Below are 57,167 nucleotides of genomic sequence, written 5' to 3' on the forward strand. Positions count from 1 at the left end.
GACCCCATGCCGAACTCAGAAGTGAAACGCCGTAGCGCCGATGGTAGTGTGGGGTCTCCCCATGTGAGAGTAGGGAACTGCCAGGCATCAAATTTGCAGTAAAACCGGGGCATTAAACCGGTAGATGTAGAAAAAATTCGGTGGAGCGGTAGTTCAGTCGGTTAGAATACCTGCCTGTCACGCAGGGGGTCGCGGGTTCGAGTCCCGTCCGTTCCGCCACTTATTTATATTAAGCCTGCTATATTAGCGGGCTTAATAGCGAGAAAGATTTAGGGGCGTAGCTCAGTTGGTAGAGCACCGGTCTCCAAAACCGGGTGTCGCGAGTTCGAGTCTCTCCGCCCCTGCCATATATAATCCTTTGCTTCGGCAAAGGATTTTTTTTGTCTTTAATTTCTCCTCTTACTCTGCCTTTCCTGTTGTTTTGTCACTCCGTCCATGGAGTCAGATCGCTATTCCAGGATGCTGCTTTTCAGAATCTCGCGAATATGGGCCTGCTTATCGCTATTTTGTAGCCAGATGGCATACAGAGGACGTGAAAGCGTCGCGCTATCGGTCACCGTGTGCAGGCCGGTTTTCTGCTGTGCCCAACTAACGGGTAACCATGTACAACCATTCAGCGTACTGAGTTGCTGATAAGCCAGTTCTGCGGAACTCGTCGTCAACAGGGGTACATCATCACTGCCGATCAAACCCACTTCGTTTTGCTGGAAATCCGGCCCCCATTCCAGTCGCAGATAGTTCAAATCATTCTTATTTTTTCCCGGTGCGGCACAATAGAGCGCCAGGGTGAAATGACCCAATAACTGGCTGCTTAATTCATCCATCTTCGGTGATTCTGTGGTGATCAGGAGATCGAGCTGGCGTTCATGCAACTGCTTAACTAACGACTGGCGCTGGGCTATCCGCGCCTCAAATTGCAGGTTATAGGGATCTTTGTAGAGCGTTCCCAGCCAACCGTTCAACAGGCATTCCCATAGCGACGCGCTGGCGCCGATCGAAAATTCATTATGGCGAGAAGAGTGGGCGACCTCCTTACGCGCGGCCTGCCAGGTATTCATCAACGTTTCTGCATAGGGCAGGAGCTTTTCGCCGGCTGACGTCAGACGAATATTGTTACGATGGCGGGTGAATAAATTTACGCCCAGCTGGTTCTCCAACTGACGAATGCGGAAGCTAACCGCTGATTGTGTTAAATAAAGCGCTTCCGCTGCCCGGCCAAAGTGGCGAGTTCTGCTCACTTCAAGGAAAGTTTTGAGCAATTCCGTGTCCACACTCTTCTCCGCAAAATTATTTGTCGTGATGATTTAAATGTTTTGTTTGACGCTCTGTCAAGCGTAACTAATACTCCGCGCCATAAATAGCTCGGCCAAAGAATCAGGAGCGTGTAGGATGGCGGAAAGCTTTACGACGACTAATCGTTTTTTCGACAATAAAAATTATCCACGCGGGTTCTCCCGTCACGGTGATTTCACCATCAAAGAGGCGCAACTGCTTGAACGTCATGGTTACGCCTTTAATGAGCTGGAATTGGGTAAACGCGAGCCTGTTACCGAAGATGAAAAACAATTCGTTGCGGTATGCCACGGCGAACGTGAGCCGGTAACCGAAGCGGAACGCGTTTGGATTAAGTATATGGCGCGAATCAAACGTCCGAAGCGTTTTCATACTTTATCTGGCGGCAAGCCGCAGGTTGAAGGCGCTGAAGACTACACTGAAAGCGACGATTAAAAAAAAGGGCGAAAGCCCTTTTTTTATGCCATCAGCGTCTGCAGGTGATTTAACATACGGTCGATAGCCCGGTAGCTTAGCGCCTCCTGCAAATGATGACGTTCGATATCCCTATCCTCATTCAGATCGGCGATAGTACGCGCAACTTTCAGTAAACGTTGCCATGCGCGGATTGAGAGCCCTAACGCTGAGAGCGTCTGTTCCAGCCAAATAGCGTCGTCTTCTTTCAGCTTGCACCAGACTTTTATCTCCCCGCTATCCAGTTGTGCATTAAGTTTATTCTGCCGTGCGATCTGTCTGCCGCGCGCCGCGAATACCCGTAGACGAATGGTGGCGCTTCGCTCTTCGCCAACGCCACCCCGGCTTAATACGCCCGGTGGAGGAAGTGGAATCTCAAGCGAGAGATCGAAGCGGTCGAGAAATGGCCCTGACAATCGGCCCAGGTAGCGCAGGGTCTGTTCCGGTGTGGCCCGATTATGCTGACCCTGGTAATGTCCTGTTGGGCTGGGATTCATGGCGGCAATCAGCTGAAATCGCGCAGGATAGTCAATCTTAGCCCGAGTGCGGGAAAGATGAATTTTTCCTGATTCAATGGGCTCTCGTAGTGCATCCAGAACCCGACGCTCGAATTCAGGTAGTTCATCAAGAAACAGAATACCGTTATGCGCGAGAGAGATCTCTCCAGGGGCCGGGATTGAGCCGCCGCCGACCATCGCCGTTAGCGACGCGCTATGGTGAGGGGCGCGAAAAGGCCGCCGACGCCACTGACGCGTGACGTAATGAGCATTGACGAGGCTGAGGATGGCCGCGCTTTCCAACGCTTCCTGGTTGCTTAGCGGCGGTAAAATCCCCGGCAAACGGCTGGCGAGCATCGTCTTTCCTGTACCCGGTGGACCCATCAAGAGTAAATTGTGACCGCCCGCTGCGACTATCTCCAGCGCGCGTTTTCCCTGCTGTTGGCCAATGACATCGCCGAGATCGTCATAATCGTCGTCTCCCGCTGTTATTTCGCCTGCCGGCGGATGCAGAGTATGTTTCCCTTCCAGAAACGCGCAGACTTCCTGCAGGTGCCCTGCTATAAGGCACTCATTGCCGTTAATCAAGCCGACCTCTTCGGCGTTATCTCCAGCAACGACAATCTGCCTTCCGGCTTTTATCGCTTCCATGGCGCTGGATATTGCCCCAGGAACGCCGCGTAACGCGCCTGTAAGCGCCAATTCGCCAATAAACTCATACTGATTAAGTTTCGATGCGGCAAGCTGCTGCGAAGCGACCAGGAGCGCGAGAGCGATAGGTAAATCATATCTTCCACCCTCTTTCGGCAGATCGGCTGGCGCAAGGTTTATGGTTATCTTCTTTGCCGGATAGCTGTAGCCGCTGTTAATAATGGCGCTACGTACCCGATCGCGGGCTTCCTTTACCGTGGTTTCCGGCAGACCTACCATCGTCAAACCGGGGAGTCCGTTGCTGATATGGACTTCGACGGTAATTAGCGGCGCGCTGACCCCGAGCGCCGCGCGGGTATAGACAATTGCGAGTGACATAACGCCTCCTGAGCGGAATGATTATGTCTATTTCTGTGGTTTCATGAACCTATGAATGTTTAACTTTACGCTGCCTGTTCCAGACAATTGTCTGCAAAGTTTTGCATTTTCATTGTTTTCGAAGTGCGCGCGCAAATCCGTCATGACGCCGTTTTAATGCCGTAAAACACGGATGCAAAAGCGAGAATAAGCTGAATTTTTTTCATTTAATTTTTTTCTTTTTAAAAACAACTGGTTTAATAAAAATCGTTAGCAAGATCAGAAAATAGAACATAAAAAAATCTTGTGCTTAATGTGATGTCTGTGGTAACTCTTTAGGTATTCCTTCGAACAAGAAGCCAGAAAGAACAGAAAATGACAGCCCTTCTACGAGTGATTAGCCTGGTCGTGATTAGCGTGGTGGTGATTATTATCCCACCGTGCGGGGCTGCACTTGGACGAGGAAAGGCTTAGAAATCAAGCCTTAACGAACTAAGACCCCCGCACCGAAAGGTCCGGGGGTTTTTTTATAACTTAAAAAACATAAGCGAGGAGCAGAATATGGGTTTTAGCATAAAATTCTGTTTCTCCCGATCTATGACGGGGAAGTAACTATGAACGGGGCGCAGTGGGTGGTACATGCTTTGCGAACACAGGGTGTCGACACGGTATTTGGCTATCCGGGTGGCGCGATTATGCCGGTTTACGATGCTTTGTATGACGGCGGCGTGGAACACCTGCTGTGTCGGCACGAGCAAGGCGCCGCAATGGCCGCCATCGGTTATGCCCGCGCGACCGGCAAAACTGGAGTTTGCATCGCCACTTCCGGCCCTGGCGCCACCAACCTGATCACCGGTTTGGCTGACGCGTTACTTGATTCTGTACCTGTTGTCGCCATCACCGGTCAAGTGGCGGCGCCGTTTATCGGCACCGATGCTTTTCAGGAAGTGGACGTTCTCGGTTTGTCGCTGGCCTGCACCAAACACAGTTTCCTCGTGCAGTCGTTGGAAGAGCTGCCGCGCGTGATTGCGGAAGCTTTCCAGGTGGCAAACTCAGGCCGTCCTGGCCCGGTACTGGTTGATATTCCAAAAGATATCCAGTTGGCTAAAGGCGAATTAGATCCGCATTTCTCCACCGTCCCTGATGATGTTGAGTTCCCGCACACACAAGTCGAGCAGGCGTTAGCGATGCTTGCGCAGTCCCACAAGCCGATGCTGTACGTGGGCGGCGGTGTTGGAATGGCACAGGCGGTACCGGCCGTGCGCGAATTTCTGGCGGTGACGCAGATGCCGGTAACCTGCACTCTGAAAGGGTTGGGCGCCGTCGCCGCGGATTATCCGTATTACCTTGGCATGCTGGGTATGCACGGAACCAAGGCAGCAAACCTGGCGGTGCAGGAGTGCGATTTATTAATCGCCGTCGGCGCCCGTTTTGATGACCGGGTTACCGGCAAGCTGAATACCTTTGCCCCGCACGCCAAAGTAATCCATATGGATATTGACCCGGCCGAGCTGAACAAACTGCGCCAGGCGCACGTCGCCTTAACCGGAGATTTAAACGCCATGCTGCCAGCATTGCAGCAGCCGTTGGCCATTGATGCGTGGCGCGAGCACAACGCACAGCTGCGCGCGGAGCACGCCTGGCGTTACGATCATCCCGGCGAGGCAATCTACGCGCCGCTGTTGCTCAAGCAGCTTTCCGATCGCAAACCGACGGATTGCGTCGTGACGACCGATGTCGGCCAGCACCAAATGTGGTCGGCCCAGCACATGACCTATACCCGCCCGGAAAACTTCATCACTTCCAGCGGCCTGGGCACCATGGGTTTTGGTCTGCCGGCAGCCGTTGGCGCGCAGGTGGCCCGCCCGGACGATACGGTTATCTGTATCTCCGGCGATGGCTCTTTCATGATGAACGTGCAGGAGCTGGGCACCGTTAAACGTAAGCAGTTACCGTTGAAAATCGTGCTGCTGGATAACCAACGTTTAGGCATGGTTCGCCAGTGGCAGCAGCTGTTTTTCCAGGAGCGTTACAGCGAAACCACGCTTACCGATAATCCTGATTTTCTTACGCTGGCCAGCGCCTTTGGCATTCCAGGCCAGCACATCACCCGTAAAGACCAGGTTGAAGCGGCACTCGACACCATGCTTTCGAGCCAGGGGCCATACCTGCTTCATGTCTCAATCGATGAACTTGAGAATGTCTGGCCGTTGGTGCCGCCCGGCGCCAGTAATGCAGAAATGCTGGAGAAATTATCATGATGCAACATCAGGTCGCTTTACAGGCTCGCTTCAACCCCGAAACCTTAGAACGCGTGCTGCGCGTGGTGCGCCATCGCGGTTTTCAAATTTGCTCAATGAATATGGAAACCGCGTCGGATGCGCAAAACATAAATATCGAACTGACCGTTGCCAGTCAGCGGCCCGTCGAATTACTGTTTAGTCAGTTACGCAAACTGGTCGACGTCGCCTGCGTCGAGATCCAGCAACCCACATCACAACAAATCCGCGCCTGAGCGCAGAGGAATAAAAAAAATGACGACGAAGAAAGCTGATTACATTTGGTTCAATGGCGAGATGACCCCATGGGGCGAGGCGAAAGTACACGTCATGTCCCACGCGTTGCACTACGGGACTTCGGTATTCGAAGGTATCCGCTGCTACGATTCTCACAAAGGGCCAGTGGTGTTCCGCCATCGTGAACACATGCAGCGTCTGCATGATTCAGCCAAAATCTACCGTTTCCCGGTTTCTCAGAGCGTTGACGAGCTGATGGAAGCCTGCCGCGAAGTTATTCGTACCAATAAACTGACCAGCGCTTATATCCGTCCGCTGGTGTTTGTTGGCGATGTTGGCATGGGCGTTAACCCGCCGGACGGTTACAAAACCGACGTTATCATCGCGGCGTTCCCGTGGGGTGCATACCTTGGCGCAGAAGCGCTGGAGCAGGGGATCGATGCGATGGTTTCTTCCTGGAACCGCGCGGCGCCTAACACCATCCCAACCGCAGCGAAAGCGGGCGGCAACTATCTCTCCTCTCTGCTGGTCGGCAGCGAAGCGCGTCGTCACGGTTATCAGGAAGGTATCGCGCTGGACGTTAACGGCTATATCTCCGAAGGCGCAGGCGAAAACCTGTTTGAGGTGAAAGATGGCGTGCTGTTTACTCCGCCGTTTACCTCTTCCGCGCTGCCGGGTATCACCCGCGACGCCATCATCAAACTGGCGAAAGATCTCGGTATCGAAGTCCGCGAGCAGGTGCTGTCCCGCGAATCTCTGTACCTGGCGGATGAAGTGTTCATGTCCGGTACCGCTGCGGAAATCACGCCGGTACGCAGCGTTGACGGTATCCAGGTCGGCGCAGGCCGCCGCGGCCCGGTGACCAAACGCATTCAGGAAGCCTTCTTTGGCCTCTTCACCGGTGAAACGGAAGATAAATGGGGCTGGCTGGATCCGGTAAGTAAGTGATTAAAAATGGGACGGCACGCACCGTCCCATTGCATAAACAGAGATGGGAGTAAAAAGAGCATGCCTAAGTACCGTTCCGCCACCACCACACATGGCCGCAATATGGCGGGCGCCCGCGCGCTGTGGCGCGCAACCGGGATGACCGATGCCGATTTCGGCAAACCGATCATCGCCGTTGTTAACTCCTTTACCCAGTTTGTACCTGGGCACGTGCATCTGCGCGATCTCGGCAAACTGGTTGCCGAGCAAATTGAAGCTGCGGGCGGCGTCGCTAAAGAATTCAACACCATCGCAGTGGATGATGGGATCGCCATGGGTCACGGGGGTATGCTCTATTCACTGCCATCCCGCGAGCTCATCGCCGATTCAGTCGAGTACATGGTTAACGCCCACTGCGCCGATGCCATGGTTTGTATCTCCAACTGCGACAAAATCACCCCGGGGATGCTGATGGCCTCCCTGCGATTGAATATTCCGGTGATCTTTGTCTCCGGCGGTCCGATGGAAGCCGGGAAAACCAAGCTGTCTGACAAAATCATCAAGTTGGATCTGGTTGATGCCATGATCCAGGGGGCAGACCCGAAAGTCTCTGACGATCAGAGCGAACAGGTGGAGCGTTCCGCCTGTCCGACCTGCGGTTCGTGCTCGGGGATGTTCACCGCGAACTCAATGAACTGCCTGACCGAAGCATTAGGCCTGTCGCAGCCGGGTAATGGTTCTCTGCTGGCGACCCATGCCGACCGTAAAGCGCTGTTCCTCAACGCCGGTAAACGTATCGTTGAACTGACTAAACGCTACTACGAGCAGGACGACGCCTCCGCGCTGCCGCGTAATATCGCCAGCAAGGCGGCATTCGAAAACGCCATGACTCTCGATATCGCAATGGGCGGCTCAACCAATACCGTTCTGCATCTGCTGGCGGCGGCGCAGGAAGCCGAAATCGACTTCACCATGAGTGATATCGACAAGCTGTCCCGCAAAGTGCCGCAGCTGTGTAAAGTGGCGCCGAGTACGCAGAAATACCATATGGAAGACGTGCATCGAGCCGGCGGCGTGCTGGGGATCCTCGGCGAGCTGGATCGCGCGGGGTTACTCAACCGCGATGTTAAAAACGTTCTTGGCCTGACGCTGCCGCAGACCCTGGAACAGTACGATGTGATGGTGACTCAGGACGACGCGGTGAAAAAAATGTTCCGCGCCGGCCCGGCGGGGATCCGTACCACCCAGGCGTTCTCGCAGGATTGCCGCTGGGATACGCTGGATGACGATCGCGCCGAGGGATGTATCCGTTCTCTGGAGCATGCCTATAGTAAAGACGGTGGCCTGGCGGTGCTGTACGGTAACTTTGCCGAAAACGGCTGTATCGTCAAAACCGCCGGCGTGGACGATAGCATCCTGAAATTTACCGGCCCGGCGAAAGTTTATGAAAGTCAGGACGAAGCGGTTGAGGCCATCCTCGGCGGCAAAGTCGTGGAAGGCGATGTCGTGGTTATTCGTTATGAAGGGCCGAAAGGCGGGCCAGGAATGCAGGAGATGCTCTATCCGACCACCTTCCTGAAGTCCATGGGTCTTGGCAAAGCGTGCGCGTTGATCACCGATGGCCGTTTCTCCGGCGGCACCTCCGGGCTTTCCATCGGCCACGTATCGCCGGAAGCGGCGAGCGGCGGCAACATCGCTATCATCGAAGATGGCGACATGATTGCTATCGATATTCCTAACCGCGGTATTCAGCTGCAGCTCAGCGATGCCGAAATCGCCGCCCGTCGCGAAGCGCAAGAAGCGCGTGGCGATAAGGCGTGGACGCCGAAAGACCGCGAGCGCCAGGTCTCCTTCGCGCTGCGCGCTTATGCCAGCCTCGCGACCAGTGCCGACAAGGGCGCCGTGCGCGATAAATCAAAACTTGGGGGTTAATAATGGCCGAATCGCAACCCCTATCCGCCGCCCCTGAGGGGGCGGAGTATCTCCGGGCGGTACTGCGCGCGCCGGTTTATGAAGCGGTGCAGAAAACGCCGCTGCAAAAAATGGATAAGCTCTCTTCGCGGCTGGATAACGTGATTCTGGTGAAACGCGAAGACCGCCAGCCGGTGCATAGCTTTAAGCTGCGCGGCGCTTACGCGATGATGTCCGGCCTGACGGCGGAACAAAAATCAAATGGCGTGATCACCGCTTCGGCGGGTAATCATGCGCAGGGCGTGGCGTTTTCCGCATCCCGGCTGGGTGTTAAGGCGCTGATCGTGATGCCGGTAGCGACCGCCGATATCAAAGTCGATGCCGTTCGCGGCTTCGGCGGCGAAGTGCTGCTGCACGGCGCCAACTTTGACGAAGCGAAAGCCCGCGCGATTGAGCTGGCGCAGCAGCAGGGTTTTACCTGGGTGCCGCCGTTCGATCACCCGATGGTGATCGCCGGTCAGGGAACGCTGGCGCTGGAGCTGCTGCAGCAGGATGCCCACATTGACCGCGTATTCGTCCCGGTTGGCGGCGGCGGTCTGGCGGCAGGCGTGGCGGTGCTTATCAAGCAGCTGATGCCGCAGATTAAAGTGATAGCGGTGGAAGCGGAAGATTCGGCGTGTCTGAAAGCGGCGCTGGATGCCGGTCATCCGGTGGATCTACCGCGCGTCGGTTTGTTTGCTGAAGGCGTGGCGGTGAAGCGCATCGGCGATGAAACGTTCCGTTTATGCCAGGAGTATCTGGACGATATCATCACCGTCGATAGCGATGCTATCTGCGCGGCGATGAAAGATCTGTTCGAAGATGTGCGGGCGGTGGCGGAGCCTTCCGGCGCGCTGGCGCTGGCGGGGATGAAAAAGTATATCGCCCAGCATAACATCCGCGGCGAGCGTCTGGCTCACATCCTGTCCGGCGCCAACGTCAACTTCCACGGACTACGCTACGTTTCTGAGCGTTGCGAGCTCGGGGAACAGCGCGAAGCACTGCTGGCGGTGACGATACCGGAAGAGAAAGGCAGCTTCCTTAAGTTCTGTCAGCTACTGGGCGGCCGTTCGGTCACCGAGTTCAACTACCGTTTTGCCGATGCCAAAGATGCCTGTATTTTCGTTGGCGTGCGGCTGAGCCGCGGGTTGGATGAGCGCAAAGAGATCCTCGAGCTGCTAAGCGAAGGCGGCTACAGCGTAGTCGATCTTTCCGATGACGAAATGGCGAAGCTGCACGTGCGCTATATGGTCGGCGGACGTCCGTCTAAACCGCTGCAGGAGCGCCTGTTTAGCTTCGAATTCCCGGAATCACCTGGCGCGCTGCTTAAGTTTCTGCACACGCTCGGCACCCACTGGAATATTTCGCTGTTCCACTATCGTAGCCACGGCACCGATTTTGGCCGCGTTCTGGCGGCGTTTGAGCTTGGCGAGCATGAGCCAGACTTCGAAACCCGTCTTAATGAACTGGGCTACGAGTGTCATGACGAAACCCATAACCCGGCGTTCCGCTTTTTCCTTGCGGGCTAGTGGTTAGGCAGTATTTTCCAGAACGCATCAATAAGCGGCTCATACAGCCGCTTTTTTTGTGCGCAGACGCCCAGCTCAAATGGCGTTTTCTCATCGCTGCGATCGAGGATCATCACGCGATTACGCACCGGCTCGGGGCTGTTTTCCAGCACCACTTCCGGCAGTAGCGCCACGCCGCAGCCGAGGGCGACCATCGATACCATGGCTTCATGGCCGCCGACGGTGGCGTAAATGGATGGATTGCTGATTTTATGGCGGCGGAACCACAGCTCGATGCGGCGGCGCACCGGCCCCTGATCGGCCATGATAAACGGTACCGTTGCCCAGTCAGGATGTTCGACCGACACCTGATTGCGCACCGGGCAGGGTAACGCCGGGGCAATCAGCACTACCGCAAGATTTTCCAGCATCGAAAACGCCACCGAGCCCGGCAGCGTCTCCGGCTTACCGGCAATGGCCAGATCGGCTTCTCCAGTGACCACTTTTTCCATCGCATCAGCGGCATCGCCAGTCGATAACTTTATCTCTACTGAGGGATGCGCGGCGCGAAAGCGGTCGAGAATCGGCGGCAGATGGCTGTAAGCGGCGGTCACGGAGCAGAAAATATGTAGCTCGCCGGAGAGCGACGGCCCCTGCTGGTCGATGGCGTGACGCAGTTGCTGATACTGCAGTAAAGTCTGCTGGGCAAAGGTGCGAAGTTCTTCGCCGGCCTCGGTTAGGGTCACGGTGCGATTATCGCGAACGAACAGCGGCTGGCCGAGGTCCTCTTCGAGGCGTTGAATCTGTCGCGAAAGCGTCGAGGGACTAACGTGCATAGCCCGCGCGCTGCGGCCAAAATGGCGGCTTTCCGCCAGATGCAGAAAGGTTTTCAGATCGCGTAAATCCATGGCTCAATCCCCTGAGAATAACGTTGCAGTTATTGCAATGTGATGTTGTGAATATATCAATTTTCGCAACGAAATTCCTGTCATATAGTGGGTTCATTCTCGCAAAACGCGAACCGAACAATAAGCACGACAACACAACATCACGAGGTATCACCATGGCTAACTACTTCAACACACTGAATCTGCGCCAGCAGCTGGCTCAGCTGGGCAAATGCCGCTTTATGGGGCGCGATGAATTTGCCGATGGCGCGAGCTATCTTCAGGGTAAAAAAGTAGTCATCGTCGGCTGTGGCGCGCAGGGCCTGAACCAGGGGCTGAACATGCGTGACTCCGGCCTGGATATCTCCTATGCGCTGCGTAAAGAAGCGATCGCCGAGAAGCGCGCATCCTGGCGTAAAGCGACGGAAAACGGCTTCAAAGTGGGTACCTATGAAGAGCTGATCCCGCAGGCTGACCTGGTCGTCAACCTGACTCCGGACAAACAGCACTCTGACGTTGTGCGTTCCGTACAGCCGCTGATGAAAGACGGCGCGGCGTTGGGTTACTCCCACGGCTTCAACATCGTTGAAGTGGGCGAGCAGATCCGCAAAGACATCACCGTGGTGATGGTGGCGCCGAAGTGCCCGGGTACCGAAGTTCGTGAAGAGTACAAACGCGGTTTCGGCGTGCCGACGCTTATCGCCGTACACCCGGAAAACGATCCGAAAGGCGAAGGTATGGCCATTGCTAAAGCGTGGGCAGCGGCGACCGGCGGCCATCGTGCGGGTGTTCTGGAATCCTCCTTCGTGGCGGAAGTGAAATCTGACCTGATGGGCGAGCAGACCATCCTCTGCGGCATGCTGCAGGCGGGTTCTCTGCTGTGCTTCGACAAGCTGGTGGCTGAAGGTACCGATCCGGCCTACGCGGAAAAACTGATTCAGTTCGGCTGGGAAACCATCACCGAAGCGCTGAAACAAGGCGGCATCACCCTGATGATGGATCGCCTGTCTAACCCGGCGAAACTGCGCGCTTACGCGCTGTCCGAACAGCTGAAAGAGATCATGGCGCCGCTGTTCCAGAAACATATGGATGACATCATCTCCGGCGAATTCTCTTCCGGCATGATGGCTGACTGGGCGAACGACGACAAAAAACTGCTGACCTGGCGTGAAGAGACCGGTAAAACCGCGTTCGAAACCGCGCCGCAGTATGAAGGTAAAATCGGCGAGCAGGAGTACTTCGATAAAGGCGTTCTGATGATTGCGATGGTGAAAGCGGGCGTTGAGCTGGCTTTCGAAACCATGGTTGATTCCGGCATCATCGAAGAGTCCGCTTACTACGAATCACTGCACGAACTGCCGCTTATCGCCAACACTATCGCCCGTAAGCGTCTGTATGAAATGAACGTGGTTATCTCCGATACCGCGGAGTACGGTAACTACCTGTTCTCTTATGCTTGCGTACCGCTGCTGAAAGAGTTCATGACTACCCTGCAGACCGGCGACCTGGGTAAAGCGATTGCCGAAGGCGCGGTAGATAACGCTCAGCTGCGCGACGTGAACGAAGCAATTCGCAGCCACGCTATCGAAGCGGTGGGTAAAAAACTGCGCGGGTATATGACCGATATGAAGCGTATCGCGGTTGCCGGCTGATAAAACAAAAGGTGCGGGCGGATGCCCTCACCCCAACCCTCTCCCACAGGGAGAGGGGGCAAACATTAAAGGCCTTCTCTTTGAGAAGGCCTTGTTGTTTATTTCCGGTACAGCACTTTGATGATGTGGTAACCGAACTGGGTATGCAGCGGGCCGGTTGGCTCCAGTTCAGGGCAGGAGAAGACCACTTTATCGAATGCCGGAACCATCTGGCCCTGGCGGAATTCGCCCAGATCGCCGCCGCGTTTTCCTGACGGGCAGATAGAGTGTTTTTTCGCCAGCTTGCCGAAGTCGGCGCCGTTTTTAAGCTGCTCAAGCAGATCGAGAGCTAGTTTCTCTTCTTTTACCAGGATATGCAGTGCTGCCGCTGTTTTAGCCATGATTGCGCCTTGATTGAGTTGGGATAAATCAGGGCGCCATAGTAACACGCGCTAGCGGCGATACAGCACCTTGATGATATGGTAGCCAAATTTGGTTTGTACCGGGCCATAGGGTTTGAGCAGCGGACAGCTGAACACGGCTTTATCAAACGGAGCGACCATCGCGCCCTGCTGGAACTCCCCCAGATCGCCGCCATGACGTCCGGACGGACATTTTGAGTAGCGCTTCGCCAGATGATCGAAGCTGACGCCTCGTTCCAGCTTGGCGAGGATCTCGTGTGCCAGTTTTTCTTCTTTGACCAGAATATGCAGGGCCGCTGCGCTTTTTGCCATAACCAGAGCCTCAGGATAAATTGCGTGGCTGACACTTTACCATCAGCCGGTAAATCTCAGCCTCGCTTTCTGCTACAATCCACACCCCGTTCGAAGATTGAGCAATATTCCCATGCGTTTAAACCCTGGCCAACAACAAGCCGTCGAATTCGTTACCGGACCGTGCCTGGTGCTGGCGGGCGCCGGTTCCGGTAAGACCCGCGTTATTACGAATAAAATCGCCCACCTGATCCGCGGCTGCGGTTATCAGGCGCGCCATATCGCGGCCGTCACCTTTACTAACAAGGCCGCGCGCGAAATGAAAGAGCGCGTCGGGCAAACGCTGGGGCGTAAAGAGGCGCGCGGGCTGATGATTTCCACCTTCCACACCCTGGGGCTGGATATCATCAAACGTGAATACGCCGCGCTGGGAATGAAATCTAACTTTTCCTTGTTCGATGATACTGACCAGGTCGCGCTGCTGAAAGAGCTCACCGAAGGGTTGATCGAAGATGACAAAGTGGTGTTGCAGCAGCTGATCTCGACGATCTCCAACTGGAAAAACGATCTGAAAACGCCGGCGCAGGCGGCGGCTGGCGCGAAAGGCGAACGGGACCGCATCTTCGCCCACTGCTATGGGCTCTATGATGCGCATATGAAGGCCTGTAACGTCCTCGATTTTGACGATCTTATCCTGCTGCCGACGCTGCTGCTGCAGCGTAATGAAGAGGTGCGCGAACGTTGGCAGAACAAGATCCGTTATCTGCTGGTGGATGAGTATCAGGATACCAACACCAGCCAGTATGAGCTGGTGAAGCTGCTGGTGGGGCAGCGCGCGCGCTTTACCGTGGTGGGTGATGATGACCAGTCGATCTACTCGTGGCGCGGCGCGCGGCCGCAGAACCTGGTGCTGCTAAGCCAGGATTTTCCGGCGCTGCAGGTGATCAAGCTTGAACAGAACTACCGTTCATCAGGGCGTATTCTGAAGGCTGCCAACATTTTGATCGCCAATAACCCGCACGTGTTTGAAAAGCGGCTGTTCTCAGAACTTGGCTACGGTACCGAGCTGAAAGTGCTCTCCGCCAATAACGAAGATCATGAAGCGGAACGCGTCGCAGGCGAACTGATTGCTCACCACTTTATTAATAAAACCAACTACAAAGATTACGCCATCCTTTATCGCGGCAATCACCAGTCGCGGGTCTTTGAAAAGATGCTGATGCAGAACCGTATCCCGTACAAAATCTCGGGCGGCACGTCGTTCTTCTCGCGTCCGGAAATTAAAGATCTGTTGGCCTATCTGCGCGTACTCACCAACCCGGATGACGACAGCGCCTTCCTGCGTATCGTCAATACGCCAAAGCGAGAGATTGGCCCGGCGACATTGCAAAAGCTGGGCGAATGGGCGATGAGCCGCAATAAAGGCTTATTCACCGCCAGCTTTGATATGGGATTAAGCCAAACGCTGACCGGGCGCGGGTATGAATCCCTCACTCGTTTCACCCACTGGCTGCGGGAAATTCAGCAATTGACCGAGCGTGAACCGGTTAATGCCGTGCGGGATTTAATTCGTGGGATTGATTATGAGTCCTGGCTATATGAAACCTCGCCGAGCCCGAAAGCCGCGGAAATGCGGATGAAAAACGTCAACCAGCTGTTCACCTGGATGACCGAAATGCTGGAAGGCAGCGAGATAGATGAGCCGATGACGCTGACGCAGGTGGTTACCCGCTTTACCCTGCGCGATATGATGGAACGCGGCGAATCGGATGAAGAGCTGGATCAGGTGCAGTTGATGACCCTGCATGCCTCAAAAGGGTTGGAGTTCCCGTATGTATACCTGGTGGGAATGGAAGAGGGATTGCTGCCGCATCAGAGCAGCATCGATGAAGATAACGTCGATGAAGAACGGCGACTGGCCTATGTGGGTATCACCCGCGCGCAGAAAGAGTTGACCTTTACGCTCTGTAAGGAGCGTCGTCAGTATGGCGAGCTGGTGCGCCCGGAGCCGAGCCGTTTTCTGCTTGAGCTCCCGCAAGACGATCTGATTTGGGAGCAGGAGCGAAAAGTCATCTCCGCGGAAGAACGCATGCATAAAGGCCAGGCCAACGTCGCGAATATCAAGGCGATGCTGGCGAAGGCGAAAAAGGGCTAACACTTCAGGCGACAAACTGCTGCCAGGCGGTGGAAAATGGCATCACCAGCAGTAGCGACGGCAGCATGTTGGCGGTGGGGAAATGGCGAATACCGCAAAGCCGAAAACCGGTAGCCAGCATAATAATACCGCCGCAGGCAGTAAAATCAGCGATCATCGATGGGCTTATCAACGTCATAATAAACGTGGCGGCGAAGAACAGAATCACGAAGATGATCAGCTGGGGAATAAAAATCGCGGTGATAATGTAGCCCAGCGTGGAAGCGAAAATAGCGGCGGTGAAAAAGTCGAGTATCGACTTGGTCAGTAGAATGGTCGGGTCGCCGGTCATCCCTTCGGTTAGGGCGCCAAAAATACCGGTACCGCTAGCGCAGAACAGGATCAGCACCGCGATAAACTGGTTCATAAAATCCCCGCCTTCTACACCTGCGTTGTTTTGACCTGGAAAAATGCGCTCGATGGGCGTGCGTAGTTTGGTGCCCGCCCGCTCAATCCACTTCTCAATATTCAACAGGCCGCCAATAATCGTGCCGATGATAACGGCCAGCGCAATGGGCGGCAGATTGATCAGTTTGTTAAGGAAGAACACGCCCATACTGATAGAGATTAACCCGGAAATAAGCGGTAGCGTTTTCTTAAAGTGGTCCGGGATAAATCGGTTGAGCGAGGCGCCTGCAATTGCGCCAACGAGTAATGAACCGCTGCAAACAAAAATACCTATCGGCATACTATATTCTCCCTGTAATAAAATCAGGGCCTGAAATCAGACCCTGAAGCGTGTTTTTTAAATTATTTGATATTAAAAACGCGGCTGGCATTGCCCCAGGCTATTTTATCTTTTAGCCCTGTTTCCATCTCCAATGGATCAAACCAGTCGCAGGCCTGATGAATATCTTCATACGGATAATCGACGGAGAACATCACGCGATCGGCACCCATCACTTCAATCGCATTATTTAGCGAGTGAGTATTAAAATGACCGCTGGTGGTGACAATAAAGTTATTTTGCAGATAGTGCATTAACGGTTTTTCCGCCTTGCCCAAACCGCAGCCGAAACGCTGACGATAGAGACGATGTTGAGTGCGCGGCAGCATGTGTACCAGCCCTTCACCGAGGTGTCCCAGCACCAGATTAAGGTTTGGATAACGGTCGAACAGGCCGCTCATCATCAGGCGAATAGCGTGAACGGCGGTTTCCTGCGCAAAGCCCCAGGCGGAACCGATCAGGCTTTCGTAACCGGTATAAATACCGCGAGCCGGGCCTTCCAGCGGTTCACGCGGATGCAGGTACACCGGCACGTTTAACTCGTTAACTTTATCCCAGAATACCAACATGGATTCATCATCAAGATACAGGCCATGTTCGTTATCTTTGACGTTGGTATAGCCGTTAATCAACGCGCCTTTCATGCCCAGTTTTTTCACCGCGCGCTCCAGCTCTTCCGCCGCCGCTTCCGGGTTTTGTAACGCCAGCGTGGCGAAAGCGCTAAATTTATCCGGATTCGGTTTTACATAATTATCAACGATAAAGTCGTTAGTGTCGCGAGCGAAAGAGACCGCTTTGGCTTTATCTAAAATAGATTGCGCGCCGGGTGAAGTCAGAGAAAGAATTACGTGGTCAATATTACGTTGCGCCATCTCTTCGAGCTGAATACTGCGGTCAAGCAGGCGGCGTTCAACATCTTGCATATATTCGCTACCGTTACGGTTAGCTTCGCCGGTCGAATCCCACAAACGATTATTTTCAGGGGTGGATACATGTTCTTCTAAAGCGATTTTTCCGCGCATGATAAGTTCCTTTATTTATTCTATCGATATGAACTGATGCGAGGAGATTAAAATGTTTGACGTATTGACAGCAATAAACCAAATAGAATACGGCGTATCAGTAATACTAATACAGCCGATTCTTTTATGATTTAAATGCTAATAGAACCGCCAGAGGCGGCAAGGCCTACAATCTGCGTGCGCAGCCAGATATGCCCTGGGTCGCGGTGCAGGCGCTGGTGCCAGACCTGGCGAATCGCGATGTTAGCCAGTGAGAAAGGCAGCGGCCAGCTGCGGCAGGGGTAACGTCTGGTGATGTGGCGCGCCAGCTGTTCCGGCACCACCGCGATCATCTCGCTGCCGGCAACCAGCTCGCCTGCGCCTAAAAAGCTGGGCAGCGTCAATGCGATGCGTCGCGGCATACTGTGTTCCGCGAGCAGTTTATCAATATCACCGTGGGCGGTGCCGTTGACGCGAACCGCAAGATGCTTTTCCTGACGCCAGTCTTCGGCGCTGAAATGATGACGAATGCGCGGATGATTGTCCGCTGCCAGACAAACATACGATTGATCGAACAGATGCTGCTGATAGACGCTATCCGGCAACTGGGTAAGATACCCGATCGCCAAATCACATTTCCCGGATTCCAGCGCGCTAAGCGTTTGATCGTCAATATTCAGCACCGTAAAGGTGATGTCGCTGGCTTCCAGCCGTTGGATCTGGCTTTGCAGCAAAGGAAGAAGCGTCATCTGGCTGATATCGGTCATGCCGATGGTGAAGTTACGGTTGCTCTCTTGTGGGATAAATTCCGGCTTAGCCGCCAGATCGGTATCGGCCAATTGCAGCAGAGTAAAAATAGTGGGGGCGATAGCGTCCGCGCGCGGCGTTGGCGCCATTCGTTGACCAACGCGCACAAATAGCGGGTCGTCAAAGTGCTCGCGTAGCTTTTTTAGCAGCAGGCTTCCGGTTGGCTGGCTGATATCAAGCGCTTCCGCCGCCGGAGAGACATTCCCCAAACGGTAGAGCGCGGAGAAAAAGCGTAGTGATTTGAAATCCAGTTCTTCCCGCATGCGCCCTCCTGGCCGGAAATTACCTCGCCGCGTCGTCGTTGATCAACAGCGCCCAGTGGACATAGCTTTGCCACTGGCACTCTTGCTCGACCATTTCCCGGCCCAGCGGATGTTCTTCCAGCCAGTCATCCGGCAGCGTCAGCGTCAGTTTTTCGTCGTCGGCGGTAAGCTGAATGGTTGGCAGGAGATCGTCGCGCCGGCGGCTGGCAAACAGAATCGCCAGTCGCAGCAGGCGACACAGATGTTCGGCAACACGCGGCGGTACCGCGTTTTGCTGATGGAGCGAAGAAAGGTCGATGGCGTTAGTCTGGTTGAGCAGCAGCGTGGCGATGAGCTTCTTTTGCGCCGGGGTGAAGCCGGGTAGGTCGAGGTTATTGACCAGATAGGCGGCGTGCTGCGGCGCGCGTTTAAAATCAACGCTCAGGCCAATTTCATGAAGCGCGCAGGCGCTGACGAGTAAATCGCGGCTAAGCGGATCCAGCTCCCAGCCGCTTTCCAGTTGATCCACCAGATGGGTGGCCAGATTAGCAACCCGTTGCGCCTGTTCAGTATCGATCATAAAGCGCCGCTGAATATTACGCAGCGTGCGGCTACGAATATCCTGATCGACGGAAAGGTGCAACATGCCGTAGACCAGCCCTTCGCGTAAGGCGCCGCCAGCCAGCGTCATGCACTGAATATTCAGTTCGCTAAAGATAGCAATCAGAATGGCAAGGCCGCTCGGAAAAACCAGGGCGCGTTCGAGCGTCAGCCCTTCGATTTCCAGCTCTTCGAGTCGGCCGCACTGGATGGCGCGCTGCTTAAGCTGCTGTAGCTTGCTGAGGGTGATGCGCTCATCCATTCCCTGCGCCATCATAATTTCCTGCAGCGCCTGCACGGTGCCTGAAGCGCCGACGCACACTTTCCAGCCGTGATAACGCAGGACATCGGCGATCGGACGCAGCACATCGCGCGCCGCCGCTTCAGCGAGATCGAAGTTTTCTTTAGTCAGACTACGGTCGGCGAAGTAGCGTTCAAGCCAGGTGACGCAGCCCATCGACAGGCTGAACAGCGAGGTGGTTTGCGCGCCGGTGCCGGTCACCAGTTCAGTACTGGCGCCGCCGATATCCACCACCAGACGCTGATCGGCGCCGCCGGTGGTATGGGCTACGCCCTGGTAGATTAGGCGGGCTTCTTCTTCACCGCTAATCACCTGGACGGGGCAACCGAGGATTTCCTGCGCTTTCGCCAGAAACTCGCCGGCGTTGACCGCCAGACGCAGGGTGGCGGTGGCGACGACGCGAATTTGCGCCGAAGGAATATCCTGCAAACGCTCTGCAAACAGGCGTAAGCACTGCCAGCCGCGCTCCATCGCTTCCGCGGAGAGCGCATTATCGCTATTCAGGCCAGCGGCCAGACGCACCTTGCGCTTAATGCGGCTCAGCGTTTGAATACTGCCTGCCACCTCGCGCACCACCAACATATGAAAACTATTGGAGCCAAGGTCGATGGCGGCATACAGCGAGGTGGAACTCATACTCTTCATCTTTCAGGCGGCTCCTGTGTCGACTGGGCTTCGTTGCCCATTCCACTTATCTGAACGCGTTGCCCGGGATTATCTCCGTGGCGCATCCTGAAAGATTTCGCGTATGGCATAGATGTTAACCTGAACGACGACGATTGCGTGGCGGGCCATTACGGCGCGGGCCATTACCTGGGCGGGTACGCGTCAAACGCAACGGCTTCGGTAAATCGGTCATCAGCGCGTCCGGATTGTACTTGCTGACCGGGATCGAATGGCCGATATAGGTTTCGATTGCCGGCAGATTCAGTGCGTACTCTTCGCAGGCCAGACTGATGGAGTGTCCGCTGGCGCCCGCGCGGCCGGTACGGCCGATACGGTGGACATAGTCTTCGCAGTCATCCGGCAGGTCATAGTTAAAGACATGAGTGACGGCGGGGATATGCAGACCGCGAGCGGCTACGTCGGTCGCAACCAGAATATCGAGATCGCCGCGGGTGAACTCTTCGAGAATACGCAGGCGTTTTTTCTGCGCTACGTCGCCGGTCAGCAGGCCAACGCGATGCCCATCTGCCGCCAGATGGCCCCAGATATCTTCACAACGATGCTTGGTGTTGGCGAAAACAATAGCGCGGTCAGGCCATTCTTCTTCCAGCAGCGTCTGCAGCAGGCGCATTTTTTCGTCGTTGGAAGGGTAGAACAACTCTTCTTTAATGCGGTGGCCGGTTTTCTGTTCCGGTTCGACTTCAACGTACTCGGCGTTGTTCATTTGTTCGAACGCCAGTTCGCGTACGCGGTAAGACAGCGTGGCGGAGAACAGCATGTTCAGGCGCTGAGTGGCCGGCGGCATGCGGCGGAATAGCCAGCGGATATCTTTAATAAAGCCGAGATCGTACATGCGATCGGCTTCGTCCAGCACGACAACCTGAATGGCGCCGAGATTAATGTGGTTTTGTTTAGCGTAATCGATAAGGCGACCGGTGGTGCCGATCAGAATATCAACGCCGCTTTCCAGTACTTTCAGCTGCTTATCGTAGCCGTCGCCGCCATAAGCCAGACCGAGCTTCAGGCCGGTCGCCTGCGCCAGCGGTTCGGCGTCAGCGTGAATCTGTACCGCCAGCTCGCGCGTCGGCGCCATGATCAGCGCGCGCGGTTGGTTAACCTGGCGGTCTGCGATGGCCGGGTGAGAGAGAAGATAATGAAACGTTGACGTCAGAAACGCCATCGTTTTACCGGTACCGGTTTGCGCCTGCCCGGCGACATCGCGGCCTTCCAGCGTGAGCGGAAGGGCGAGAGCCTGAATGGGTGTGCAATTATGAAACCCTTTTTTTTCAAGGGCTTCGACAACTGCCGGGTGCAGGGCGAAGTCGGAAAACTTCTGTTCTGTCAAATGTGTTTTGCTCATAGTGTGGTAGAATATCAGCTAACTATTGCATTAAGAAAGCGTATCCGGTGAAATAACGTCAACCTTTCGTTGGCGATATACGAAATTATTCAAGGTGCGTCTCCGGCTACTGAATGGATCCCGGAAAGCTTAGACTACTAAGCGCAACGGGGGCGGTAAATCTGCCGCAGGTTGATTTGCAGACAGTGCGCTTAAGCATCGGCGGTGGTGGTCCATGGTGGATCCATTCCCGCAGGTAGCTTATAAAAGAGGCATCCTGAAGAATAGCGTGCATAACGTAGCATCAACACGTCGTTGATGACTGCGACACCAACACACCAGGCTTATTCCTGTGGAGTTATATATGAGCGATAAAATTATTCACCTGACTGACGACAGTTTTGACACGGACGTACTCAAGGCTGACGGGCTGACCCTCGTCGATTTCTGGGCAGAGTGGTGTGGTCCGTGCAAAATGATCGCCCCGATTCTGGATGAGATCGCTGAAGAGTATCAAGGCAAACTGACCGTGGCTAAACTGAACATCGATCAGAACCCGGGCACGGCGCCGAAGTACGGCATCCGCGGCATCCCGACGCTGCTGCTGTTCAAGAACGGCGAAGTCGCGGCGACTAAAGTCGGCGCGCTGTCCAAAGGCCAACTGAAAGAGTTCCTCGACGCCAACCTGGCGTAATCGGTTTGCCATTCCGGCGTCCGGATTCCTATTTTTTGTGGAACTCTGGACGCCCGGCCTGAGTCGTGCTAAGTTAATTCCAGACTTCGTTTTAAACATACCTATTGTTTGAATCTTGTTTTACCCAAAGCGTCCCGCAGACTATGCGCGTGAGGCTAATAATTCCGGGCTTATCACTCATTCCGTCTTGTCGTTTCAGTTCTGCGTTCTTTCCTGTGACCAGGCAACGTACAGACACGAGATGAAGCCGCTAACAGGCATGGATGTTCCTGCCATACCATTCACAACATTAAGTTCGAGATTTACCCCGAGTTTAAGAACCCACACCACTATGAATCTTACCGAATTAAAGAATACGCCGGTTTCTGAGCTGATTACTCTCGGCGAAAATATGGGGCTGGAAAACCTGGCTCGTATGCGTAAGCAGGATATTATTTTTGCCATCCTCAAGCAGCATTCAAAGAGTGGCGAAGATATCTTTGGCGATGGCGTACTGGAGATACTGCAGGATGGATTTGGATTCCTCCGCTCAGCAGACAGCTCCTACCTCGCCGGTCCAGACGACATCTACGTATCCCCCAGCCAAATCCGCCGCTTCAACCTCCGCACTGGTGACACCATTTCCGGTAAGATTCGTCCTCCTAAAGAGGGTGAACGTTACTTCGCGCTGCTGAAAGTTAACGAAGTTAACTACGACAAGCCGGAAAACGCGCGTAACAAGATTCTGTTCGAGAACTTAACGCCGCTGCACGCGAATTCACGCCTGCGTATGGAGCGTGGTAATGGTTCTACCGAAGACTTAACCGCCCGCGTACTGGATCTGGCATCGCCGATTGGCCGCGGCCAGCGTGGCCTGATCGTCGCGCCGCCGAAAGCCGGTAAAACCATGCTGCTGCAGAACATCGCGCAGAGCATCGCATACAACCATCCTGACTGCGTGCTGATGGTGTTGCTTATCGACGAACGTCCGGAAGAAGTGACCGAGATGCAGCGTCTGGTTAAAGGTGAAGTTGTCGCTTCTACCTTTGACGAACCCGCATCTCGTCACGTGCAGGTTGCCGAAATGGTTATCGAGAAAGCGAAACGTCTGGTTGAGCACAAAAAAGACGTTATTATCCTGCTCGACTCCATTACCCGTCTGGCCCGTGCCTACAACACCGTAGTTCCGGCTTCCGGTAAAGTGCTGACCGGTGGTGTGGACGCCAACGCCCTGCATCGTCCGAAGCGCTTCTTCGGTGCGGCGCGTAACGTGGAAGAGGGCGGCAGCCTGACTATCATCGCTACCGCGCTTATCGATACCGGCTCTAAAATGGATGAAGTTATCTACGAAGAGTTCAAAGGCACCGGTAACATGGAACTGCACCTCTCCCGTAAGATTGCGGAAAAACGCGTCTTCCCGGCTATCGACTACAACCGTTCCGGTACCCGTAAAGAAGAGCTGCTGACCACCCAGGAAGAGCTGCAGAAAATGTGGATCCTGCGCAAAATCATCCATCCTATGGGTGAAATCGACGCAATGGAGTTCCTCATTAATAAGCTGGCGATGACCAAAACTAACGACGACTTCTTCGATATGATGAAGCGTTCGTAGGACGGAATACGCCGAAAAAACGCCACGCGATTGCGTGGCGTTTTGTTTTGTAGCTTTGTATGATCCAGGCGGGAAAAGCGCCGCCAGCGTTGCCGTATGATATGCGCGGCGGGTAAGGCAGAAAGGACTTTAACAGTCTAAAATATATACAATAAATTTGTAATGTTCTGCTTTTCCCCTTCAGGAGTGGAGACATCATCGTTATACTCCCCGGATTAACTATGCTGAGAGCACATGTGTTGTGAATTTACTCACTGCTATTACTGAATTAATCAGTGTTTTCTTATTCACGACCCTGTTTATATTTGTTGCCCGTAAAGCAGCGAAAAAAATTGGGTTAGTGGATAAGCCAAACTATCGGAAACGGCATCAAGGTTTGATTCCGTTAGTTGGTGGTATCTCAGTTTATGCCGGTATTTGTTTTACCTTTGCGATTGCCGATTATTATATCCCTCATGCCACGCTGTATCTGGCCTGTGCGGGCGTGCTGGTGTTGGTTGGCGCGTTGGATGACCGATTTGATATCAGCGTAAAAATTCGTGCGGTTATTCAGGCCGCGATAGCCGTTATCATGATGACGGCGGGTAATCTGCATCTCAGCAGCCTCGGCTATATTTTCGGTTCGTGGGAGTTAGTCCTCGGCCCCTTTGGTTTTTTCCTCACGCTTTTCGCCGTTTGGGCGGCAATCAACGCCTTCAATATGGTGGATGGCATTGACGGGTTGCTCGGCGGGCTTTCGTCCGTTTCCTTCGCCGCAACCGGCATCATCTTATGGTTTGACGGCCAGTACAGCCTGGCGATGTGGTGTTTTGCGATGATCGCCGCCATCCTGCCCTATATTTTACTTAATCTCGGCGCGCTTGGACGTCGCTATAAAGTGTTTATGGGCGATGCCGGCAGCACCATGATTGGCTTCACCATTATCTGGATCCTGCTGGAGACTACGCAGGGTAAAACGCATCCCATCAGCCCGGTGACGGCGCTGTGGATTATTGCGATTCCTTTGATGGATATGGTGGCGATTATGTATCGCCGCCTGAGAAAGGGGATGAGCCCGTTCTCGCCGGATCGTCAGCATATTCATCATTTGATAATGCGTGCCGGGTTTACTTCCCGGCAGGCCTTTGTCCTGATTACGCTGGCTGCCGCTTTACTGGCGCTGGTCGGCGTAGTGGCGGAATACACCCGTATTGTTCCTGAATGGGTGATGTTAATACTCTTTTTGTTTGCTTTTTTACTTTATGGCTACTGCATTAAGCGCGCATGGAAAGTGGCGCGTCTGGTTAAGCGCATTAGACGCAGAATTCGGCGACACAGCGGCAATAATCCAAATTTAACCAAGTAAAACTGGGGACGTGATGACTCAACCATTACCGGGAGCACAAGCAGTGAACGTTGAGAACGAACTGGATATTCGCGGGCTGTTTCGCGCCTTATGGGCAGGAAAAGGCTGGATAGTCGGCACCGCCGTGCTATTCGCGCTGATCGTTCTTATTTATTCCTTTTTTGCTCGCCAGGAGTGGAGCGCGACGGCAATTACCGACCGGCCGACCGTCAATATGCTGGGCGGATACTATTCGCAACAGCAGTTCTTACGTAACCTGGATATCAAAGCCGATCTGGCTTCGGTAGACCAACCTTCCGCCATGGATGAGGCATACAAAGAGTTCATTATGCAACAGGCGTCATGGGATACCCGCCGTGACTTCTGGCTGCAGACCGACTACTACAAGCAGCGTCAGTCAGGTAACGCGCGCGCGGATGCGGCGATGCTTGACGATCTCATTAACGATATTCAGTTTATCCCGGGCGACCCGCTGAAAAGCGTCAATGACAGCATCAAGCTGACGGCGGAGACCGCGCCAGATGCCAATAATCTGCTGCGTCAGTACGTCGCTTTCGCCAGTCAGCGTGCCGCCGGTCATCTTAATGATGAGCTGAAGGGCGCCTGGGCGGCGCGTACCGTACAGATGAAAGCGCAGGTGAAGCGTCAGGAAGAGGTGGCGAGCGAGATCTACAACCGCCGCGTGCAGAGCGTCGAGCAGGCGTTGAAAATCGCCCAGCAGCATAACATTTCGCGCAGCGAGACCGATGTTCCAGCGGAGCAGCTGCCGGCCTCCGAACTCTTCTTACTGGGCCGGCCGATGCTGCAGGCGCGCCTCGAAAATCTGCAGGCCGTAGGGCCGGAATACGATCTCGACTATGACCAGAACCGCGCCATGCTGAACACGCTAAACGTTGGCCCGACGCTGGATCCACGTTTTCAGACTTACAGATATTTGCGTACGCCGGAAGAACCTGTAAAACGCGATAGCCCGCGGCGCGTATTTCTGATGATCATGTGGGGGATTGTGGGCGCGCTCATCGGCGCAGGCGTGGCGTTAGCACGTCGTCGTGTCCAGTGAATGGGGCCTGTGATGAAGGCTCCGCGCCATCATCACCTAATCGAAGAGAATCGATGTGAAAGTACTAACTGTATTTGGCACGAGACCAGAAGCCATCAAGATGGCGCCGCTGGTCCATGCGCTGGCAAAGGATCCTCATTTTGAGGCAAAGGTTTGCGTAACCGCGCAGCATCGGGAGATGCTCGATCAGGTGTTGAAACTGTTTTCGATTACGCCGGACTACGATCTGAACATTATGCAGCCGGGTCAGGGATTAACCGAGATCACCTGCCGCATTCTGCAAGGTTTAAAGCCGGTACTGGAGTCGTTTAAGCCGGACGTAGTGCTGGTCCATGGCGATACCACGACGACGATGGCGGCCAGTCTGGCGGCGTTTTATCAGCGGATCCCGGTGGGCCACGTGGAAGCGGGCCTGCGTACCGGCGACCTGAACTCGCCGTGGCCGGAAGAGGGCAACCGCACGCTGACAGGGCGCCTGGCGATGTACCATTTCGCCCCGACCGCCACCTCGCGCGATAACCTGCTGCGGGAAAATATTGACGCAGAGCGCATTACCGTCACCGGCAATACGGTGATCGATGCGCTGTTCTGGGTTCGCGATCGTGTCCTTGGCGACGAGGCGCTGCGCAATGAACTGATGCAGCGCTACCCGTTCCTTGAAGAGGATAAGAAATTAATTCTGGTGACCGGCCACCGTCGCGAGAGCTTTGGTCTCGGCTTCGAGCACATTTGCCATGCGCTGGCGGATATCGCCAGCCATCATCCTGATGTGCAGATTGTTTATCCGGTTCACCTGAACCCGAACGTCAGCGAACCGGTCAACCGTATTCTTGGCCATGTCGCTAACGTGAAATTAATTGAACCGCAGGATTACCTGCCGTTCGTCTGGCTGATGAATCGGGCGTGGCTGATTCTGACCGATTCCGGCGGGATTCAGGAAGAGGCGCCGTCGCTGGGGAAACCGGTACTGGTGATGCGCGAAATGACTGAGCGCCCGGAGGCGGTCGCCGCTGGCACCGTGCGGCTGGTCGGCACCGACAGGCAGCGTATCGTCGATGAAGTCACCCGGCTGCTGCAGGATGATGCCGCCTGGCAGGCGATGAGTCGGGCCCATAACCCTTACGGCGATGGTCAGGCATGCGATCGTATTTTATCCGCCCTTAAAAATAATCAGGTAACGCTATGAGTTTTTCTACCATTTCAGTGATTGGCCTTGGGTACATTGGTCTGCCAACCGCTGCCGCATTTGCTTCCCGGCAACGGCGGGTGGTTGGCGTGGACATCAATCAACACGCCGTTGAGACCATTAACCGTGGTGAGATTCATATCGTCGAGCCGGATTTAGCGAGCGTCGTGAAAACGGCGGTTGAACAGGGATATTTAAGCGCCACCACCGTGCCGGTGGAGTCTGACGCCTACCTGATTGCCGTTCCGACGCCGTTTAAAGGCGGGCATGAGCCAGATATGGCCTTTGTTGAATCCGCCGCTAAATCTATTGCGCCGACCCTGAAGAAAGGGGCGTTAGTGATCCTGGAATCCACCTCGCCGGTCGGCTCGACTGAACAGATGGCCGAGTGGCTGGCGGCGATGCGCCCCGATCTCAGCTTCCCACAGCAGGTTGGCGAGGCGGCCGACGTTAATGTCGCCTACTGTCCGGAGCGCGTGCTGCCGGGGCAGGTGATGGTTGAGCTCATCAAAAACGACCGCGTTATTGGCGGAATGTCGCCGGTCTGCTCGGTGCGCGCCAGTGAGCTGTATAAAATTTTCCTTGAAGGCGAATGCGTAGTGACTAACTCGCGCACTGCGGAAATGTGCAAGCTGACGGAAAACAGCTTCCGCGACGTCAACATCGCCTTTGCTAACGAACTATCGCTGATTTGCGCCGATCAGGGGATCAACGTCTGGGAACTCATCCGCCTGGCGAACCGCCATCCGCGCGTCAATATTCTGCAGCCGGGTCCGGGCGTCGGCGGCCACTGTATCGCCGTCGACCCGTGGTTTATCGTGGCGCAAAACCCGCAGCAGGCGCGTCTGATTCGCACCGCGCGCGAGGTTAACGACCACAAGCCGGAATGGGTAATCGATCGGGTAAAAGCACAGGTTGCCGAGTGCCTGAATGCCAGCAATAAACGCGCCAGCGAACTGACTATTGCCTGCTTCGGCCTGGCTTTTAAGCCTAACATTGATGACCTGCGCGAAAGCCCGGCGATGGAAATTGCCGCGCAGATCGCCCGCTGGCACAGCGGCGCGACGCAGGTGGTTGAGCCCAACATTCATGCGCTGCCGAAGAAACTTGATGGCCTGTGTACGCTGGCGACCCTCGATGACGCGCTGGCGAGCGCCGATGTGCTGGTGATGCTGGTCGATCACAACGAGTTTAAAGCCGTTAGCGGCGATAGCGTTACTCAGGCCTATATCATCGACACCAAAGGAGTGTGGCGGTGAGAACGATTCTGGTCACCGGCGGCGCGGGCTTTATTGGCTCCGCGGTAGTGCGTGAAATCATCCAGCACACCGCCGATCGCGTCGTGGTCGTGGATAAGCTGACCTACGCCGGCAATTTGATGTCGCTGGCGCCGGTGGCGCAGGATGCGCGTTTTGCCTTTGAACAGGTGGATATCTGCAACCGAGCCGAGCTGGATCGCATCTTCCGCCAGCATCAACCCGATACGGTGATGCACCTCGCGGCGGAAAGCCATGTCGATCGTTCCATCGATGGCCCGGCGGCGTTCATCGAAACCAATATCGTCGGTACCTATACGCTGCTGGAAGCCGCGCGCAGCTGGTGGAATACGCTGGCGGCGGAGCAAAAATCGGCGTTTCGCTTCCATCATATCTCGACGGATGAAGTGTATGGCGATCTGCACGGCAGCGATGATTTCTTTACCGAGACCACGCCCTATGCGCCAAGCAGTCCTTATTCGGCCTCGAAAGCTAGCAGCGACCATCTGGTGCGCGCCTGGCAGCGTACCTATGGCCTGCCGACGCTTATCACTAATTGCTCGAATAACTACGGCCCGTATCACTTCCCGGAGAAGCTGATCCCGTTGATTATTCTCAACGCGCTGGCGGGAAAACCGCTACCGGTTTACGGTAACGGCCAACAGATTCGCGACTGGCTGTACGTCGAGGATCACGCCAGAGCGCTGTATCTGGTGGCGACCCGCGGCGAGCCGGGCGAAACTTACAATATCGGCGGTCATAACGAGCGTAAAAACATCGAGGTGGTGGAAACCATTTGCGAACTGCTCGAAGAGCTGGCGCCGCATAAACCGCAGGGCGTGGCGCACTATCGCGATCTGATTACCTTCGTCGCTGACCGGCCGGGCCACGATCTGCGTTATGCGATTGACGCGGCGAAGATTGCACGCGAGCTGGGCTGGACGCCGGATGAGACCTTTACTTCCGGTATGCGCAAAACCGTCCAGTGGTATCTGGCAAATGAGGCATGGTGGCGACAGGTTCAGGACGGTAGCTATCAGGGCGAGCGTCTTGGGCTGCACGGCTAACTGGCCCAGGGGGGCATGATGAAAGGTATTATTCTGGCAGGCGGTTCCGGTACGCGCCTGCATCCCATCACGCGCGGCGTGTCGAAACAGCTGCTGCCGATATACGACAAGCCGATGATTTACTACCCGCTGTCGGTGTTAATGCTGGCCGGGATCCGTGAAATCCTTATCATCACCACGCCGGAAGATCAGCGCGATTTCCAACGCCTGCTTGGCGATGGTTCCGAGTTCGGTATCCAATTGCAGTATGCCGTTCAGCCGACGCCGGATGGTTTAGCCCAGGCGTTTATCATCGGCGAAGCGTTTCTCAACGGCGAACCGGCGTGCCTGGTGTTGGGCGATAATATCTTCTTTGGCCAGAGCTTTAGTCCTAAGCTGCGTAGCGTCGCAACCCGCACCGAAGGGGCGACGGTATTTGGCTATCAGGTGATGGATCCTGAGCGCTTCGGCGTGGTGGAGTTTGATGACAACTTCCGCGCCTTGTCGCTGGAGGAAAAGCCGAAACAACCGAAGTCGAACTGGGCGGTCACCGGGCTTTATTTCTACGATGGCAAAGTGGCCGAGTACGCCAAACGGGTCAAACCGTCCGAGCGCGGCGAGCTGGAAATTACCTCCATCAACCAGATGTATCTTGAGGATGGCGCGTTAACCGTCGAGCTGCTTGGACGCGGCTTTGCGTGGCTGGATACCGGCACGCACGATAGCCTGATTGAAGCCAGCATGTTTGTGCAAACGGTAGAAAAGCGGCAAGGTTTTAAAATCGCCTGTCTGGAAGAAATCGCCTGGCGTAACGGTTGGCTTGACGATGATGGCGTCAAACGCGCCGCGAAGCGGCTGGAAAAAACCGGCTATGGCCAATACTTGCTGGATCTCCTCCGTGCCCGCCCGCGCCAGTATTGAAGCGCTGGAGTGGGAAAACCGCTTCTTCGCCGTTAATAGCGGCATCGTTCGCTTTGACGAACGCGCGCCGCAGCTCACCGCTGAAGCCCTGGCGGGATGGTCGCGAGTGCAGGCGAAAGTCGCCGCCAGCGACACCGTCCGGCTGGATGCGCTACAGGAGATCGGTTTTCAACTGGTAGAAGGCGAGGTCGATCTGGCGTTGCCGGTGGGCGAGCCGGCTGATGCCGGCGCCGAATGGGCCGTTGAAGGCGACATTGCGCGACTGCGTGAACTGGCGGCGCAGGCCTTTGCCATGAGCCGTTTTCGCGCTCCCTGGTACGCCGCTGACGCCAGCGGCCGGTTCTACGCGCAATGGATCGAAAACGCGGTACTGGGAACCTTTGACCACCAGTGTCTGTTATTTCGCGCGTCCGATGGCGACATCCGCGCATTTGTTTCTTTGCGTCAGCTCAATGACACCGACGCGCGTATCGGCCTGTTGGCCGGACGCGGCGCTGGAGCCGAGCTTATGCAGGCGGCGCGCCACTGGGCGGCGCAACGCGGGCTTTCTACACTGCGGGTGGCGACCCAAATGGGCAACACCGCCGCGCTTAAACGTTATATTCTCAGCGGTGCGAATGTGGAAAGCACCGCGTACTGGTTATACAGGTGACACGATGATTCCATTTAACGCACCGCCGGTGGTGGGGACTGAGCTCGATTACATGCAATCGGCGATGAACAGCGGCAAGCTTTGCGGCGACGGCGGTTTTACCCGTCGCTGCCAGCAGTGGTTTGAACAGCGCTTCGGCACCGCCAAAGCGCTGCTGACGCCATCCTGCACCGCGTCGCTGGAGATGGCGGCGCTGCTGCTGGATATTCAGCCGGGCGATGAAGTCATCATGCCCAGCTATACCTTTGTTTCCACCGCCAATGCTTTTGTACTCCGCGGGGCGAAAATCGTCTTTGTCGATATCCGTCGCGACACGATGAATATTGATGAATCGCTGATTGAAGCGGCGATCACCGATAAAACCCGGGCGATCGTGCCGGTGCATTATGCTGGCGTGGCCTGTGAGATGGACACCATCATGGCGCTCGCCGCCAAATATAACCTGTACGTGGTGGAAGACGCCGCGCAGGGCGTGATGTCCACCTATAAGGGCCGCGCGCTGGGCACCATCGGCCATATTGGCTGCTTTAGCTTCCATGAGACGAAAAACTACACCGCCGGCGGTGAAGGCGGCGCAACGCTTATCAACGATCGTAAACTGGTGGAACGCGCGGAGATCATTCGCGAAAAAGGCACTAACCGTAGCCAGTTTTTCCGCGGTCTGGTGGATAAGTACACCTGGCGCGATATCGGTTCCAGCTATTTGATGTCCGATCTGCAGGCCGCCTATCTCTGGGCGCAGCTGGAAGCCGCTGAACGTATTAACCAGCAGCGTCTGATGCTGTGGCAAAATTATTATGACGCGCTGCTGCCGCTGGCGCGCGCGGGCCGTATCGATCTGCCGGCGGTACCGGCGGATTGCGGGCAAAACGCGCATATGTTCTACATTAAGCTGCGGGATAACGATGACCGCGCGGCGCTGATTAACTGGCTAAAAGAGGCAGAAATTCTGGCGGTGTTCCACTATATTCCGCTCCATAGCTGCCCGGCTGGCGAACAGTTCGGCGAGTTCTGCGGGGAAGATCGTTATACCACCCAGGAGAGCGAACGCCTGCTGCGTTTGCCGCTGTTCTATAACCTGTCTGCGGTAAACCAACGGACGGTGATTAACTCGCTGCTGAGCTACTTCTCCTGATATGTCGTTGGCAAAAGCGTCACTGTGGACCGCGGCGTCCACCTTAGTCAAAATAGGCGCCGGTCTGCTGGTGGTAAAGCTGCTGGCGGTCTCATTTGGCCCGGCGGGCGTGGGCCAGGCCGGTAACTTCCGGCAATTGGTCACCGTCCTTGGCGTACTGGCGGGCGCCGGGATTTTTAATGGCGTCACTAAGCTGGTTGCCCAACATCACGACGATCCGCTACGCCTGAAGCAGGTGGTTGGGACGTCGTCATCAATGGTGCTCGGCTTTTCCACCCTGTTAGCGCTGGTCTTTTTGCTGGCGGCGGCGCCCATAAGCCAGGCGCTGTTCGGCCATTCGCACTACCAGAATCTGGTACGTCTGGTGGCGCTGGTGCAGATGGGGATTGCGTGGGCCAACTATTTGCTGGCGCTGATGAAAGGTTTTCGCGATGCTGCGGGTAACGCTTTTTCGCTGATTGCCGGTAGCCTGATTGGCGTTGCGGCCTATTACGCCTGTTACTACTTCGGTGGTTATCAGGGGGCGCTGTTAGGGCTGGCGTTAGTCCCCGCGTTGGTGGTGGTTCCGGCCGCCATTATGCTATGGCGGCGTGGCGCGATCCCGTTGAGCGCGCTACGCCCGCGTTGGGATAACGGGCTTGCAGGGCAGCTATCGAAATTTACCCTGATGGCGCTGATTACCTCGGTGACGCTGCCGGTGGCCTATGTGATGATGCGTAATCTGCTGGCGGCGCATTACGGCTGGGAGGCGGTCGGTATCTGGCAGGGGGTGAGCAGTATCTCAGATGCCTACCTGCAGTTTATTACCGCCTCCTTTAGCGTGTATCTGCTGCCTACGCTGTCGCGGCTGAGCGCCAAAACGGACATCACGCGTGAGATAGTGAAGTCGTTGAAATTCGTTCTGCCGGCGGTGGCGGCGGCGAGCCTGACGGTCTGGCTGCTGCGCGATTTTGCCATCTGGCTACTGTTTTCCGCGCGCTTCACCGCGATGCGCGACCTGTTCGCCTGGCAGCTGGTGGGCGATGTTTTAAAAGTTGGCGCTTACGTCTACGGCTATCTGGTGATCGCCAAAGCGTCATTGCGTTTTTATATTCTGACGGAAATCAGCCAGTTCACGCTGCTGACCGCATTTTCACACTGGCTTATTCCGGCGCACGGCGCACTTGGCGCGGCGCAGGCGTATATGGCCACTTATATTGTTTATTTCGCCCTTTGTAGTGGCGTGTTTTTACTCTGGCGTAAACGGGCATGACAGCACTGATACACGTACTGGGATCGGATATCCCGCACCACAACCAGACCGTATTGCGGTTCTTTAACGACGAACTGGCCGCCGACGCGCGGGCCAGGACGTTTATGGTCGTGGGTGATGCGACAGGTATGCGCGAGGCGTATCCGGCGCTGGAGATTACCTGCTACCCGGCTAAGAAATCGCTGGCGCAGGCGGTGATTGCCAAAGCGAAAGCCGATCGCCAGCAGCGCTTTTTTTTCCACGGCCAGTTTAATACCGGTCTGTGGCTGGCGTTGTTGAGCGGCGGGATCCGCCCGTCGCAATTTAACTGGCATATCTGGGGCGCGGATCTGTATGAGAACTCCGTTAGCCTGAAATTCCGTCTTTTTTATCCTCTGCGCCGCATGGCGCAAGGGCGGGTAGGGCGCGTCTTCGCCACCCGCGGCGATCTCAGCTGGTTTGCTAATCGCCATCCACGCGTGCCGGGCGAACTGCTGTACTTCCCGACCCGTATGGATCCATCGCTAAATTCCCTTGCCGATACCGCCCCGCGCGGTGACACCCTGACCATTCTGGTGGGGAATTCCGGCGATCGTAGTAACGAGCATATTGCAGCGCTGAAGGCGATACATCAGCAGTTTGGCGATACGGTGAATGTCATCGTACCGATGGGCTATCCGGCTAACAATGAAGCGTACATTGACGAAGTGCGCCAGGCGGGAGAGACGCTGTTTAGTCGCGAGCATCTGCAGATCCTTAGCGAGAAGCTTGAGTTTGATGATTATCTGGCGCTGCTGCGCCGCTGCGATCTGGGTTATTTCCTGTTTGCTCGCCAGCAGGGTATCGGCACGCTGTGCCTGCTGATTCAGGCGGGTATTCCCTGCGTGCTCAATCGCGAAAATCCGTTCTGGCAGGATATGACCGAACAACAGATCCCGGTGCTGTTTACCACCGATACCCTGGACGCCAATGTGGTGCGCGAAGCACAGCGTCAGTTAGCGAGCGTTGATAAAACGCAAATCGCCTTCTTCCGCCCGAACTATCTGGCGGGCTGGCAGCGGGCGCTACAGCTGGCAGCGGAGGCGCGGGTATGACGTTAATGCAATTTAGCGGGCTGTTGGTGGTCTGGCTACTGTCGACGCTGTTTATCGCTACCGCCACCTGGTTTGAGTTCCGCCGCGTGCGATTTAACTTCAACGTCTTTTTCTCGTTGTTGTTCCTGCTCACCTTTTTCTTCGGCTTCCCGTTAACCAGTATCCTGGTGTTCCGCTTTGACGTCAGCGTAGCGCCACCGGAAATTTTGCTGCAGACGCTGCTGGTTGCGGTGTGTTTCTATGCTATCTACTACGTGACCTACAAAACGCGCCTGCGTCCGGCATCGCGCGATGTTCCACGTCGTCCGCTGTTTACCATGAACCGGGTTGAAACCCATCTGGCCTGGGGGATTTTGATGGGGCTGGCGCTGCTGTGCGTCGGTATCTTCTTCGCCCACAACGGTTTCCTGCTATTTAAGCTCAATTCATACAGCCAGATATTCTCTGCGGAAGTGTCCGGCGTGGCGTTGAAGCGCTTCTTCTACTTCTTTATTCCGGCGATGCTGGTGATCTATTTCCTGCGTCAGGATTACAAGGCGTGGATTTTTTTCCTGGTGAGCACCGTCGCCTTTGGCCTGCTGACCTACGCGATCGTCGGCGGTACCCGCGCCAATATCATTATCGCTTTCGCTATCTTCCTGTTTATCGGCATTATTCGCGGCTGGATCAGCCTGTGGATGCTGGCGGCGGCGGGTGTGCTGGGCATTGTCGGCATGTTCTGGCTGGCGTTGAAGCGCTACGGGATGAACGTTAGCGGCGATGAAGCGTTTTATACTTTCCTCTATCTCACGCGCGATACCTTCTCGCCGTGGGAGAACCTGGCGCTGCTGCTGCAGAACTACGACAAGATTGAGTTCCAGGGGCTGGCGCCGATGATCCGCGACTTCTACGTCTTTATCCCCAGTTGGATGTGGCACGGTCGCCCGACAATGGTGCTGAATACCGCCAATTACTTCACGTGGGAAGTATTAAACAACCATTCGGGGCTGGCGATATCGCCGACGCTGATTGGTTCGCTGGTGGTAATGGGCGGCGTATGGTTCGTACCGCTGGGCGCCGTCGCGGTAGGGCTAATCATTAAATGGTTTGACTGGTTGTACGAACTTGGCAATCGGGAGAGCAATCGCTACAAAGCGGCTATCCTGCATAGTTTCTGTTTCGGCGCTATCTTCAACATGATAGTGCTGGCGCGCGAAGGGTTGGATTCGTTTGGCTCCCGCGTGGTGTTTTTCCTCGTGATCTTTGGTATCTGCTTGTTAGCGGCGAAATTGCTGTACTGGCTCCTGGACAGCGCAGGATTGATTCATAAGCGGTTGAAGCCGCTTTCGCAACCGCAGGTATGATAAGGATGAACATGACTGATAACACTTCCGCGCCGCAGTATGCGCTGCGAGGGCTGCAGCTTATTGGTTGGCGCGACATGCAGCATGCGCTCAACTATCTCTTCGCCGACGGCGAACTGCGTCAGGGAACGCTGGTTGCGATCAACGCCGAAAAAATGCTGGCGGTAGAAGATAACCCGGAAGTGCGAGCGCTGATTGAGGCCGCCGAGTTTAAATATGCCGACGGCATCAGCGTCGTGCGCTCATTACGCAAAAAATATCCGCAGGCTGAGGTGTCGCGCGTTGCCGGCGCCGATCTGTGGGAAGCCTTAATGGAGCGCGCCGGGGCGCAGGGAACGCCGGTGTTTCTGATTGGCGGTAAGCCCGAGGTGCTGGCGGAGACGCAAGCGAAGCTGCGTGAGCGCTGGAAGGTGAATATCGTCGGCAGTCAGGACGGCTATTTTTCCGCCGATCAGCGCCAGCAGCTGTTTGAGCGGGTACGCGACAGCGGGGCGAAAATTGTCACCGTCGCGATGGGATCGCCGCGCCAGGAAATTCTGATGCGCGACTGCCGACTGGTGTATCCCGCAGCGCTGTATATGGGCGTTGGCGGCACTTATGACGTCTTTACCGGTCACGTACACCGAGCGCCCAAATTCTGGCAGAACCTGGGGCTGGAGTGGTTCTATCGCCTGCTCCTGCAGCCGAGCCGCATTAAAAGACAGTTCCGTTTACTGCGCTATTTACGTTGGCATTATTCCGGCAAGCTCTGATATTCCACTGCAACCAGAAGAGATTGCATACATATTCTGTGTAATCTCTTCACTCGCCTGATACTTTATTTGCCATTTCCGTAAAATTAATTAACCATTCGCATGCTTCAAACGCGTGGGGGAGACCTGCGCGTCGGCAAGGCTATGGTTTCAATTAATAACAATAACCGGCAGTACCCGGAATACAGCAAACACAAGAGGCTTTATGACTGAGAAAAAAGCGGAACTCCAGCGTGGACTGGAGGCCCGACATATTGAGCTAATCGCGCTAGGCGGGACGATTGGCGTAGGGTTATTTATGGGGGCGGCAAGTACGCTGAAGTGGGCCGGTCCGTCCGTCCTGCTGGCGTATATTATCGCCGGTTTATTTGTCTTCTTTATCATGCGTTCGATGGGCGAAATGTTGTTCCTCGAACCGGTAACCGGCTCGTTTGCCGTTTACGCACACCGTTATATGAGCCCGTTCTTCGGCTATCTCACGGCCTGGTCATACTGGTTTATGTGGATGGCGGTGGGGATATCTGAGATCACCGCCATCGGAGTATATGTGCAGTTCTGGTTCCCGGAGATGGCGCAGTGGATCCCGGCGCTGATTGCCGTCGGGCTGGTCGCGCTAGCGAACCTGGCGGCAGTACGTCTTTACGGTGAGATCGAGTTCTGGTTTGCAATGATTAAAGTCACCACCATTATCGTGATGATTGTCATCGGCCTGGGCGTTATCTTCTTTGGCTTCGGCAATGGCGGACAGTCGATCGGTTTTGGCAACCTGACCGAACACGGCGGCTTCTTCGCCGGCGGCTGGAAAGGCTTCCTGACGGCGCTGTGTATTGTCGTCGCCTCTTATCAGGGCGTTGAACTTATCGGTATCACCGCCGGAGAAGCGAAAAATCCGCAAGTCACGCTGCGTAGCGCGGTGGGCAAAGTGCTTTGGCGTATCCTGATTTTCTATGTGGGGGCGATTTTCGTTATCGTGACTATCTTCCCTTGGAACCAGATTGGCTCGACTGGAAGCCCGTTCGTCCTCACCTTCGCCAAAATCGGCATTACCGCGGCGGCGGGGATTATCAACTTCGTGGTGCTGACCGCAGCGCTGTCAGGGTGCAACAGCGGGATGTATAGCTGTGGGCGTATGCTGTACGCGCTGGCGCGCAACCGCCAGCTACCGGCGGCAATGGCCAAAGTGTCGCGTCAGGGCGTACCGGTAGCGGGCGTCGCGCTGTCGATCGTGATTCTGCTCATCGGTTCGTGCCTGAACTACATTATTCCTAACCCGCAGCGCGTGTTTGTCTATGTTTATAGCGCCAGCGTATTGCCGGGGATGGTGCCGTGGTTTGTGATCCTGATTAGCCAGCTGCGTTTCCGTCGCGAGCATCAGCAGGCGATGGCCAGCCATCCGTTCCGTTCGCTGTTGTTCCCGTGGGCGAACTATTTGACGATGGCATTCCTCGTTTGTGTGCTAATCGGCATGGGAATTAACGATGAAACCCGGATGTCGCTCTTTGTCGGAATTATTTTCCTCGCCCTGGTGACCCTTATTTATAAGGTTTTCGGCCTCGGCAAGCGGGGGAATCTTGATAAAACGGCGGAATAAGCGCCAAAGCGCACAAACTGTGAGCAAATAGAAATTTTATTTAAAAAGGCACTAGACAGGGGTGGGGGAAGTCCGTATTATCCACCCCCGCAACGGCGCTAAGCGCCCGTAGCTCAGCTGGATAGAGCGCTGCCCTCCGGAGGCAGAGGTCTCAGGTTCGAATCCTGTCGGGCGCACCATTTACCCGGTGCTGGAGCTGCGGTGGTTTTAATACCGCGTAAAAGAATTGTTGTGGTGGCTATAGCTCAGTTGGTAGAGCCCTGGATTGTGATTCCAGTTGTCGTGGGTTCGAATCCCATTAGCCACCCCATTATTTGATAGAGTTGTGAATTGCGAAGGTGGCGGAATTGGTAGACGCGCTAGCTTCAGGTGTTAGTGTTCTTACGGACGTGGGGGTTCAAGTCCCCCCCCTCGCACCACGACTTTAAAGAATTGAACTAAAAATTCAAAAAGCAGTATTTCGGCGAGTAGCGCAGCTTGGTAGCGCAACTGGTTTGGGACCAGTGGGTCGGAGGTTCGAATCCTCTCTCGCCGACCAATTTTGAACCCCGCTTCGGCGGGGTTTTTTGTTTTCCGGATTTGCTCAATCATCTTTTATCCCGCTGATCTTCCTCGTAAAAAATAGTTTCTATCTCTGCGAATTATTGTCCGGAATTGTCCCAAATGATTGCTGCGATAGATGCAATCTCGCTGGATCCTGTGCGATAATAATCGGGTAGATGCTCATTCCATCTCTTATGTTCGCCTTCGTGCCTCATAAACTCGGGAATGATGCAGAGCCGTACTTACGGTGCTTATCGTCCACTGATAGATGTCGCATTTTATATGTCTCATCAAACACCATGGACATAACGTTGAGTGAAGCACCCAATTTGTTGTCAAACAGACCTGTTTTAACGCCTGCCCTGATTTCAGTGCAGGCGTTTTTTTCTTTCAGGGGAAGGCTATCTTTTCGCGAGAGAAGGGCGCTATCGCCCCGAACGAGGCGATAGCGTTATTGTGAATTACTGCTGAGGGTTATTGTGCAGCGTCAACAGCAGGCCGTCACGACGCATGGTCGCCGCTTCTTCCGGCTGATGCAGGCGGTCCAGCGCATCGGCAAGCCACGCGTAATCAAAGGCATCCGGACGCTGCTTAAGCGCGGCGCGGAAGGCGATACTGGCCTCCTGCCATTCACCGTGACGCATCAGCGACTGGCCCAGGGTGCTCCACAGCAGCGGACGGTCGCCGACGGCTTTGATCTGCTGGCGCAGCACTTTCTCCAGTTGCTCCGGATTATTGGTCTTCAGTCGCGGGATCGGCATGACCAGGCGGTCGTCATACTGTTTCTTCAGACCATCGATAATAATCTGCTGCGCGGTATCGTGATCGTCGCTCTCGATAAGGCGTTCGGCCATTGCCACCTGCAGCGGTATCAGCGCGCGCGTTTTACGGCTCTGGTTGCGCCACCATTCGCGTAGCCCTTCGCTACCGCCGTCGGCCAGCGCTTTGTCCATCAGGCCAATCCACGCTAGCTGTTCCAGCGCGGCGCGGTGCTCTTCATCCCCCACGTTGGCTTTCGCCATGGATGGAATGATGTCCAGCAGTGAATTCCACGCGCCGGTGCGGGTATAGGCCTGCTCGGCAAGACGCAGCACCTCCGGATGACGCGGGGTCACTTCCAGCAGCTTATCGATGCCGTGACGAGCGGCGTGGTTTTCGTTCCGCGCCAACTGTAGACGCACGCGGGTAATTTCGACCGGGATGAGATCGTCGCCGGCCAGTTCGGCGGCGCGCTCAAGGTGCTGATTGGCGCGAGCTTCATCGCCGCGCTGTTGGGCCGCTTCCGCCGCTAACAGATAGTTCACGACCGGTTGTTCGGCGTGATCGGCATTTTTCGCCATCAGCTTTTCAACCTGTTGGTAATCGCCTTCCGCCAGTTTCAGCAGCGCTTGCTCGGTTTGCTTACGCGCGCGGCGGCGCTTACGGCCGACGAACCAGCCGCGCGTGTGCGCGCCGGTACGGAAAATGCGGCGCAGAAGCCACTCGATAGCGAACAGCACCACCATTGCGAGGATCAGGATGATCACAAGGCCCGTCACGCTGGTTTCGATATTGTAGTTATCGGTCTGGATCAGAACGTAGCCCTGGTGGCCCGCGATCATCGGGCCGACGACGATCCCGGCGATCAGCAGTGCGAAAAGCAGGAGAATTTTCAGCATCGGTTATTCTCCTTGCGGCGCAGGGGCTGGCGCGGTCGCTGCTGGCGCTGGCGCCGGAGCGGCTGCCGCAGGCTGGGCCATCAAATTACGCACCCGGGTTTGCATCAGCTTTTCCAGCAGGCTCTGGCTCTGCAGCGTTTCCGGCACGCTCATGGTGATACTCTGCTGACTGAGCTTATCCACCTCTTCAAGGAAAGCCTTGGTGGTGGCGTCTTCAGTATCGTAATAGGCGCGCACCCAGGTGGAGACGTTTTCCAGCGCCTGCTTATAGGTTTCTTCCTGATGACGCGGCACCGCCTGCGCGGCAACCAGCAGACGAGAGCGGATATTTTCGCGCAGATAGACATCCTGATTTGGCGCTAACAGCGGCACCGCCGTTTCGTCGCGGCGACGTATGGTAATAAAGCTATCCATAAAGTTCTGCCAGCTTTTCTGCAGGTTAACGCGCCATTCGCCGATGGAGCTGGAGAGCTCATCGCTGTCGGCATCCATCGGGGAATCATCGTCGTTATTATCAGCCAGGCGCAGATTGTCGATTTGGTTCGCCAGCTGGTTAACCTTGAGGATAATGCCGTCGTAATCGACCTGGCTTACCGCCGACAGCGAAGCGATGTCATCGGTGATGGCGCGGCGCGCGCCGATAAGGCTTGGGTCGTTCATGTCGGCGAGGCTGGCATCGGCGCTTTTCAGCAGTGCGGCGGCGGTCGTCACATCCTGATCGCTCCACAGCTTACGTCCCGCCAGCTTAACCAGGAAATCAGCCTGCGCCAGCAGCCAGGTTTTGGCGTCGCTGCCGGAAATCACGGCAACTTTTTGCTGTAGCTCATCAAGCTGTTTCGTCAGGGTTTCCTGTTCGCGTTTGGCTTCGCTCAGCCGATCGGCCTGCTGTTTGATAATGCCTTCCAGCTCGCTCTTCTGGCTGTCCTGCGCTTTTTGCAGCGCCGCGAGCTGGCTTGCTAATTCAGAGCTGGTTTCGTTTTGCCGAGTAACCTGTTGCTTATTTAAGCCATACAGGCCAATACCGGCGGCGAGGGCGATAGCGATAGCAATCGCGCTGAGCGTCAGGCTGGTTTTGTTGCCGGCCTTTTTCTTCTCGTTGTTTTCTGGCTGTGGCGTGGTTTCCACGGCCTCCCTGGTCTCTTCAACCACGGCGGATTGATTTTGTTGTTCCGTCATTATGGCTTCCAATGTTGAGAGTTATTGTAATGCGCGTAGCAGCGCATCGTTGTCGGCGTTATCGGCAACCTGAATATCCTGCCAGCCCAATTCCCGGGCCTGAAGGGCCAGACGTTCGCTGACAACGACAAGGCTACAGTGCAGCAGCCACTGTTCGCGATACCACTGGGGTATTAACGACCACAGCTGCTGCAGCATCTCGCCGCTGGTGACCACCAGCGTAGTGACTCCACGAGATTGCCAGCGCATAGCCTCTTCCGCACCATCATAGTACTTCGCACAACGTTGATAACATTCACAAAATGTTACTTCGGCGCCGCGTTCACGCAGCGTGTCGCCTAATAATTCCCGCCCGCCGTTGCCGCGCAGAATCAGGGCTTTCTTGCCCGCAATGTTTTGTAATTCAGGTAATTGTAGCAAGACTTCGCTGATTTCCCGATCTAACGGGTAACGGATATTTTTACCACTGACCGTATGCAGGGCCAGCGCGGTGGTGCGGCCTATCGAGAAATAGGCCGGGTCGGAGGGCCAGCGTTGGCTCTCCTGCAGCAGACGAGCATGGGCGAATTCCACCGCATGCTGCGACAGCGCAAACAACAAATCGTCCGCGCCTAATGCCGCCAGCTGGCGCGGGAGCGCTGCCAGTTCTCGACCCGGCGTGAATTCAATCAGCGGAAAGCTCCAGGCCACGCGTCCCAGCGCGCGCAGGCGGCTGACTAACTCTTCACCTTGCGGTAGCGGACGAGTGACCAGGATGCTCATCGTGGGGCTTCTCCATCATAGACCGCCGCGAGGATGTCGCGGGCGCCGTTATCCAGTAGCTCTTCCGCCAGCGAGACGCCGAGCGCCTCTGCCTCTTCCGGCCGCCCGCGACGTTCGCCGCGCACGACCCGCGACCCATCCGGCGCGCCTACCAGCGCCCGTAGCCACAGCTCACCATCGCGTAGTTCGGCATAGCTGCCAATCGGCACCTGACAACCGCCTTCGAGACGGGTGTTCATCGCCCGCTCGGCACGTACGCGCACGGCGGTTTCCGTATGGTTAAGCGGCGCTAATAGCGCTTTGGTCCATTCATCGTCAAGGCGGCATTCGATACCCACCGCGCCCTGGCCAACGGCCGGCAGAGATTGTTCAGGCGAGAGCGGCTGGCGAATACGCGCTTCCAGTTTCAGGCGTTTCAGCCCGGCGGCGGCAAGGATAATAGCGTCATACTCGCCGTTATCGAGTTTGCCTAATCGCGTGCCGACGTTGCCGCGTAGCGAGCGAATCACCAGATCGGGGCGCTCTGCCGCCAACTGGCACTGGCGACGTAAACTTGACGTGCCAACGATGCTGCCAGCCGGCAGCGCGTCAATTGAGGCATAGTGATTGGAAACAAAGGCGTCGCGCGGATCTTCACGTTCGCAGATGGTGACCAATCCCAGGCCTTCAGGGAATTCGACCGGGACATCTTTCATCGAATGGACGGCAATATCGGCGCGCCCCTCAATCATGGCGAGCTCTAACTCTTTTACAAATAAGCCCTTGCCGCCCACTTTCGCCAGCGGGGTATCAAGGAGCACGTCGCCGCGGGTGACCATGGGCACCAGCTCAACGGAAAGCCCCGGATGACAGGACTCCAGACGCTCTTTCACATAATGTGCCTGCCATAGCGCAAGCGGGCTTTGCCGTGTGGCAATTCTCAAAACTTTGTCTAACATGCTTGTTACCGTCATTGTCGACCATGAGCCATCCTAACATTGTTGCTTTAGGGATGTTAGTTTCGCGGTTAATGTGGGATGCTGGCATGATGACCTTTAGCGTTTCATGCGGATGCGGTTGCCGCAAGCGTAGTGGGGAATTTACACCCGGCAAACGGTGCTACACTTGTATGTAGCGCATCTTTCTTTACGGTCAATCAGCAAGGTGTTAAATTGATCACGTTTTAAACCATTTGTCAGCCAGCAGTTCATCACAACCACACCGATGACGAATGGTGACGGTTCTTGTTGAAATACTGAAATCCTCCGTACTATTGTACGTCGGATTTTTGAACATCAGGCGATATGTCTTGTACCTCTATATTGAGACACTGAAACAGAGACTGGATGCCATCAATCAATTGCGCGTGGATCGCGCGCTTGCTGCCATGGGACCCGCTTTCCAGCAGGTTTACAGTCTTCTGCCGACATTACTACATTATCATCACCCGCTGATGCCGGGTTACCTTGACGGTAACGTTCCCCGCGGCATTTGCCTCTACACGCCTGATGAAACCCAACGCCACTATCTTGACGAACTCGAACTGCATCGCGGCCTGCTAACGCAGGAGCCGCCGAAAGGCGAACTGCCGATTACCGGCGTCTATTCGATGGGCAGTACCTCTTCCGTTGGGCAAAGCTGCTCTTCCGATCTGGATATCTGGGTATGCCATCAGGCCTGGCTGGATAACGAAGAACGCCAACTGCTGCAGCGTAAATGCAGCCTGCTTGAAAGCTGGGCGGCGTCGCTCGGCGTCGAGGTCAGTTTCTTCCTGATCGACGAAAACCGCTTCCGCCATAACGAAAGCGGCAGCCTCGGCGGCGAAGACTGTGGTTCGACCCAGCATATTTTGTTGCTCGATGAATTTTACCGCACCGCCGTGCGTCTTGCCGGGAAACGTATTCTGTGGAATATGGTGCCGGGCGATGAAGAAGATCATTACGATGATTACGTGATGGGGCTGTATGCCCAGGGCGTGCTGACGCCAAACGAATGGCTCGATCTCGGCGGCCTCAGTTCGCTGTCGGCGGAAGAGTACTTCGGCGCCAGCCTGTGGCAGCTGTATAAAAGCATCGACTCCCCGTATAAAGCGGTGTTGAAAACGCTGCTGCTGGAAGCCTACTCCTGGGAATACCCCAACAACCGCCTGTTGGCGAAAGATATTAAACAGCGCCTGCACGATGGCGAGATTGTCTCATTCGGTCTCGACCCTTACTGCATGATGCTGGAGCGCGTAACCGCCTATCTGCAGGCTATCGAAGACGACACCCGTCTCGATCTGGTTCGTCGCTGCTTCTATTTGAAAGTCTGTGAAAAACTCAGCCGCGAGCGCGCCTGCGTGGGCTGGCGTCGTGAAGTCGTCAGCCAGCTGGTGAAAGAGTGGGGCTGGGATGAAAAGCGTCTGATGATGCTCGATAACCGCGCTAACTGGAAAATCGATGAAGTGCGCAAAGCGCACAACGAACTGCTCGACGCGATGATGCAGAGCTATCGTAATCTGATCCGCTTCGCTCGGCGCAATAACCTTAGCGTCTCCGCCAGCCCGCAAGATATCGGCGTGCTGACGCGCAAGCTGTATGCGGCCTTTGAAGCGCTGCCGGGCAAGGTCACCCTGGTGAACCCGCAAATTTCACCGGACCTGTCGGAGCCGAATCTGACCTTTATCCACGTGCCGCCGGGCCGCGCCAACCGTACCGGTTGGTATCTGTATAACCGCGCGCCGGATATGGAATCGATTATCAGCCATCAGCCGCTGGAATATAACCGTTATCTTAATAAGCTGGTGGCCTGGGCCTGGTTTAACGGCCTGCTGACCTCACGCACCCGTCTGTTTATTAAGGGCAACGGTATCGTCGATTTGCCGAAGCTGCAGGAGATGGTGGCCGACGTGTCGCACCACTTCCCGCTGCGCCTGCCGGCGCCGACGCCAAAAGCGCTGTACAGCCCGTGCGAAATTCGCCACCTGGCGATTATCGTCAACCTCGAATATGACCCGACGGCAGCTTTCCGCAATCAGGTGGTGCATTTCGACTTCCGTAAGCTCGATGTTTTCAGCTTCGGCGAAGAGCAAAAATGCCTGATTGGCAGCGTCGACCTGCTGTATCGCAACTCGTGGAACGAAGTGCGCACGCTGCACTTTAACGGCGAGCAGGCGATGATCGAAGCGCTGAAGACTATTCTCGGCAAAATGCATCAGGACGCTGCGCCGCCGGATAGCGTGGAGGTGTTCTGCTATAGCCAGCATCTTCGCGGCCTTATCCGCACCCGCGTGCAGCAGATGGTCTCCGAGTGCATCGAACTGCGCCTCTCTAGTACCCGTCAGGACACCGGGCGCTTCAAAGCGCTGCGCGTCTCCGGCCAGACCTGGGGCCTGTTCTTCGAGCGCCTGAACGTTTCGGTGCAGAAGCTGGAAAACGCCATTGAGTTCTACGGCGCTATCTCGCACAACAAGCTCCACGGCCTGTCGGTACAGGTAGAAACCAATCATGTTAAGCTGCCGGCGGTGGTGGATGGCTTCGCCAGCGAAGGGATTATTCAATTCTTCTTTGAAGATGCGGATAACAATGACAGCGGCTTTAACATCTACATTCTCGACGAAAGCAACCGCGCAGAGGTCTATCATCACTGCGAAGGCAGCAAAGAAGAGCTGGTGCGCGACGTCAGCCGCTTCTACTCGTCATCGCACGATCGCTTCACCTACGGCTCAAGCTTCATTAACTTCAACCTGCCGCAGTTCTATCAGATAGTCGAAGTTGACGGACGCACGCAGGTGATCCCGTTCCGCAGTCAAGCGATTGCCGCCGCGGTGCCGCCGGGCCAGGAAGCGGTCGCCTCACCGGTGCTGCAGCAGCGCTACTCGTAGATTTGCCCCGGATAAGGCGCGATGCGCCGCCATCCGGGAAAGACGTCATTTACGGAAGCTCACCGTCTCGCCGGCCTGATTGCTCGCCGCCTGCTCCAGCAGATCCCAGAAGCGTTCGCCACTGCGATCGCAGATCCACTCATCGCCTTGCAGATCGAAGTGATAGCCGCCTTGCTTGGTCGCCAGCCAGACCTGATGCAGCGGCTCCTGACGGTTAATAATGATCTTACTGCCATTTTCGAAGCTGATGGTCAGCACGCCGCCATTGATTTCGCAGTCGATATCGCTGTCGCCGTCCCAGTCGTCCAGACGTTCTTCGATGGTCATCCACAGGCTATCGGCCAGGCGATGGAATTCACTGTCGTTCATGGTTATATACCCTAAATAATTCGAGTTGCAGGAAGGCGGCGACGCAGGGAGTCCCAGGAGCTTACTCCAGTAAGTGACTGGGGCGAGCGAGGAAAGCCAACGTACATGCAGCTTGAATTATAACGGGTATAGCCTGCTTTTTTGAAGATAGCCGCAGCATAACGCGAAACAAAAGCGCGTGCAGTCAGATGCTAAACGCTTGCTTTTACGTCTTCTCCTGCGATGATAGAAAGCAGTAACGAATGAATCATGGGCAACTATCAATGAAAAACGTTTTACCCACGCTTGCCGTTCTGTTTGCAATCTTCAGCCTGACCGGCTGCGGTTTGAAAGGGCCGCTGTATTTCCCGCCGGCAGACAAAACCGCGCCGCCGCCGACCAAGCCGGTTAACCCAGGCATTCAGAGCGCGACGCCGGATCGTAACGATCGCGGCGATAATGGCGGTCCGACCCAGGTTAACTATTAACGATAACGTTCTGTTCCGCGCAATTGGAGTAGATAATGCAGTTCTCTAAAATGCATGGCCTCGGCAACGACTTCATGGTTGTTGATGCGGTAACGCAGAATGTTTTCTTCTCACCGGAGCTGATTCGTCGCCTGGCGGATCGGCATCTTGGCGTCGGCTTCGACCAGCTGTTGGTTGTCGAGCCGCCGTACGATCCCGATCTGGACTTCCACTACCGTATCTTCAATGCTGACGGTAGCGAAGTCTCTCAGTGCGGCAACGGCGCGCGCTGCTTCGCCCGCTTTGTCCGTTTAAAAGGCCTGACCAATAAACGTGATATCCGCGTGAGCACCGCCAACGGTCGTATGGTATTAAGCGTAACGGAAGATGATCTGGTGCGCGTTAACATGGGCGAGCCGAATTTCGAACCGTCTCAGGTCCCATTCCGCGCCAACAAAGCGGAAAAGACCTATATTATGCGCGCGGCTGAACAGACAGTATTGTGCGGCGTCGTCTCAATGGGCAACCCGCACTGCGTGATTCAGGTCGATAACGTGGACACCGCCGCGGTTGAAACCCTCGGTCCGGTGATGGAAAGCCACGAACGTTTTCCGGAACGCGCCAATATCGGCTTTATGCAGGTAGTGGAACGCTCTCATATTCGTCTGCGCGTCTATGAACGCGGCGCAGGTGAAACGCAGGCCTGCGGCAGCGGCGCCTGTGCGGCGGTGGCGGTCGGTATCCAACAAGGATTACTCGCCGAAGAGGTACGCGTGGAATTGCCAGGCGGGCGTCTCGACATCGCCTGGAAAGGTCCGGGTCAACCGTTGTATATGACTGGCCCGGCGGCACACGTCTACGACGGATTTATTCATCTATGAAACAGATCGGGGAAGAACAGCAGGAACTCGCCACAGCGCTCGACGACAGCGCGGTAGTAGATTATCTGCTGCAAAATCCTGAGTTCTTTATTCGTAATGCGGCGCAGGTAGAGCATATCCGCGTCCCGCATCCGGTGCGCGGCACCATCTCGCTGGTAGAGTGGCATATGCTGCGGGCGCGTAACCATATCAACGTGTTGGAAGAGAACATGACGCTGCTGATGGAACAGGCGACGGCCAATCAAAGCCTGTTTCAGCGCCTGTTCCATCTGCAGACGCGTCTGGCGTCCGCCGATAGCCTGGATGAAATGCTCAACCGCTTTCATCGTTGGGCGCGCGAGCTGGGCCTGGCAGGTGCGACGGTGCGCCTGTTTCCGGACAGCTGGCATCTCGGCGCGCCGTCTAAATTCACCCATCTGGCGTTGAGCCGGCAGGCGTTCGAACCCATTCGTATCCAGCGGCTGGGCCAGGCTCGTCACTATCTTGGGCCGCTGAATGGGCCAGAGCTGCTGGTGGTGCTGCCGGATGCGAAAGCTATCGGCTCGGTGGCGATGTCGCTACTGGGCGATGACGACGCGCCGGGGGTGATGTTTTTCAGCAGCCGCGATCCACAGCATTATCAGCAAGGCCAGGGGACGCAGCTACTGCAGGAGATCGCCCGTATGCTGCCCGGCCTGCTGGAGCGCTGGATTGAACGCGCATGACCGACTCCCCGCTATTCGCCTGCGTCGATCGCTTTCTGCGCTATCTCGGCGTTGAGCGCCAGCTTAGCCCCATTACGCTCACGAATTACCAGCGTCAGCTGGAAGCGCTGATCGCGCTGGCGGATGATGCTGGCTTAAAAAGCTGGCAGCAGTGTGACGCCGCTCAGGTACGTAGCTTTGCCGTGCGCAGCCGCCGCGCGGGCTTAGGCCCGGCGAGCCTGGCGCTGCGGCTTTCCGCCCTGCGCAGCTTTTTCGACTGGATGGTCAGCCAGGGCGAGCTGGCCGCTAACCCGGCGAAGGGGATTGCGGCGCCAAAAATTCCCCGTCATTTGCCGAAAAATATCGACGTTGATGATGTGAATCGGCTGCTGGATATCGACCTCAACGACCCGCTCGCGGTGCGCGACCGGGCGATGCTGGAAGTGATGTACGGCGCGGGGCTGCGTCTTTCTGAGTTAGTTAACCTTGATATTAAGCACCTTGATCTTGAATCAGGGGAAGTGTGGGTGATGGGGAAAGGCAGCAAAGAGCGCCGCCTGCCAATTGGACGCAACGCGGTGGCGTGGATCGAACACTGGCTGGATTTGCGCGGCTTGTTCGGCGGCGATGACGACGCGCTGTTTTTGTCGAAGCTGGGTAAGCGCATTTCAGCGCGCAACGTGCAGAAGCGGTTTGCCGAGTGGGGTATCAAGCAGGGGCTCAATAGCCATGTGCATCCGCATAAGCTGCGGCACTCCTTCGCGACGCATATGCTGGAGTCGAGCGGCGATCTGCGCGGCGTGCAGGAGCTGCTGGGGCATGCCAATCTCTCCACCACCCAAATCTATACTCATCTCGATTTTCAACACCTTGCCTCGGTGTACGATGCCGCGCATCCGCGCGCTAAACGGGGGAAATAATGCGTTTTTACCGACCTCTGGGCCCGATCTCCGCGCTGACGTTCGACCTGGATGACACACTTTACGATAACCGTCCGGTGATTGACCGGACGATGCAGGAATCGCTGACGTTTGTGCGCAATTACCATCCGGCGCTGAGCCAGTTTGATGCCCATGCGCTTAATCAGCTGCGACAAACGCTATTGTCCTCAGAACCTGAGATTTATCATGACGTCACCGTCTGGCGCCACCGCGCGCTGGAGTTAGGGATGCGTAACGCCGGGCTCTCCGCCGCCGAGGCGAAAGCCGGCGCCGATGCGGCGATGGAAAACTTCGCCCACTGGCGCAGCCGCGTCGATGTGCCGCAGGAGACGCACGATACGCTGGCGAAGCTGGCGCAGAAATGGCCGCTGGTGGCTATCACCAACGGTAACGCCCAGCCGGAACTGTTCGGCCTGAACGACTATTTCCGTTTCGTGCTGCGCGCGGGTCCGGATGGCCGCTCCAAGCCGTTTGCCGATATGTACCATCTGGCGGCGGAGCGTCTGGATTTGCCGCTCGGGCAAATTCTGCACGTCGGCGATGATCTGACCACCGACGTAGCTGGCGCAATTCGCTGTGGAATGCAGGCCTGCTGGATCAAGCCGCAGGACGCCTCGCTGATGAAAACCGCCGATAGCCGCCTGCTGCCGCATATTGAAATTTCACGGTTGGCATCTCTGACCTCGCTGATATAATCACCAGTAACTCTGTATATATTAACAGGGGTTCGTGGAACCCCTTCTCTTCCGGCGGTGCCAATGGACGTTTCTTACCTGCTCGACAGCCTTAATGACAAACAGCGTGAAGCCGTAGCGGCCTCGCGCACCAATATGCTGGTTCTGGCAGGGGCGGGCAGTGGTAAGACGCGCGTACTGGTGCACCGTATCGCCTGGCTGCTGAGCGTAGAGAACTGCTCGCCATATTCCATTATGGCGGTGACCTTTACCAACAAAGCGGCGGCGGAAATGCGCCACCGTATCGGCCAACTGATGGGCACCACCCAGGGCGGTATGTGGGTCGGCACCTTCCACGGCCTGGCCCATCGCCTCCTACGCGCCCATCATCTGGATGCCAACCTGCCGCAGGATTTCCAAATCCTCGATAGCGAAGACCAGCTACGCCTGCTGAAGCGCCTGATTAAGGCGATGAACCTGGATGAGAAGCAATGGCCGCCGCGTCAGGCGATGTGGTACATCAACAGCCAAAAAGATGAAGGGCTGCGCCCGCACCATATTCAGAGCTACGGCAACCCGGTCGAACAGACCTGGCAGAAGGTGTATCAGGCCTATCAGGAAGCCTGCGATCGCGCCGGGCTGGTGGACTTCGCCGAGCTGCTGCTGCGCGCGCACGAACTGTGGCTGAACAAACCGCACATCCTGCAGCACTACCGCGAGCGCTTCACCAATATTCTCGTCGACGAATTCCAGGATACCAACAACATTCAATATGCCTGGATCCGCCTGCTGGCGGGCGATACCGGCAAAGTGATGATTGTCGGCGATGATGACCAGTCGATTTACGGCTGGCGCGGCGCGCAGGTTGAAAACATTCAGCGCTTCCTGAATGACTTCCCGGGCGCGGAAACTATTCGTCTGGAGCAGAACTATCGTTCGACCAGCAATATTCTCAGCGCGGCTAACGCCCTGATTGAAAATAACAACGGGCGATTGGGCAAAAAACTGTGGACCGACGGCGCCGACGGTGAGCCCATTTCGCTGTACTGCGCCTTCAACGATCTCGATGAAGCGCGTTTCGTCGTTAACCGAATTAAAACCTGGCAGGAGAACGGCGGAGCGCTGGAGCAGTGCGCCATCCTCTATCGTAGTAACGCCCAGTCGCGCGTGCTGGAAGAGGCGCTGCTGCAGGCCAGCATGCCTTACCGTATCTACGGCGGCATGCGCTTCTTCGAACGTCAGGAAATCAAAGATGCGCTCTCTTATCTGCGCCTGATTGCCAACCGCAACGATGACGCGGCGTTTGAGCGTGTGGTCAATACGCCTACCCGCGGCATCGGCGATCGTACTCTGGATGTGGTGCGCCAGACCTCGCGCGATCGTCAGCTGACGCTGTGGCAGGCCTGCCGCGAGCTGCTGAAAGAGAAAGCGCTGGCTGGCCGCGCTGCCAGCGCGCTGCAGCGCTTTATGGAGCTTATCGACGCGCTGGCGCAGGAAACCGCCGATATGCCATTGCATGTCCAGACTGACCGGGTCATTAAAGATTCCGGCCTGCGTATGATGTACGAGCAGGAGAAAGGCGAGAAGGGCCAGACCCGTATCGAAAACCTGGAAGAACTGGTGACGGCGACGCGCCAGTTCAGCTACAACGAAGAAGATGAAGATCTGATGCCGCTGCAGGCGTTCCTCTCCCACGCCGCGCTGGAAGCCGGCGAAGGGCAGGCGGATACCTGGCAGGATGCGGTACAGCTGATGACTCTGCACTCGGCGAAAGGGCTGGAGTTCCCGCAGGTGTTTATCGTCGGCGTTGAAGAGGGGATGTTCCCGAGCCAGATGGCGCTTGATGAGGGCGGTCGTCTGGAGGAAGAGCGTCGTCTGGCCTACGTCGGCGTGACGCGCGCGATGCAGAAACTGACGCTGACCTACGCCGAAACCCGTCGTTTGTACGGCAAAGAGGTTTACCATCGCCCATCGCGCTTTATCGGCGAGCTGCCGGAAGAGTGCGTGGAAGAGGTACGGCTGCGGGCGACGGTGAGCCGCCCGGTTAACCATCAGCGCCTCGGTACACCGGTGGCGGAGAACGATACCGGCTATAAGCTGGGCCAGCGGGTTCGGCATCCGAAGTTCGGCGAAGGCACCATCGTAAACCTTGAGGGCAGCGGTGAACATAGCCGGCTGCAGGTGGCATTCCAGGGGCAGGGAATTAAATGGCTGGTTGCCGCCTATGCCCGGCTGGAAACGGTGTAACTTTAAGAAAAATATAATTTTTTTGTAATAATCTGCTAGCCTTATATGCTAAAGGGCAGGATTTGCTCTTTAGCGTTCCCTTGCGTGTTGACGCCGTTTTGGCGCTGGCGTAACATGCGCGCACGATTACGCTAAGAGGACATTCGCCTTGGACACACCCAGTAGATGCTGGCTCAACTTCCTGTCATTCAGGAACAACTCCTAAGGCTATCCCCTTATGCCGATAGCCTTAGCGGTTGTCGGCGACTCGTCCTATCCCCGTCGCTCTGAGTCAGGCTTAATGGTCTGAAACCCAAATAGTTTCTGTGTGCCCATCGAACTGTCCGATAAATTTTTTGTATTGGGAGTCCCGGTCATGCTGAGCGCATTTCAACTGGAAAATAATCGTTTAACGCGCCTTGAGGCCGATGAGATCAAGCATCTTGCCAGCTCGGTGTGGGTCGATCTGGTCGAGCCAGACGATGACGAACGTAGCCGTGTGCAAACGGAGCTAGGCCAGAACCTGGCTACGCGCCCGGAACTGGAAGACATCGAAGCGTCAGCGCGTTTCTTTGAAGACGAAGATGGTTTACACATCCACTCCTTTTTCTTTTTCGAAGATGCTGACGATCACGCCGGTAACTCAACCGTGGCGTTTACTATCCGCGAAGGCCGCCTGTTTACCCTGCGCGAGCGTGAACTGCCCGCTTTTCGCCTGTACCGCATGCGCGTGCGTAACCAGACGCTGGTCGACGGCAACGCCTATGAGCTGCTGTTAGACCTGTTCGAGACCAAAATCGAACAGCTGGCGGATGAAATAGAAAACATCTACAGCGACCTGGAAAAGCTGAGCCGCGTGATTATGGAAGGCCACCAGGGCGACGAGTACGACGAAGCGCTGTCGACGCTGGCGGAACTGGAAGATATCGGCTGGAAGGTTCGCCTCTGTCTGATGGATACCCAGCGCGCGCTCAACTTCCTCGTGCGCAAGGCGCGCCTGCCGGCAGGCCAGCTGGAACAGGCGCGAGAGATCCTGCGAGATATCGAATCCCTGCTGCCGCACAACGAATCGCTGTTCCAGAAGGTGAACTTCCTGATGCAGGCGGCGATGGGCTTTATCAACATCGAGCAGAACCGCATTATCAAGATCTTCTCGGTGGTCTCAGTGGTGTTCCTGCCGCCGACGCTGGTGGCGTCCAGCTATGGGATGAACTTTGAGTTTATGCCGGAACTCCACTGGAGCTTTGGTTATCCGGGAGCCATCGTGTTTATGATGTTGGCCGGCCTGGCGCCGTATCTCTACTTCAAGCGTAAAAACTGGCTGTAGTTGTTGTGCCGGATGCGCTTCGCTTATCCGGGCCTACGTGTTGTGCTTTTGTAGGCCGGATAAGGCGTAGCCGACATCGGGTAATATCCTATCCCCGACGCCCCCGTCTTTGCGTATATACCGCATCCATCACGAATATCGCCAGCGCCACCCAGATAAAGGCGAAGGTTACCATTTTATCCGTGCCCGGCACTTCACCGTAGAACGTTACCGCCAGCAGGAACATCAGCGTCGGGCCGATGTACTGGAAAAAGCCCAACGTCGACAAGCGCAGGCGGGTCGCCGCGCCGGTGAAGCACAGCAGGGGGATGGTGGTTACCACGCCCGCGGCCATTAGCAGCAAATTGAGCGACCAGGGGTTGTCTCCCATATGGCTGGTTGGGCTATCGGTGATGCCGAAAAGCCAGATCGCCGCCACTGGCAGCAGCCATAGCGTTTCCACCAACATGCCGGTCTGCGCATCGACGGCGATTTTCTTACGTACCAGTCCGTAGAAGGCAAAGCTGAAGGCTAGCCCAAGGCCGATTACCGGCAGTGAGCCAAAGGTCCACAACTGCACCAGCACGCCGCAGAAGGCGAGGATCACCGCCAACCACTGCAGCCGACGAAAGCGTTCGCCGAGGAAAACCATCCCGAGCACGATATTAACCAGCGGGTTAATAAAGTAGCCGAGGCTGGCTTCCAGCATATGGTGGTTATTGACCGCCCAGATAAAGAGCAGCCAGTTGCCGCCGACCAGCACTGCAGAGAGCGCGAGCAGGAAGATCTTGCGCGGGGTTTTTAGCAGTTTTTTTACCTGCGGCCACTGGCGGCTGACGCTGATGAGCGCCACCATAAAAAAGAAAGACCAGATCACGCGATGCGTCAGGATTTCATCGGCGGGAACGTAGTAAATAAGTTTGAAGTACGCCGGTGCGATACCCCAGATAAAATAGGCGGCCAGCGCCAGCATAACGCCCAGCCGCGTTTGTTTTGCGTCCATTGGTAGAATCCATTGCCAAAGAGAGTGATGTTACTCGATCTGCGGCAATCAACCCACCATATAGGTGGCCGTGGCGCTGGCGATATAAACCTGCTCTTCGTTATGCAGCTCGACGCGGGCCACCGCGACTTTGTTTCCAGCGCGCAGCAGGCTGCTGGTGGCGGTAAAGCGCTCGCCGCGGCCAGGGCGTAAGTAATCGACGCGCAAATCGATAGTTCCCATCCGCGAGAGGCGCTGGCGCAGCTCTTCTTCATTGATAGTGTCATGGCGAGTCAGGGTGCTGCCGACGCAGACCAGCCCAGCGGCGACATCCAGCGCAGAGGCGATAACGCCGCCGTGCAGGATACTCTGTGCCCAGTTGCCAACCATCATCGGCTGATTATTAAAGCTGAGCTGGGCAAATTCCTTTTCATAACGCTCCAGCTCAAGCCCCAGCGCGCGGTTAAAAGGCATGTGATAAACAAAAATCTCTCCCACCAGCTTTAGCGCGGCGGCGGCGGTCAGTTCAGACATAGCAGAGGTCCATTTCGTTAATGAAATGTTGATTTTATGCTTCAAAAATATTGATTTCCACTTTCGGAGGCGATAACGCAGCGGGAGGTGGATAAATAGGTAGAATGGCAGCAGGACAAAACATTAAATAAGAACCCTTCTTCAGGAGAACAGTAATGCGTATCTCTTTAGCCTGGCTGCTGGCGCTTAGCGCGCTGCCGGTGGGCGTTCTGGCGCAGGACGCGCCGATTGAACAATCCGTTCATGACAAACCCGCGGTACGGGGCAGTATTATCGCCAACCTGCTGCAGGACCATGATAATCCGTTCCTGCTTTATCCTTATGAGAGCAACTATCTGCTCTATACGTGGACCAGCGATCTCAATAAAGAGGCTATTCGTAGTTACGACTGGGCAGATGACGCGCGTAAGGATGAGGTGAAGTTCCAGCTCAGCCTGGCATTCCCGTTATGGCGCGGCATTCTCGGCGATAATTCGCTGCTTGGCGCTTCCTATACGCAAAAATCCTGGTGGCAGCTCTCTAACAGTAAAGGCTCGGCGCCGTTTCGCGAAACTAACTACGAGCCTCAGCTCTTCCTTGGCTTCGCGACGGATTATGAGTTTGCCGGCTGGACCTTGCGCGATATCGAAGTCGGCTATAACCACGACTCTAACGGCCGTTCCGATCCAACGTCACGTAGCTGGAACCGCCTGTATACTCGCCTGATGGCGCAAAACGGTAACTGGCTGGTTGAAGTGAAGCCGTGGTATGTGGTCGGTAGCACCGATGATAACCCGGATATTACGAAATACATGGGGTACTACCGCCTGAAGATTGGCTACCAGCTGGGGGAAGCTATTTTTAGCGCTCAGGGGCAATATAACTGGAATACGGGCTACGGCGGCGCGGAAATCGGGGTCAGTTACCCTATTACCAAACACGTGCGCGCCTATACTCAGGTGTACAGCGGTTATGGCGAGTCGCTCATCGACTATAACTTCAATCAGACGCGGGTCGGCGTCGGCGTGATGCTCAACGATCTGTTTTAATCGTTGCACTCTGGCTCTCAGGCGCTGAAAATAGCGCCTGTTTTCTTTTCAGGCGGATGGGGTCAACGTGGCACAGGCGGAAGTATTAAATCAGGAATCGCTGGCTAAGCAGGTTTTACAAGAGACCTTCGGCTACCAGCAGTTCCGCCCGGGCCAGGAATCGATCATCGCCACGGCGCTGGAAGGCCGCGATTGCCTGGTGGTGATGCCGACCGGCGGCGGTAAGTCGCTGTGCTATCAGGTGCCTGCATTGGTGCTAGGCGGCCTGACGGTTGTCGTGTCGCCGCTGATTTCGCTGATGAAAGACCAGGTCGATCAGCTGCTGGCTAACGGCGTCGCCGCGGCTTGTCTTAACTCGACTCAGAGCCGCGAGCAGCAGCAAGAGGTGATGGCGGGGTGCCGCAGCGGGCAGATTCGTCTGCTGTATATCGCGCCGGAACGCCTGATGCTGGACAACTTCCTGGAGCATCTGAGCCACTGGAACTTAGCGATGCTGGCGGTGGATGAGGCGCACTGTATCTCGCAGTGGGGCCATGATTTCCGCCCGGAATATGCCGCGTTGGGCCAGCTGCGTCAGCGGATGCCGCATATTCCGTTTATGGCGCTCACCGCCACCGCGGATGACACCACCCGCCGCGATATTGTTCGCCTGCTGGGGCTTAACGATCCGCTGATTCAGGTTAGTAGCTTCGATCGCCCCAATATCCGCTATATGCTGATGGAGAAATTTAAGCCGCTCGATCAGTTGATGCGATACGTCCAGGATCAGCGCGGTAAATCAGGGATTATCTACTGCAACAGCCGTTCTAAAGTTGAAGACACCGCAGCCAGGCTGCAAAGCCGCGGCATCAGCGCGGCGGCCTATCATGCTGGCCTGGAAAATGATATTCGTGCCGACGTGCAGGAGAAATTCCAGCGTGACGATCTGCAGATCGTGGTGGCGACGGTGGCCTTCGGTAT

General features: G+C 55.9%; 53 protein-coding genes, 6 tRNA genes and 1 rRNA gene (1 of these 60 running past the window's edge). 43 read left to right on the forward strand and 17 right to left on the reverse strand.

From position 1 onward, the window contains the following. From rrf to PGR79_RS22500, 3 genes are all read left to right on the forward strand, one after another. A 5S ribosomal RNA gene (gene rrf, locus PGR79_RS22490) occupies positions 1-86 on the forward strand; the annotation flags it as partial. A 56-nt stretch (positions 87-142) separates the two neighbouring features. Continuing rightward, positions 143-219, forward strand: a tRNA-Asp gene (locus tag PGR79_RS22495). 52 nt (positions 220-271) lie between these two features. Next, positions 272-347 (forward strand) — tRNA-Trp (locus PGR79_RS22500). A gap of 102 nt (positions 348-449) precedes the next feature. On the opposite strand, the gene hdfR is transcribed toward PGR79_RS22500, so the two are convergent. Continuing rightward, the gene (gene hdfR / locus PGR79_RS22505; protein WP_045389306.1) at positions 450-1,271 is read right to left on the reverse strand and encodes an HTH-type transcriptional regulator HdfR; all 822 of its coding nucleotides are present in this window, start codon (positions 1,269-1,271) and stop codon (positions 450-452) included. A 118-nt stretch (positions 1,272-1,389) separates the two neighbouring features. Between hdfR and PGR79_RS22510 the strand changes: the two genes are divergently transcribed. Next, complete coding sequence (locus PGR79_RS22510; protein ID WP_015368901.1) at positions 1,390-1,728, forward strand: DUF413 domain-containing protein; 339 nt, start codon at positions 1,390-1,392, stop codon at positions 1,726-1,728. 23 nt (positions 1,729-1,751) lie between these two features. Here PGR79_RS22510 and PGR79_RS22515 read toward each other — a convergent pair whose 3' ends face one another. Continuing rightward, entirely contained in the window at positions 1,752-3,272 is a 1,521-nt protein-coding gene (locus PGR79_RS22515) for a YifB family Mg chelatase-like AAA ATPase (protein ID WP_430922544.1), read from the reverse strand. A 354-nt stretch (positions 3,273-3,626) separates the two neighbouring features. Between PGR79_RS22515 and ilvL the strand changes: the two genes are divergently transcribed. From ilvL to ilvA, 6 genes are all read left to right on the forward strand, one after another. Then, entirely contained in the window at positions 3,627-3,725 is a 99-nt protein-coding gene (gene ilvL / locus PGR79_RS22520; RefSeq protein WP_001311244.1) for an ilv operon leader peptide, read from the forward strand. Between the two features lie 140 nt (positions 3,726-3,865). Next, positions 3,866-5,512, forward strand: coding sequence for an acetolactate synthase 2 catalytic subunit (ilvG, locus tag PGR79_RS22525; protein WP_087858717.1), 1,647 nt, complete (start codon positions 3,866-3,868; stop codon positions 5,510-5,512). Further along, the gene (ilvM, locus tag PGR79_RS22530) at positions 5,509-5,766 is read left to right on the forward strand and encodes an acetolactate synthase 2 small subunit (RefSeq protein ID WP_015368897.1); all 258 of its coding nucleotides are present in this window, start codon (positions 5,509-5,511) and stop codon (positions 5,764-5,766) included. The genes ilvG and ilvM overlap by 4 nt, the downstream gene beginning before the upstream one ends. A 19-nt stretch (positions 5,767-5,785) precedes the next feature. Next, positions 5,786-6,715, forward strand: a complete 930-nt coding sequence (locus tag PGR79_RS22535; RefSeq protein WP_008807980.1) for a branched-chain amino acid transaminase — start codon at positions 5,786-5,788, stop codon at positions 6,713-6,715. A gap of 60 nt (positions 6,716-6,775) precedes the next feature. Further along, positions 6,776-8,626: a dihydroxy-acid dehydratase gene (gene ilvD, locus PGR79_RS22540; RefSeq protein ID WP_015368896.1), complete on the forward strand. Its 1,851-nt coding sequence runs from the start codon at positions 6,776-6,778 to the stop codon at positions 8,624-8,626. Positions 8,627-8,628: 2 nt separating this feature from the next. Beyond that, positions 8,629-10,173, forward strand: a complete 1,545-nt coding sequence (gene ilvA, locus PGR79_RS22545; RefSeq protein ID WP_080924842.1) for a threonine ammonia-lyase, biosynthetic — start codon at positions 8,629-8,631, stop codon at positions 10,171-10,173. Here the strand turns inward: ilvA and ilvY are convergent. Then, a complete protein-coding gene (gene ilvY / locus PGR79_RS22550; RefSeq protein ID WP_080924841.1) occupies positions 10,170-11,060 on the reverse strand; it encodes an HTH-type transcriptional activator IlvY in 891 nt (296 codons plus the stop codon). The genes ilvA and ilvY overlap by 4 nt on opposite strands. Positions 11,061-11,215: 155 nt before the next feature. Here ilvY and ilvC point away from each other — a divergent pair, with 155 nt between their 5' ends. Continuing rightward, positions 11,216-12,691, forward strand: coding sequence for a ketol-acid reductoisomerase (gene ilvC / locus PGR79_RS22555; RefSeq protein WP_015703965.1), 1,476 nt, complete (start codon positions 11,216-11,218; stop codon positions 12,689-12,691). A 98-nt stretch (positions 12,692-12,789) separates the two neighbouring features. On the opposite strand, the gene ppiC (PGR79_RS22560) is transcribed toward ilvC, so the two are convergent. Then, positions 12,790-13,071 carry a peptidylprolyl isomerase PpiC gene (gene ppiC, locus PGR79_RS22560; protein WP_002883180.1) on the reverse strand — a complete coding sequence of 94 codons (282 nt, stop codon included), beginning with the start codon at positions 13,069-13,071 and terminating at the stop codon, positions 12,790-12,792. A 51-nt stretch (positions 13,072-13,122) separates the two neighbouring features. Then, positions 13,123-13,404, reverse strand: coding sequence for a peptidylprolyl isomerase PpiC (gene ppiC / locus PGR79_RS22565; protein WP_032709514.1), 282 nt, complete (start codon positions 13,402-13,404; stop codon positions 13,123-13,125). 112 nt (positions 13,405-13,516) lie between these two features. On the opposite strand from ppiC (PGR79_RS22565), the gene rep reads away from it, so the two are divergent. Beyond that, positions 13,517-15,538 carry a DNA helicase Rep gene (gene rep, locus PGR79_RS22570; RefSeq protein ID WP_045367558.1) on the forward strand — a complete coding sequence of 674 codons (2,022 nt, stop codon included), beginning with the start codon at positions 13,517-13,519 and terminating at the stop codon, positions 15,536-15,538. A 4-nt stretch (positions 15,539-15,542) separates the two neighbouring features. Here the strand turns inward: rep and PGR79_RS22575 are convergent, their stop codons facing one another. The 5 genes from PGR79_RS22575 to rhlB all read right to left on the reverse strand — a co-directional run bounded on the left by PGR79_RS22575 (position 15,543) and on the right by rhlB (position 21,281). Further along, positions 15,543-16,265, reverse strand: a complete 723-nt coding sequence (locus PGR79_RS22575) for a DUF554 domain-containing protein (protein WP_113374964.1) — start codon at positions 16,263-16,265, stop codon at positions 15,543-15,545. Between the two features lie 62 nt (positions 16,266-16,327). Further along, the gene (locus tag PGR79_RS22580) at positions 16,328-17,326 is read right to left on the reverse strand and encodes an amidohydrolase family protein (protein WP_087858714.1); all 999 of its coding nucleotides are present in this window, start codon (positions 17,324-17,326) and stop codon (positions 16,328-16,330) included. A gap of 131 nt (positions 17,327-17,457) precedes the next feature. After that, entirely contained in the window at positions 17,458-18,375 is a 918-nt protein-coding gene (locus tag PGR79_RS22585) for a LysR family transcriptional regulator (protein WP_087858713.1), read from the reverse strand. A 19-nt stretch (positions 18,376-18,394) separates the two neighbouring features. Then, positions 18,395-19,900, reverse strand: a complete 1,506-nt coding sequence (gene gppA / locus PGR79_RS22590) for a guanosine-5'-triphosphate,3'-diphosphate diphosphatase (RefSeq protein ID WP_183269039.1) — start codon at positions 19,898-19,900, stop codon at positions 18,395-18,397. A gap of 115 nt (positions 19,901-20,015) precedes the next feature. Beyond that, positions 20,016-21,281, reverse strand: a complete 1,266-nt coding sequence (rhlB, locus tag PGR79_RS22595; RefSeq protein ID WP_015368886.1) for an ATP-dependent RNA helicase RhlB — start codon at positions 21,279-21,281, stop codon at positions 20,016-20,018. A gap of 343 nt (positions 21,282-21,624) precedes the next feature. On the opposite strand from rhlB, the gene trxA reads away from it, so the two are divergent. The 20 genes from trxA to PGR79_RS22695 all read left to right on the forward strand — a co-directional run bounded on the left by trxA (position 21,625) and on the right by PGR79_RS22695 (position 38,695). Continuing rightward, positions 21,625-21,954 carry a thioredoxin TrxA gene (gene trxA, locus PGR79_RS22600; RefSeq protein WP_002883224.1) on the forward strand — a complete coding sequence of 110 codons (330 nt, stop codon included), beginning with the start codon at positions 21,625-21,627 and terminating at the stop codon, positions 21,952-21,954. 143 nt (positions 21,955-22,097) lie between these two features. Next, the gene (locus PGR79_RS22605) at positions 22,098-22,199 is read left to right on the forward strand and encodes a rho operon leader peptide (RefSeq protein ID WP_049245627.1); all 102 of its coding nucleotides are present in this window, start codon (positions 22,098-22,100) and stop codon (positions 22,197-22,199) included. Between the two features lie 86 nt (positions 22,200-22,285). Next, a complete protein-coding gene (gene rho / locus PGR79_RS22610; RefSeq protein WP_002883293.1) occupies positions 22,286-23,545 on the forward strand; it encodes a transcription termination factor Rho in 1,260 nt (419 codons plus the stop codon). A gap of 241 nt (positions 23,546-23,786) precedes the next feature. After that, positions 23,787-24,890: a UDP-N-acetylglucosamine--undecaprenyl-phosphate N-acetylglucosaminephosphotransferase gene (gene wecA / locus PGR79_RS22615; RefSeq protein ID WP_015368885.1), complete on the forward strand. Its 1,104-nt coding sequence runs from the start codon at positions 23,787-23,789 to the stop codon at positions 24,888-24,890. Between the two features lie 13 nt (positions 24,891-24,903). Further along, on the forward strand, positions 24,904-25,950 hold the full coding sequence (wzzE, locus tag PGR79_RS22620; RefSeq protein WP_308957999.1) for an ECA polysaccharide chain length modulation protein: 1,047 nt from the start codon (positions 24,904-24,906) through the stop codon (positions 25,948-25,950). 55 nt (positions 25,951-26,005) lie between these two features. Continuing rightward, a complete protein-coding gene (wecB, locus tag PGR79_RS22625; protein WP_072059450.1) occupies positions 26,006-27,136 on the forward strand; it encodes a non-hydrolyzing UDP-N-acetylglucosamine 2-epimerase in 1,131 nt (376 codons plus the stop codon). Beyond that, positions 27,133-28,395: a UDP-N-acetyl-D-mannosamine dehydrogenase gene (gene wecC, locus PGR79_RS22630; RefSeq protein ID WP_308958001.1), complete on the forward strand. Its 1,263-nt coding sequence runs from the start codon at positions 27,133-27,135 to the stop codon at positions 28,393-28,395. The genes wecB and wecC overlap by 4 nt, the downstream gene beginning before the upstream one ends. After that, positions 28,392-29,459: a dTDP-glucose 4,6-dehydratase gene (rffG, locus tag PGR79_RS22635; RefSeq protein ID WP_047038438.1), complete on the forward strand. Its 1,068-nt coding sequence runs from the start codon at positions 28,392-28,394 to the stop codon at positions 29,457-29,459. The genes wecC and rffG overlap by 4 nt, the downstream gene beginning before the upstream one ends. Positions 29,460-29,477: 18 nt before the next feature. Continuing rightward, positions 29,478-30,359, forward strand: a complete 882-nt coding sequence (gene rfbA, locus PGR79_RS22640; protein WP_087858709.1) for a glucose-1-phosphate thymidylyltransferase RfbA — start codon at positions 29,478-29,480, stop codon at positions 30,357-30,359. Continuing rightward, positions 30,337-31,011 (forward strand): dTDP-4-amino-4,6-dideoxy-D-galactose acyltransferase, encoded by a 675-nt coding sequence (gene rffC / locus PGR79_RS22645; protein WP_308958010.1) that lies wholly within the window; start codon positions 30,337-30,339, stop codon positions 31,009-31,011. The genes rfbA and rffC overlap by 23 nt, the downstream gene beginning before the upstream one ends. 4 nt (positions 31,012-31,015) lie before the next feature. Next, the gene (gene rffA / locus PGR79_RS22650) at positions 31,016-32,146 is read left to right on the forward strand and encodes a dTDP-4-amino-4,6-dideoxygalactose transaminase (RefSeq protein WP_113374967.1); all 1,131 of its coding nucleotides are present in this window, start codon (positions 31,016-31,018) and stop codon (positions 32,144-32,146) included. Position 32,147: 1 nt separating this feature from the next. After that, a complete protein-coding gene (gene wzxE / locus PGR79_RS22655; protein ID WP_045378694.1) occupies positions 32,148-33,398 on the forward strand; it encodes a lipid III flippase WzxE in 1,251 nt (416 codons plus the stop codon). Next, on the forward strand, positions 33,395-34,471 hold the full coding sequence (locus tag PGR79_RS22660; RefSeq protein WP_430922548.1) for a TDP-N-acetylfucosamine:lipid II N-acetylfucosaminyltransferase: 1,077 nt from the start codon (positions 33,395-33,397) through the stop codon (positions 34,469-34,471). Before wzxE ends, PGR79_RS22660 begins: the two co-directional genes overlap by 4 nt. Then, the gene (wzyE, locus tag PGR79_RS22665; RefSeq protein WP_087858705.1) at positions 34,468-35,814 is read left to right on the forward strand and encodes an ECA oligosaccharide polymerase; all 1,347 of its coding nucleotides are present in this window, start codon (positions 34,468-34,470) and stop codon (positions 35,812-35,814) included. The genes PGR79_RS22660 and wzyE overlap by 4 nt, the downstream gene beginning before the upstream one ends. Before the next feature lie 11 nt (positions 35,815-35,825). Beyond that, positions 35,826-36,566: a lipopolysaccharide N-acetylmannosaminouronosyltransferase gene (gene wecG, locus PGR79_RS22670; RefSeq protein ID WP_015368874.1), complete on the forward strand. Its 741-nt coding sequence runs from the start codon at positions 35,826-35,828 to the stop codon at positions 36,564-36,566. A 205-nt stretch (positions 36,567-36,771) separates the two neighbouring features. Then, positions 36,772-38,157 carry a bifunctional threonine/serine APC transporter ThrP gene (gene thrP / locus PGR79_RS22675; RefSeq protein WP_087858704.1) on the forward strand — a complete coding sequence of 462 codons (1,386 nt, stop codon included), beginning with the start codon at positions 36,772-36,774 and terminating at the stop codon, positions 38,155-38,157. Positions 38,158-38,259: 102 nt separating this feature from the next. Then, a tRNA-Arg gene (locus tag PGR79_RS22680) sits at positions 38,260-38,336 on the forward strand. Positions 38,337-38,391: 55 nt separating this feature from the next. Continuing rightward, positions 38,392-38,467 (forward strand) — tRNA-His (locus tag PGR79_RS22685). Positions 38,468-38,489: 22 nt separating this feature from the next. Beyond that, a tRNA-Leu gene (locus tag PGR79_RS22690) sits at positions 38,490-38,576 on the forward strand. Positions 38,577-38,618: 42 nt separating this feature from the next. Next, positions 38,619-38,695 (forward strand) — tRNA-Pro (locus PGR79_RS22695). A gap of 466 nt (positions 38,696-39,161) precedes the next feature. Here PGR79_RS22695 and hemY read toward each other — a convergent pair. From hemY to hemC, 4 genes are read right to left on the reverse strand one after another with little or no spacing between them, the layout of a single operon-like run. Beyond that, entirely contained in the window at positions 39,162-40,358 is a 1,197-nt protein-coding gene (hemY, locus tag PGR79_RS22700) for a protoheme IX biogenesis protein HemY (RefSeq protein WP_042894676.1), read from the reverse strand. A 3-nt stretch (positions 40,359-40,361) separates the two neighbouring features. Continuing rightward, positions 40,362-41,534, reverse strand: coding sequence for a uroporphyrinogen-III C-methyltransferase (hemX, locus tag PGR79_RS22705; protein ID WP_113374970.1), 1,173 nt, complete (start codon positions 41,532-41,534; stop codon positions 40,362-40,364). A gap of 21 nt (positions 41,535-41,555) precedes the next feature. Continuing rightward, positions 41,556-42,296, reverse strand: coding sequence for a uroporphyrinogen-III synthase (gene hemD, locus PGR79_RS22710; RefSeq protein WP_113374971.1), 741 nt, complete (start codon positions 42,294-42,296; stop codon positions 41,556-41,558). After that, positions 42,293-43,234 carry a hydroxymethylbilane synthase gene (gene hemC / locus PGR79_RS22715; protein WP_032715387.1) on the reverse strand — a complete coding sequence of 314 codons (942 nt, stop codon included), beginning with the start codon at positions 43,232-43,234 and terminating at the stop codon, positions 42,293-42,295. The genes hemD and hemC overlap by 4 nt, the downstream gene beginning before the upstream one ends. Before the next feature lie 350 nt (positions 43,235-43,584). Here hemC and cyaA point away from each other — a divergent pair, with 350 nt between their 5' ends. Continuing rightward, a complete protein-coding gene (gene cyaA, locus PGR79_RS22720; RefSeq protein WP_015368868.1) occupies positions 43,585-46,137 on the forward strand; it encodes a class I adenylate cyclase in 2,553 nt (850 codons plus the stop codon). 45 nt (positions 46,138-46,182) lie between these two features. Here the strand turns inward: cyaA and cyaY are convergent, their stop codons facing one another. Next, positions 46,183-46,506: an iron donor protein CyaY gene (gene cyaY, locus PGR79_RS22725; RefSeq protein WP_430922551.1), complete on the reverse strand. Its 324-nt coding sequence runs from the start codon at positions 46,504-46,506 to the stop codon at positions 46,183-46,185. A 263-nt stretch (positions 46,507-46,769) separates the two neighbouring features. On the opposite strand from cyaY, the gene lptM reads away from it, so the two are divergent. The 8 genes from lptM (at position 46,770) to corA (ending at position 53,684) form a co-directional block, all read left to right on the forward strand. Beyond that, entirely contained in the window at positions 46,770-46,973 is a 204-nt protein-coding gene (gene lptM, locus PGR79_RS22730) for an LPS translocon maturation chaperone LptM (RefSeq protein WP_020077593.1), read from the forward strand. Between the two features lie 35 nt (positions 46,974-47,008). Further along, a complete protein-coding gene (gene dapF / locus PGR79_RS22735) occupies positions 47,009-47,833 on the forward strand; it encodes a diaminopimelate epimerase (protein WP_015703982.1) in 825 nt (274 codons plus the stop codon). Continuing rightward, entirely contained in the window at positions 47,830-48,537 is a 708-nt protein-coding gene (locus PGR79_RS22740) for a DUF484 domain-containing protein (protein WP_015368864.1), read from the forward strand. Before dapF ends, PGR79_RS22740 begins: the two co-directional genes overlap by 4 nt. Further along, entirely contained in the window at positions 48,534-49,436 is a 903-nt protein-coding gene (xerC, locus tag PGR79_RS22745) for a tyrosine recombinase XerC (protein WP_045395583.1), read from the forward strand. The genes PGR79_RS22740 and xerC overlap by 4 nt, the downstream gene beginning before the upstream one ends. After that, positions 49,436-50,152, forward strand: a complete 717-nt coding sequence (gene yigB, locus PGR79_RS22750; RefSeq protein ID WP_015368862.1) for a 5-amino-6-(5-phospho-D-ribitylamino)uracil phosphatase YigB — start codon at positions 49,436-49,438, stop codon at positions 50,150-50,152. The genes xerC and yigB overlap by 1 nt, the downstream gene beginning before the upstream one ends. 63 nt (positions 50,153-50,215) lie before the next feature. Next, entirely contained in the window at positions 50,216-52,378 is a 2,163-nt protein-coding gene (gene uvrD, locus PGR79_RS22755; RefSeq protein WP_015368861.1) for a DNA helicase II, read from the forward strand. Positions 52,379-52,526: 148 nt separating this feature from the next. Beyond that, positions 52,527-52,583 carry a YsgD/CorL family protein gene (ysgD, locus tag PGR79_RS22760; protein WP_349815745.1) on the forward strand — a complete coding sequence of 19 codons (57 nt, stop codon included), beginning with the start codon at positions 52,527-52,529 and terminating at the stop codon, positions 52,581-52,583. 150 nt (positions 52,584-52,733) lie between these two features. Next, entirely contained in the window at positions 52,734-53,684 is a 951-nt protein-coding gene (gene corA / locus PGR79_RS22765) for a magnesium/cobalt transporter CorA (protein ID WP_002883400.1), read from the forward strand. Positions 53,685-53,772: 88 nt separating this feature from the next. Here corA and rarD read toward each other — a convergent pair whose 3' ends face one another. After that, entirely contained in the window at positions 53,773-54,666 is an 894-nt protein-coding gene (gene rarD, locus PGR79_RS22770) for an EamA family transporter RarD (RefSeq protein ID WP_113374973.1), read from the reverse strand. 48 nt (positions 54,667-54,714) lie between these two features. Continuing rightward, the gene (yigI, locus tag PGR79_RS22775) at positions 54,715-55,179 is read right to left on the reverse strand and encodes an acyl-CoA thioesterase YigI (protein WP_004097567.1); all 465 of its coding nucleotides are present in this window, start codon (positions 55,177-55,179) and stop codon (positions 54,715-54,717) included. Positions 55,180-55,334: 155 nt separating this feature from the next. Here yigI and pldA point away from each other — a divergent pair, with 155 nt between their 5' ends. Then, positions 55,335-56,207, forward strand: a complete 873-nt coding sequence (gene pldA, locus PGR79_RS22780; RefSeq protein ID WP_113374974.1) for a phospholipase A — start codon at positions 55,335-55,337, stop codon at positions 56,205-56,207. Between the two features lie 67 nt (positions 56,208-56,274). After that, positions 56,275-57,167, forward strand: partial view of an ATP-dependent DNA helicase RecQ gene (recQ, locus tag PGR79_RS22785; RefSeq protein ID WP_308958003.1) — the 5' end (the start) only. It continues 934 nt past the right edge of the window; the window shows 893 of its 1,827 coding nt (coding positions 1-893); it begins with the start codon at positions 56,275-56,277; its stop codon lies off the right edge, out of view.

It is taken from the genome of Klebsiella sp. 141161, from assembly GCF_050600815.1.
Classification (GTDB): Bacteria; Pseudomonadota; Gammaproteobacteria; order Enterobacterales; family Enterobacteriaceae; genus Klebsiella; species Klebsiella aerogenes.

Excerpts from the sequence above, each read along its gene's own strand:
- trxA (WP_002883224.1), top strand. The coding sequence starts at position 21,625 with ATGAGCGATAAAATTATTCACCTGACTGACGACAGTTTTGACACGGAC.
- rho (WP_002883293.1), top strand. The coding sequence starts at position 22,286 with ATGAATCTTACCGAATTAAAGAATACGCCGGTTTCTGAGCTGATTACT.
- hemD (WP_113374971.1), bottom strand. The coding sequence starts at position 42,296 with ATGAGCATCCTGGTCACTCGTCCGCTACCGCAAGGTGAAGAGTTAGTC.
- thrP (WP_087858704.1), top strand. The coding sequence starts at position 36,772 with ATGACTGAGAAAAAAGCGGAACTCCAGCGTGGACTGGAGGCCCGACAT.
- rhlB (WP_015368886.1), bottom strand. The coding sequence starts at position 21,281 with ATGAGCAAAACACATTTGACAGAACAGAAGTTTTCCGACTTCGCCCTG.
- ppiC (WP_002883180.1), bottom strand. The coding sequence starts at position 13,071 with ATGGCTAAAACAGCGGCAGCACTGCATATCCTGGTAAAAGAAGAGAAA.
- ilvD (WP_015368896.1), top strand. The coding sequence starts at position 6,776 with ATGCCTAAGTACCGTTCCGCCACCACCACACATGGCCGCAATATGGCG.
- hemX (WP_113374970.1), bottom strand. The coding sequence starts at position 41,534 with ATGACGGAACAACAAAATCAATCCGCCGTGGTTGAAGAGACCAGGGAG.
- wzxE (WP_045378694.1), top strand. The coding sequence starts at position 32,148 with ATGTCGTTGGCAAAAGCGTCACTGTGGACCGCGGCGTCCACCTTAGTC.
- rep (WP_045367558.1), top strand. The coding sequence starts at position 13,517 with ATGCGTTTAAACCCTGGCCAACAACAAGCCGTCGAATTCGTTACCGGA.
- PGR79_RS22575 (WP_113374964.1), bottom strand. The coding sequence starts at position 16,265 with ATGCCGATAGGTATTTTTGTTTGCAGCGGTTCATTACTCGTTGGCGCA.
- dapF (WP_015703982.1), top strand. The coding sequence starts at position 47,009 with ATGCAGTTCTCTAAAATGCATGGCCTCGGCAACGACTTCATGGTTGTT.
- ilvG (WP_087858717.1), top strand. The coding sequence starts at position 3,866 with ATGAACGGGGCGCAGTGGGTGGTACATGCTTTGCGAACACAGGGTGTC.
- ilvA (WP_080924842.1), top strand. The coding sequence starts at position 8,629 with ATGGCCGAATCGCAACCCCTATCCGCCGCCCCTGAGGGGGCGGAGTAT.
- PGR79_RS22605 (WP_049245627.1), top strand. The coding sequence starts at position 22,098 with ATGCGCGTGAGGCTAATAATTCCGGGCTTATCACTCATTCCGTCTTGT.
- PGR79_RS22515 (WP_430922544.1), bottom strand. The coding sequence starts at position 3,272 with ATGTCACTCGCAATTGTCTATACCCGCGCGGCGCTCGGGGTCAGCGCG.
- ppiC (WP_032709514.1), bottom strand. The coding sequence starts at position 13,404 with ATGGCAAAAAGCGCAGCGGCCCTGCATATTCTGGTCAAAGAAGAAAAA.
- ilvY (WP_080924841.1), bottom strand. The coding sequence starts at position 11,060 with ATGGATTTACGCGATCTGAAAACCTTTCTGCATCTGGCGGAAAGCCGC.
- corA (WP_002883400.1), top strand. The coding sequence starts at position 52,734 with ATGCTGAGCGCATTTCAACTGGAAAATAATCGTTTAACGCGCCTTGAG.
- hemY (WP_042894676.1), bottom strand. The coding sequence starts at position 40,358 with ATGCTGAAAATTCTCCTGCTTTTCGCACTGCTGATCGCCGGGATCGTC.
- hemC (WP_032715387.1), bottom strand. The coding sequence starts at position 43,234 with ATGTTAGACAAAGTTTTGAGAATTGCCACACGGCAAAGCCCGCTTGCG.
- yigB (WP_015368862.1), top strand. The coding sequence starts at position 49,436 with ATGCGTTTTTACCGACCTCTGGGCCCGATCTCCGCGCTGACGTTCGAC.
- xerC (WP_045395583.1), top strand. The coding sequence starts at position 48,534 with ATGACCGACTCCCCGCTATTCGCCTGCGTCGATCGCTTTCTGCGCTAT.
- yigI (WP_004097567.1), bottom strand. The coding sequence starts at position 55,179 with ATGTCTGAACTGACCGCCGCCGCCGCGCTAAAGCTGGTGGGAGAGATT.
- gppA (WP_183269039.1), bottom strand. The coding sequence starts at position 19,900 with ATGAAGAGTATGAGTTCCACCTCGCTGTATGCCGCCATCGACCTTGGC.
- PGR79_RS22660 (WP_430922548.1), top strand. The coding sequence starts at position 33,395 with ATGACAGCACTGATACACGTACTGGGATCGGATATCCCGCACCACAAC.
- pldA (WP_113374974.1), top strand. The coding sequence starts at position 55,335 with ATGCGTATCTCTTTAGCCTGGCTGCTGGCGCTTAGCGCGCTGCCGGTG.
- PGR79_RS22585 (WP_087858713.1), bottom strand. The coding sequence starts at position 18,375 with ATGCGGGAAGAACTGGATTTCAAATCACTACGCTTTTTCTCCGCGCTC.
- rffA (WP_113374967.1), top strand. The coding sequence starts at position 31,016 with ATGATTCCATTTAACGCACCGCCGGTGGTGGGGACTGAGCTCGATTAC.
- rarD (WP_113374973.1), bottom strand. The coding sequence starts at position 54,666 with ATGGACGCAAAACAAACGCGGCTGGGCGTTATGCTGGCGCTGGCCGCC.
- lptM (WP_020077593.1), top strand. The coding sequence starts at position 46,770 with ATGAAAAACGTTTTACCCACGCTTGCCGTTCTGTTTGCAATCTTCAGC.
- ilvC (WP_015703965.1), top strand. The coding sequence starts at position 11,216 with ATGGCTAACTACTTCAACACACTGAATCTGCGCCAGCAGCTGGCTCAG.
- wzyE (WP_087858705.1), top strand. The coding sequence starts at position 34,468 with ATGACGTTAATGCAATTTAGCGGGCTGTTGGTGGTCTGGCTACTGTCG.
- wecC (WP_308958001.1), top strand. The coding sequence starts at position 27,133 with ATGAGTTTTTCTACCATTTCAGTGATTGGCCTTGGGTACATTGGTCTG.
- cyaY (WP_430922551.1), bottom strand. The coding sequence starts at position 46,506 with ATGAACGACAGTGAATTCCATCGCCTGGCCGATAGCCTGTGGATGACC.
- wzzE (WP_308957999.1), top strand. The coding sequence starts at position 24,904 with ATGACTCAACCATTACCGGGAGCACAAGCAGTGAACGTTGAGAACGAA.
- uvrD (WP_015368861.1), top strand. The coding sequence starts at position 50,216 with ATGGACGTTTCTTACCTGCTCGACAGCCTTAATGACAAACAGCGTGAA.
- ilvL (WP_001311244.1), top strand. The coding sequence starts at position 3,627 with ATGACAGCCCTTCTACGAGTGATTAGCCTGGTCGTGATTAGCGTGGTG.
- wecG (WP_015368874.1), top strand. The coding sequence starts at position 35,826 with ATGACTGATAACACTTCCGCGCCGCAGTATGCGCTGCGAGGGCTGCAG.
- rfbA (WP_087858709.1), top strand. The coding sequence starts at position 29,478 with ATGAAAGGTATTATTCTGGCAGGCGGTTCCGGTACGCGCCTGCATCCC.
- PGR79_RS22510 (WP_015368901.1), top strand. The coding sequence starts at position 1,390 with ATGGCGGAAAGCTTTACGACGACTAATCGTTTTTTCGACAATAAAAAT.
- ilvM (WP_015368897.1), top strand. The coding sequence starts at position 5,509 with ATGATGCAACATCAGGTCGCTTTACAGGCTCGCTTCAACCCCGAAACC.
- PGR79_RS22535 (WP_008807980.1), top strand. The coding sequence starts at position 5,786 with ATGACGACGAAGAAAGCTGATTACATTTGGTTCAATGGCGAGATGACC.
- PGR79_RS22740 (WP_015368864.1), top strand. The coding sequence starts at position 47,830 with ATGAAACAGATCGGGGAAGAACAGCAGGAACTCGCCACAGCGCTCGAC.
- PGR79_RS22580 (WP_087858714.1), bottom strand. The coding sequence starts at position 17,326 with ATGCGCGGAAAAATCGCTTTAGAAGAACATGTATCCACCCCTGAAAAT.